We start from the raw sequence: 54,973 nt of genomic DNA, 5'->3' as shown, positions 1-54,973 counted from the left end.
GTCCACCAGCCGCATCTCGGCGTTCAGCTCCAGGCTCAGGCTGCGGGCCTGGTTCCGGGTGACGGCCACGCCCAGGTCCAGGTCGGCCTGGTGGTTGGCGCGCAGGCTCAACCAGGTGGCCAGGCCCAGCAGGCCGGCCACCAGCAGGTTGCCGAGCACCAGGCGCAAGAGCACCTTGTCGGAAAGAAGCCTCTTCATGGCGCCAGGTGTCCCTTTCCTACTTGCTGGATGGGCATCGGGGTGGATGGACCGGCCCATTTTTAGCACAAGGCAGGAGCACTCCATGCCAGGTCGCACGCCATGGCAGCGGCGCCTTTCGGCGCTGCGCCCGCCCCCCTCAGGGCATGCGCCAGCTCAGGCCCGCGTACACGGCCCGGCCATCTCCGGGAAAGTAATAGGCACCGTCCACGCCGCGCACATTGGCCTGTACGGCCGTGGTCGCGGCATAGCGCCGGTCGGTCAGGTTGCGGCCTTCGACGAACCAGCTCCAGCCATCGCCCAGCGCCCCGCTCAAGCGCAGGTTGAGCAGGGCATAGCCATCGGAGGCCACGGTGTTGGCATGGTCCACCCAGGTGCGCGAGGGCAGCCACTCCAGGCCGGGCGCGACCGTGACCTGCTGCGTGGCCTTCCACTGCAGCTCGGCCCGCAACAGGTGCGGTGGAATGCCGGCCAGGCGGCGGCGGCCGTAGACGGCGTCGTTGTCAAAGCGCAGGTCGCTGTAGAGGTACTGGGTGCGCAGCGACCAGCGCGGCGCAAGCCGTGCCTGCATGGACAGCTCCAGCCCCTGGTGGATGGTGCGGTCGGCATTGGTGGTGCCCAGGGCCGCGCCGCTGGCGTCGGTCAGCGCCAGCAGTTCGCGGCGCACGCGCGAGTGGTAGATGGCGGCGTCCCAGGCCAAGGCCTCGCCGTGGCCGCGCCAGCCGGCCTCCACCGTGGTTGCGCTTTGCGCGCGCCCCAGCGGCAGCGAAGGCTGGTAGACCAGCTCGCCAATGGGCGGAGCCTCGAAGCTGCCGCTGATGTTGGCGTACCACTGCGACGTGGGCGTGGCCGCGAACAGCAGGCCCAGCTTGGGCGAGGTGTGGCTGAAATCCACGTCGTAGCTGGAGGCGGGCGCCAGCAGATTGTCCTGGCGGCGCTGGGCGCGCACGAACTGCAGGCCGGCCTGCAGCGTCCAGCGGGTGCTCAGGCCATGGCTGTATTCGCCATAGACCACGTCCTGCTGCGCCTTCACGCGCGTGCGCCCCGTGGACGTGCCGGCCGCGCCGCCCGCATTGGTGTAGCGCCATTCATCGCCATCGAGCTGCGCGCTGGAAAAGCCCAGCACCAGCCTGCGCGTGAGGCCGCCGCCCTGCCCCAGCTCGGCCACCAGGCGCGAGTCCAGGCCCGTGTCGCGCATGTCCTGCTGGACGATGCCCATGGTCATGGGGTGGAAGCGGTCGCGCTGCGCGGCGAACAGCGAGGTGGTCCAGCGCAGGCCTTCGCGCGGCTGCCAGTCCATGCGCAGGGCGCCGCGCGTCTGGCGGTAGTTGTTGCCGGCGTCCTGCGCCACATAGCCGGGCGCGGCCTGGCGCGGATTGGCCAGCATGGCCGCGCGCGTGAGGCTTCCGGGCATCTGCATGTCGGCATCCACATGGGACAGGAAGGCGCGCAGCTCCAGCGTATCGGTGAGCTGCAGGCCCACATTGCCGGACAGGCGCTGCGTGCGCCAGGCCGACTGTTCGCGCCAGCCGTCCTGCTCGCTGCGGCCGATGTTCAGAAGGCCATCCACCCGCTCGCCACGGCCCGCCAGCTGGGCCTGTGCCTGCCGCTGGCCGAACGATCCGGCCTGCAGCCGCAGCGATGCGGCAGGCGCCGTCAACCCGGTCGGCGAGACAAAGTTGATCGCGCCGCCCAGGCTGCTGGCGCCGTACTCCAGCGCATTGGCGCCACGCCAGACCTCGACATGCTGAGCCGCCATGGGGTCGATGGACTGGAAGTCCGCCGCGCCATCGGCCTGGTTCAGCGGTATGCCGTCCTGGTACAGCTGTATGCCGCGCATCAGGTAGCCGCGCTGCACGCCCGAGCCGCGGATGGACAGCCGCGTCTCCGGGCCGTGGCGCGTCTGTGCGAGCACGCCGGGCGCGTAGGCCAGTGCATCGGCGGCGGTGCTGGCACGCCCGGCCGCGTAGCTGGCTGCATCGATGACGGCCGTGCCGCCTGCGCGCTGCGACAGCTCATCGCGCGCAGCCTGCACGGCCTGGGCGGCGCGGGCCTCGGGCGTGGCGGCGGCGCCGCGGGCGCGCACCTCCACATCCGCAAGAACAGGTTCTGCCTGGGCCAGGGCGGAGGATGCCGCGCAAAGGCCTGCGGCGCCGGCCAGAGAAAGTGCAAAGCTCTTCATGCCGCCCCCAGGATCTGGCGCAGATCGGCCGCGCAGTCCTGCGCGTCCTGCTCATGGCGGAACGCCACGCGCAGCCGGCCCTCGGGATCGAAGACATAGGTGATGGCCGAGTGGTCCATGGTGTAGGACGCCCCCGTGGGCACCTTCTTGTAGAAGACCTTGAATTCCCTGGCGACCTCGGCCGTCTGCGCCTCGTCGCCGCGCAGCGCGACAAAGCCGGGGTCGAAGGCACCCACATAGGCCTTGAGCACCTGGGCCGTATCGCGCTCGGGATCGATGGTGATGAAGGCCACGGCCAGGCGGGCACCGTCGGCGCCCAGAAGCTCGCGTATTTCCAACGCGCGCGCCAGCGCCGTGGGGCAGACATCGGGGCATTGGGTGAAGCCGAAAAAGACCATCAAGGCCTGGCCCTTGAAGTCGGCCAGCGTGCGCTCGCGCCCATCGGCATCGCGCAGGCGGAAGTCCCGGCCGTACTGCGCGCCGGTCAGGTCGATGCCCTTGAACGGCACGGTGGCGGGCTTGCAGCCGGCCAGCAGCGCCAGTGCGGCCAGGCCGCCGCCAAGGCAGGCACGGCGAGACAGGGCAACGCAAGCAACGGATGGGAGGGTCGAAGAAGAATCGGCGGCGCGCTGCGGCGCCGCATGGCAATCGGAACGGAACATGGCATCCCTGCGTGGAATCTTGGCGAAGCCGCACCGCCAAGGCTGCGCCCGGCCGGTGCGGCAATGTTCTGAGACAGGCCAGCGGCCAGACAGCGCGGGACAGCGCTGCACAGCAGCCGAGGGCTCAGGCGATCAGCAGCGGCAAGGGAGGCCCGCGCGGCGGCAGCGGCGCGCCGACCAGGGAGGCAATGCGGGCAGAGACGATGGGCTGCAGCGCGCGGCCCAGCGGCTGCGGTTGCGCCCAGGAGGGGGAGACATGCGCGGGCGGCGGCGTCACCGCCAGGCACAGCGGGCAGTCCAGCGAATGCTGGGCCGACACCGCCTGCCCTTCTTCACCGTTGACCACGACCAGCTTGACGCTGCCGCCAGCCGTGCAGACCAGCTCCATGGCCTGCGGGTGCACCAGGGGCGATGCAATGGCCAGGCCCAGCGTCAACGCGAACCACGCCATGACCAGGCGGGCCAGTGAGACGGAGTTGCGCAGGGCGTGCATGGCTGGGGATTATGGGGCTGAGCTGCCGGATATGCGTGGTATCCGTAGCCGCCTGCCCGCATGGGCCATCCCATAATCGCCTTTTCCCCAAGCAGTGACCGCCATGTCGAAACTCCATGTTGTGCAGCAGGGCCAAGGCCCGGCCCTCGTTCTGAGCCACGCGCTCGGTTGTGACCTCCAGATGTGGGACGGCGTTGCCCAGGCGCTGGAAGACCGCTTCACCGTGGTGCGCTACGACCACCGGGGCCACGGCCGCTCGCCCGCCATCGGCGAGGCTTTCGACATGAACGACCTGGCAGACGACGCAGCCGGCGTGATCGAGGCGCTGGGCCAGGGGCCGGTGCACTTCGTGGGCCTGTCCATGGGCGGCATGACGGCCCAGGCCCTGGCCGTGCGCCATCCGGCGCTGGTGCGCAGCATCACCATCGCCAATTCGGCCAGCTACTACGACGAGGCCGCGCGCGCAGGCTGGCAGGCGCGCATTGCCACCGTGCACGACCAGGGCGTGGCGGTGATTGCCGACGGCGCCATGCAGCGCTGGTTCACCCCCGAGTTCCGCACCGGGCAGGCGGCCCGCGTGGCCTCCTTGCGCGCAGGGCTGGAGGCTTTGGCGGCCAAGCCCTATGCGGCCGCCTGTGCGGCCGTGGGCGGCATCGATTTTCGCGAGAGCAATCGGCGCATCGCCTGCCCCGCACTGCTCATTGCGGGCAGTCGCGATGAGGCCACGCCGCCTGCCCTGTCCGAGGACATGCAGGCGCAGATTCCGGGCGCGCAGCTGGTGTCGCTGCCCGCCGCGCATTTGAGTGCCGTGGAAATGCCCGTGGAGTTTGCGCAGTTGGTGAGCGACTTTGTCGCGCAGGTCCGCTAGATCTGCAGTCCCAGCCGGGCGGGATGGGGACTGAGCGAAGTCGCTATCGCGGAGGGCATCACGGCCGTCGACATCACGGCCGACAGATCAACTCCGCCACGTCCATCAGCAGGGCTTCATCGATCTGCTCGCACAGGTCCACCGCCAGCCTGCGCCGGTAGAACACGCCCAGGTCCAGCCCCACGCCCAGCGCGCGGATCTGCACGTCGCCCGCGCGCTCGTGCCGGGCGATGACCTGGCGCAGGTGCTGGTCCAGGTAGTGCTCGTCGTTGGCCTGGTGCGTGGCCGTGTCCATGGGGCAGCCGTCCGAGATGACGAGCAGGATGCGGCGCTGCGCGGGCCGCGCCAGCAGCCGCTCGCAGGCCCATTCCACGGCCTCGCCGTCCACGCCCTCGCGAAAGAGGTCGGGCCTGCGCAGCGCGGCAATGCCGTGGCGGGCGTGGCGCCAGGGTTTGGCGGCGTCCTTGAAGACGATGTGCAGCCGCTCGTTGAGCCGGCCCGGGATGTGGGGCTGGCCCGCGCGCTGCCAGTCGCGGCGGGCGCGGCCGCCGTTCCAGGCCTGGGTGGAAAAGCCCAGCACGTCCACCGGCACGCCGGCCATGGACAGCGCGCGGCCCAGCAGGTCCACCAGCAGGGACAGCGGGCGCGCATGCGCCTTCATCGAGCCCGAGCAGTCCAGCAGGAGGGCCACGGCCGCATCGCTGACGGGGCGCGGCAGCTCGTTCCTGAAGATGGCGCGCTGCTGCGGATCGCTGACCAGTTGCGCCAGCCGGCTTGCATCCAGGTGTCCATCCTCCAGGCCGAACTGCCAGCCGTCGTGGCGCGGCACGGCCAGGCGCTGCTGCAGGTGGCGGGCCAGCCGGCCCGCGTGCAAGCCGCTGCGCGCCAGTTCGTCATCCATCTGCTCGCGGAACTCGGCCAGTTGCGCTGCGCGGATCAGCTCGGCGGCCTGCGCCTCGCGGTCATAGGCGCGCGTGAACACGCGGTAGCTGTGGGCCGAGCCGGCCCAGGCACGGCTGTCGCCGCTGAGCGCCACGGGCGGCGCATCCAGGCTTTGCGATTCAAAGTGCAGCGGCAGCGCGAAGCTGCCCCGCCGGCGCGGCCCGCCAGCGCCGCGCGGCGCCTCTTCCTGGGCTGACCGCACGGCCTGGCCCACCCAGCGGCTGATGGCCAGGGCCGGCGCAATGAAGGCCTGCTGGTCCTGCCGGTGGCGGCGCAGCAGGGCCCACTGCGCGCCCAGTTGCGCCGACAGGCCAGCGCGCGTGGCCTCGGCCAGGTCGGCCAGGGCATCGGGCGGCTCATGTCCGCTCAGGCGGCTCCAGGCGGTCAGCGCCACGGTGAACAGCAGGATACCCAGGCTGCTTTCGGTCAGGCCCGAATCGGCAAAGGCCTGGCTCCAGTGCACAAAGCGCGCATGCAGGTTGGCGCGTGCGCCGGGCCATTCCTCGGGCGCCAGGCTTTCCACGCGCAACTGCTCCAGCAGTTCGAACACCAGCCGCTCCACCGGGTCGCCGGGCAGGTGGCGCGCGTGCAGCGCGGCATCGCTCAGGCGCAGGCGCAGGCTGGCGCCGTCGAGCAGGCCGCGCTGGTCGGCCAATCGGGCCGGCACATCGGATTGGTGGGCCGCTGCCAGCACCACGGGCGCCGTGCCCCGGTACAGCGTCTGCCCGCTCCATTGCAGCGAGGCATCGCCCGCCATGGCGCGCAGCAGCGCGCCGCCCCAGGCCTCCATGCGCGCCAGCGAGGGGGATGCCTCAGCAGGCATGGGCGGGCTCGTCGCGCAGCGCCAGTTCCTGGCCGAAGCAGCGCTGGAAATACTCGGCCACGATGGCCCGCTCGGCCGGCTCGCACTTGTTGAGGAAGGACAGCTCGAAGGCCAGCCGCAGGTCGTGGAAGATCTGCGCGTTCTCGGCCCAGGTGATGACGGTGCGCGGCGACATCAGCAGCGACAGGTCGCCCACCGCAAATCCCTTGCGCGTGAGCGCGGCCAGCGCCACCATGGCGGCCACCTGCTCGCGCCCCTGCGGCGTGGCCAACTGCGGCACGCGCGCCAGCACGATGGCGGCCTCCTCGGCCGGTGCCAGGTAGTCCAGGCTGGTGACCAGGTTCCAGCGGTCGAGCTGGGCGTGGTTGAGCATCTGCGTGCCGTGGTACAGGCCGCTGAGGTTGCCCTGGCCCAGGGTGTTCATGGTGGCGAAGAGGCGGAACTGCGCATGCGGCTGGAGCACGCGCTTTTGGTCCAGCAGGGTGAAGCTGCCCTCGCGTTCGAGCACGCGCTGGATGACGAACATCACGTCGGGCCGGCCCGCGTCGTATTCATCGAAGACCAGGGCCACGGGCCGCTGCAGTGCCCAGGGCAGGATGCCTTCCTGGAACTGCGTGACCTGGCGGCCCTCCTGCAGCACGATGGCGTCCTTGCCCACCAGGTCCAGCCGGCTGATGTGGCCGTCGAGGTTGACGCGCACGCAGGGCCAGTTCAGCCGCGCCGCCACCTGCTCGATGTGGGTGGACTTGCCCGTGCCGTGCAGCCCCTGGATGACCACGCGCCGGTTGTGCGCAAAGCCGGCCAGGATGGCCAGCGTGGCCTGCGGGTTGAAGCGGTAGGCCGGGTCCACGGCAGGCACATGCTCGCTGCGTTCGGCAAAGGCCGGCACCTGCATGTCGGTGTCCAGGCCGAAGGTCTCGCGCACGCCAAGTGTGCGCGTGGGATGCATCAGGGTCAGCTCAGTCATCGTCAGGGGCTCCCGGGGGGACTTCGTCGTTGATGCGCGCAATCGCCTCGGCCGCCGCGCGCAGTTGGGGAAGAAAGGACAGCGCCCGCTCGCGCGTGAAACGCATGATGGGCGCCTGCACGGCCAGCCCCATGTTCGAGGGGCCGCCCTGGATGGAGGGCACGAGCACGCCCAGGCACAGCAGGCCGGGCAGGAACTCCTCGTTGTCGAAGGCATGGCCCTGGGCGCGCACCTGGTCCAGTTCGGCGTCCAGCGCGTCGAAGGCCGTCAGCGTGTTGGCCGTGAAGCCTTCCAGCGGCACGGCCGACAGCAGCCGCCTGCGCTGCGCGGGCGCCATCTGGCTCAGGAACAGCTTGCCCGTGGCCGAGCAATGGGCCGGCACGCGCGAGCCCGGGTGCAGATAAAAGCGCAGCGGCGCGGGCGTTTCCACGCGGTCCAGGTAGAGCACCTCGCTGCCCGAGAAGGCGGTGATGTTGCAGCTCTCGCCGATGTCGCGCACCAGCTGGGCCAGCACCGCGTGGCGCGCGCCATGCGTGGTGTTGTTGAGCAGCACGCTCTCGGCCAGCCGCATCAGGCGCCGGCCTGTGCCGTAGTGCCGGCCATTGCCCTCGCGCTGCAGGATGCCCGCGCCTTCGAGCTGCTGGAGCATGCGGTGCATGGTGGGCTTGGGCAGGCCTGTCTCCTCGACCATGGTCTGCAGCGTGAAGGGCTCGTTCTTCTGGGCAATGGCCTCCAGCAGGGCGAACAGCCGCAGGTTGGGCGTGTCGCCATCGATACGGGCAGGGATGGGGTCACGGGTGTTCATGGTGTTGGTCATCATATGTTTTTCAATTTTTCGAGTCAATTTGTTCCGAAAAAAGAAATTTGTTTGACATCCAGGCGAAGTCAGTCCTAGACTTGCGCCGTAATTTCTTTTTTCGGAACATTAAGTTCCATTTTCAAGGAGACAACATGACTGCAGCCAACAATCGTACGGTGGTCGAAGGCGTCCAGAAGATGACCCCTTCCGAAGCCTTTGTGGAGACCTGCGTTGCCAACGGCGTCACGGAGATGTTCGGCATCATGGGCTCGGCCTTCATGGATGCCATGGACATCTTCGCGCCCGCCGGCATCCGCCTGATCCCCGTGGTGCACGAGCAGGGCGCGGCCCACATGGCCGACGGCTATGCGCGCGTCTCGGGCCGCCACGGCGTGGTGATCGGCCAGAACGGCCCCGGCATCAGCAACTGCGTGACCGCCATCGCCGCCGCCTACTGGGCCCACAGCCCCGTGGTCATGATCACGCCCGAGACCGGCACCATGGGCATGGGCCTGGGGGGCTTCCAGGAAGCCAACCAGCTGCCCATGTTCCAGGAGTTCACCAAGTACCAGGGCCATGTCTGCAACCCCAAGCGCATGGCCGAGTTCACGGCCCGCTGCTTTGACCGCGCCATCTCCGAGATGGGCCCCACACAGCTGAACATTCCGCGCGACTATTTCTACGGCGAAGTGCAGTGCGAAATCCCCAAGCCCATGCGCGTGGAGCGCGGCTCGGGCGGCGAAAACAGCCTGCAGGCCGCCACGGAACTGCTGGCCACGGCCAAGTTCCCCGTGATCCTGGCCGGCGGCGGCGTGGTCATGGGCGATGCGGTCGAGGAATGCAGGCAGCTGGCCGAGCGCCTGGGCGCACCCGTGGTCACGGGCTATCTGCGCAATGACGCCTTCCCCGCCAAGCACCCGCTGTGGGCCGGCCCGCTCGGCTACCAGGGCTCCAAGGCCGCGATGAAGCTCATCGCCCAGGCCGACGTGGTGATCGCGCTGGGCTCGCGCATGGGCCCCTTCGGCACCCTGCCCCAGCACGGCATGGACTACTGGCCCAAGAACGCCAAGATCATCCAGGTCGAGGCCGACCACACCAACCTGGGCCTGGTCAAGAAGATCTCGGTCGGCATCCACGGCGACGCCAAGGCCGTGGCACGCGAGCTGGGCCGCCGCCTGCAGGGCCAGACCCTGGCCTGCGACGCCACCAAGGCCGCGCGCGCCGACACCATCGCCACCGAGAAGGCGGCCTGGGAGAAGGAGCTGGACGAGTGGACGCATGAGCGCGACCCCTACAGCCTGGACATGATCGAAGAGGCCAAGGGCGAGCGCACGCCCACGGGCGGCCAGTACCTGCACCCGCGCCAGGTGCTGCGCGAGCTGGAAAAGGCCATGCCGCCGCGCGTGATGGTCTCCACCGACATCGGCAACATCAACTCCGTGGCCAACAGCTACCTGCGCTTCGACGAGCCGCGCAGCTTCTTCGCGCCCATGAGCTTCGGCAACTGCGGCTATGCCCTGCCCACCATCATCGGAGCCAAGTGCGCGGCGCCCGACCGGCCGGCCATCGCCTACGCCGGCGACGGCGCCTGGGGCATGAGCATGGTGGAGATCATGACCGCCGTGCGCCATGACATTCCCGTCACGGCCGTGGTCTTCCACAACCGCCAGTGGGGCGCGGAAAAGAAGAACCAGGTGGACTTCTACAACCGCCGCTTCGTGGCCGGCGAGCTGGAAAGCGAAAGCTTCGCGGCGATTGCCAGCGCCATGGGCGCCGAGAGCATCGTGGTCGACCAGATCGAGGACGTGGGCCCGGCGCTGCAAAAGGCCATCGACCTGCAGATGAACCACGGCAAGACCTGCGTGATCGAGGTGATGTGCACGCGCGAACTGGGCGACCCGTTCCGCCGCGATGCGCTGGCCAAGCCCGTGCGCTTCCTCGAAAAGTACAAAGATTTCGTCTGAAGCTGTCTGACACCCCCTGAGGCGCTGCGCGCCTTCCCCCTGAAAGGGGGACGACAGCCTCGCGGCGGGGCGGCCCTTGCTCGCTGTCTCGCGCCTGGGCCGCGCCGGTTGCGCAGGCTGCGCTTACGGCCCGGGGCCTTGCCCCCGGGCTTCTCCACGCACAACGCGGGTTTCCAGCCTTGCAGCCAGGAGTTCTCCCATGCCCCCACTTTCACTCGCCGTGGCCGCCGACGATGCGCCCGCCACGCACCGCCCCCATCTCCAGCACTTGCTCGACCAGGCCAAGGCGCAAGGCCCCATTCCGGTGGCCGTGGCCTATCCCTGTGATGCGGGCTCGCTGCAGGCCGCCATGCAGGCCGCGCAGGCGGGCCTGATCACGCCGCTGCTGGCCGGCCCCGAGGCACGCATCCGGGCGGCGGCCCAGGCGGCCGGGCTGGACCTGGCGGGTGCGTCCATCCATTCCACCGCCGACGATCCACGTGCGGCGGCAGCCCAGGCGGCGGCGCTGTGCGGCAGCGGCCAGGCCCGCGCGCTGATGAAGGGCAGCCTGCACAGCGACGAGTTGCTGGGCGCTGCCGTGGCGCGCGAGGCCGGCCTGCGCGGCAGCCGCCGCGCCAGCCATGTGTTCGTGATGGACCTGCCGGGCTTCGAGCGCCCGCTGCTGATGACCGACTGCGTGGTCAACATCTTCCCCACGCTGATGGACAAGCGCGACATTGCGCAGAACGCCATCGACCTGGCCCGTGCCATCGGCATTGCCAGGCCGCGCGTGGCCGTGCTCTCGGCGGTGGAGACGGTCAACCCCGCCATCCCCGGCACCATCGACGCGGCCGCGCTGTGCAAGATGGCCGACCGGGGGCAGATCAGCGGCGCCATCCTCGACGGGCCGCTGGCCTACGACAACGCCATCTCGCTGCGCTCGGCGCATCACAAGGGCATCGTCTCCGATGTGGCAGGCCAGCCCGACGTGCTGCTGGTGCCCAGCCTGGAGGCCGGCAACATGATCTACAAGCAGCTGGTCTACATGGCCGATGCCGAGTGCGCGGGCCTGGTGCTGGGCATGCGCGTGCCCATCGTGCTGACCAGCCGTTCGGACTCGGTGGCTAGCCGCATCGCGTCCTGCGCGCTGGCCGTGCTGGCCGATGCGGCGGGCGGCAAGGAGCAGCCATGAGCCAGGTTCAAGCCCCGTTGGCAGCACAGCCGCCCGTGCCGCGCATGCTGCAATGGCTGAAGCTCCTGCCCGGCACAGGCCTGTCGGGCGTGATTGCGCTGGCAGCCACCTTCGTCTCCACGCTGCACGGCGGGCCGCAACTGCTGTTCGCGCTGTTCTTCGGCGTGGCCTTTCACTTCCTGAGCCAGGACGCGCGCGCCAAGCCGGGCATCGAGTTCTGCGCACGCGGCGTGCTGCGCCTGGGCGTGGGCCTGCTGGGTGCGCGCATCACGGCCACGCAGATCGCGGGCCTGGGCTGGACCACGGCGCTGATCGTTATCGCCGCCGTGGTCACCACGCTGCTGTGCGGCACGCTGCTGGGCCGGCGCCTGGGCCTGACGCGCCCGCAGGGCGTGCTGTCGGGCGGCGCGGTGGCCATCTGCGGCGCCTCGGCGGCGCTGGCCATCTCGTCGGTGCTGCCGCGCGACAAGGACAGCGACCGCTTCACGCTCACCGTGGTGGTCACGGTCACCGTGCTGTCCACGGCCGCCATGGTGCTGTACCCGCTGGTGGCGCGCGCCATGCACCTGCCGCCCGAGCTGGCGGGCCTGTTCATCGGCGGCACCATCCACGATGTGGCCCAGGTGGTGGGCGCGGGCTACACCATCGACCAGGCCACGGGGGACTACGCCACCATCGTCAAGCTGTTCCGCGTGTCCATGCTGGCCGTGGTGGTGGTCATGGTCTCGGCCCTGTTCAAGCGCCAGCGCGAGGCTGCGGCCGAGCAGCACCACGGCAAGAAGCCGGGCCTGGTGCCCTGGTTCCTGTGGGTGTTCGTCGCGCTGGTGGCCATCAACTCGCTGGGCTGGGTGCCGCCGGGCCTGCAGCACCAGTTGAGCGACCTGTCGCGCAACTGCCTGGTGCTGGCCATTGCGGCCCTGGGCCTGAAGACCTCGTTCCAGCAACTGGCGCAGGCCGGCTGGCGGCCTTTTGCACTGCTGGTGGTGGAGACGCTGTGGATGGCGGCCTTCGTGCTGATCGCCATCGAGTTCGAGATGCGGTGAACCCAGGCGCAATACGGCAGTTTTCCAGGGCCCGCCATGCGCGGGCCCTTCTCATTTCTCATGGAGTCGACGCATTTGATGTTCGCGCATTGAGGTGATACATTTGCACACAATTTTTTGACCCACATCAACGCCCGACACGAGCCGTGAACGTTCTTCGCAAGCAAGCCGGCAGATTCCGCAGACGCACTGCCATTCAGGTCCTCGCCCTCCTGCGCAGGCAACAACCCCTGCAAGCCGCCTTGCTGCGGCTGCTTCCGTGCCTGCTGCTGCTGGCCGGCTGCGCCGTGCTGCTGGACTCCCTGGTGCCCATCCCGCTGTGGGCTGTCGCCGGCCTGACGGGGGTCATGGCGGGCTACATCGCCCACAACTGCCAGGCGTTTGTTGCATCCCAGCGCAGGAAATCCATGCTGCGCCATCTCGCGCGCTGCTGCCTGCTGCACGCCCAATGAAACACAGGCGCCCGGGTCGTCAGGCACCGCTGCTGGCATAGGCCGTCAGCGCCTGCGCGACCGCCTTGAAGACCACGGCGCAGCGCTCGCTCTTGCGCAGGTCCTCATGCATGGCCACCCAGGTATCGAGCTTCCATGAGAATGCCTGCGGCAGCACCCGCACCAGGCCCGGGTCCCTGGCCGCCAGCGCCGACTGGCAGATGCCGATGCCAAAGCCAGCGCGGATGGCGCCCAGCTGTGCCAGGTCGCTGTCCGAGCTCAGCGCCATGGCCTCGCGCGTGAACATCGGAAACTGCTGCTGAAACCTGCGGATGAAGGCGTTCTCATGGTCGAAGCCGATCAGCGAGTGCCCGGCCAGCTCCTGCAGCGAAGCCGGCACCCCATGCCTGGCCAGATAGCTCTCATGGGCATGCAGCCCCAGTTCGATGGCGCCGATATGGCGGGCCACCAGCGCCTCCTGCTGCGGCCGGAACATGCGCACGGCCACATCGGCCTCGCGGCGCAGCAGGTCATCGACCGCGTTGGACAGCACCAGTTCGATGCGCAGTTCAGGATGGGCCGCGCGCAATTGCGCCAGCACGGGCGGCAGCAGCTCCACGCCCACGACCTCGCTGGCCGTCAGGCGCACCGTGCCGCGCACGCCCGCGCCATGGCTGGCCGCCACGCGTCGCAGCGCGGCAGCCGTCGCGGCCATGCTGGCCGCATAGGGCTGCAATTCATAGGCCGCCTCGGTGGGCGCGAAGCCATCGGACGAACGGGTGAACAGTTGCAGGCCCAGCGCCGACTCCAGGCCGTCGATGTGCCGGCCCACGGTTGGCTGCGCCAGGCCCATGGCCCGGCCCGCCGCTGACAGCGACCCGGACTCCAGCACCTGCAAAAAGCTGCGATACCACTCCCAATGGGGTTCCGACATCACTGATCCATTCATTTATGCATGGACACCAGAAGATTCTAGGCAATTTTCCTTTTGCAGCGTGTTGCGGACACTGGCGTGGTCACCACAGGACCCGCACCATGCCATCCATTGCACTTTTCGGCGCCGCAGGCGCCATCGGCCAGAGCCTGGCCGCCGCGCTCAGACAACAGGGCCGCGCCTATCGCGTGGTCGGCCGCAACGCAGCCAGCCTGCGCCAGACCTTCGGCGCCGATCCCCTGGCCGAGATCGCCACCTGGAACCCGGATGTCGCCGGCTCCATCGAGGCTGCCGCCCACGGCGTGGACACGCTGGTCTACCTGGTAGGCGTGAACTACTGGCAGTTTGAATTGCATCCCGAACTGATGCGCAAGACGCTGGAAGGCGCCATTGCCGCGGGCGTGCGCCGCATCGTGCTGATCGGCACCGTCTATCCCTACGGAAAGGCCCGCACCCTGCCCGTGGCAGAAGACCATCCGCGCGATCCCCATACCTTCAAGGGTCGCATGCGCAAAGCCCAGGAGGATCTGCTGCTGCAAGCCCATGCACAGGGCCGCATCGAGGCCACCGTGCTGCGCCTGCCCGACTTCTACGGCCCCGGAGTGCACAACAGCCTGCTGCACGGCGCCTTCGAGGCGGCGGCCCACGGCGGCCGGGCCGACATGATCGGCCCGCTGGACCGTCCGCACGAGTTTGTCTATGTGCCTGATGTGGGGCCCGTCGTGGCGCGCCTCATCGACACGCCGCAGGCATTCGGCAGGGTCTGGCACCTGGCTGGCGCGGGGGCGACCACGCAGCGCGACATCGTCTCGGAGATCGAACGCCTGAGCGGCAGGCCGTTGAAACTGCGCATCGCGGGCAAGACCACGCTGCGCCTGGCCGGCCTGTTCAGCCCCTTGATGCGCGAACTGGCCGAGATGCACTACCTGCTGACCGATCCGCTGATCATGGATGACTCGGCCCTGCACACCCTGCTGGGCCCCATTGCCAAGACCCCCTACGCCCAGGGCATACGCGCCACGCTGGATGCCGCCAGGGCGGGCGCGGGTTCAGCTGTGAACTCCAGCCCGCAGCAGGCCACGGCCTGAAAACAAAAAAGCCCTGACAGCAGAACTGTCAGGGCTTTTGTCTATCTGGCAGGGGAGGAAGGACTCGAACCCTCGCATGCCGGAATCAAAATCCGGTGCCTTTACCAACTTGGCGACTCCCCTAGAAGACGTAAATTCTAATACGTTTTTTTGGGCCGAAATCCAAAATTCAGAAAATTTGGTCCAAAACGTTCTTCAATCATTCCGGCGCCAACGCGGCATCCAGCTGGCCACGAATCGCCTGCTGCCCCGCCGCCGTGAAGCAGCCAATGAAGACAAAGGCGGACCCGGCCACCTGCGCCGCGCCCAGATCCGCCACGCGCAGCCGGCCTCCCACCACATGGATTTCCTGCAAAGGCTGCTGCCCCCGCAGTCGCACGATGCCTTTGGCCCGCAGCAGCGGCACCGGCAGGGTGCGCAGTGCCTGCCTGAGGCGCTGCTTGTCGAATTGCCGGTGCGTGGTGTACGAGAAACTGGTGATTCCTGCCATCCCGGCGAGACTTGCCGAGCCATCCACGGCCCTCTTCCAGGCGCCACCTTCGCCCGCAAGCGCACCCAGCAGGCGCTGCGGGTGCTGCGGTTGGCGTGGCAGGGGCACAGCGTCCAGGAAGACGGCCAGGGGAATCTCGCCGCACTGTGCGGTCAGCACCATGGTGTGCGGGGCGATCTCGGCCAGGCGCTGCCTTGCCTTGCCGGTCATCGGCGCGCTGGCCAGATCCGCCTTGGTCAGCACCAGCGCCGTCGCGCCGGCGATCTGGCGGCGGACCATGTCGCCGACCAGCGGGTCGCGCAGTTGCTCATCGACGTCCTGGACATCCACCGCCACCAGGATGGCGTTGAGCTGCAGCGCGGGGTCGAGCATGCCGACCTGGGCGATGCGCACGGGGTCGGAGACGCCGCTGGCCTCGATGACCAGCAGGTCCGGGCGGTCGGGCCGCGCGCCCACGGCGGCCAGGGCCTCGGCCAGCCGCCCGCCGATGGAGCAGCAGATGCAGCCGTTTTCCAGCTGCAGCACGTCGCTGCTGCGTGTGCGGATCAGGGCGGCGTCGATGTTGATCTCGCCGAAGTCGTTGACCAGCACGGCCACGCGCAGGCCATCGGCGCGCTCCAGCAGCCGGTTGAGCATGGTGGTCTTGCCCGCGCCCAGATAGCCGCCCACGACGACCATGGGAATGGGCGCCCGCTGCGCCGCGACGGCCGGCGTGCTCATGGCTGGGACCCGGGCGCGGGGAAGATGCGCCCGCCCAGCACGGTGCCCCAGACCTTCACGTCCTTGAGGGCGGCGGGCGCCACCGCGCGGGGATCGTCCTCCAGTACGGCGAAGTCCGCCAGCTTGCCGGGCTCGATGCTGCCCACGCGCTGCTCCAGCTTGAGGGTACGGGCCGCGCCCATGGTGATGGCGTGCAGGGCATCGTCCACCGACAGGCGCTCGGCCTCGCCCAGCACGCGGCCTGAAGCGGTTTCGCGCTGCACGGCGCACCAGGCGGTGAACAAGGGGTTGATGGGGGTGATGGGCGCATCGGAGTGCATGGAAAAGTCCATGCCCAGGCGCCGTGCCGTGCCCGCCGCATTCATGCGTGACGCCCACTCGATGCCCACGGTCTGCCCGGCGTGCGCATCGCCCCAGTAATAGAGGTGGTTGGAGAAGAAGTTGACGCACATTCCCAGGCGCGCGGCGCGCTGCAGCTGGGCGCTGCTGGCCAGTTGGCAGTGCTGCAGGGTGTGGCGATGGTCGGCGCGCGGGTGCCTGGCCAGCAGGTCCTCGATCACATCCAGCACCACCTCGGTGGCCTCGTCTCCGTTGGTGTGGATGTGCAGTTGCAGCCCGGCCAGGTGGAAGGGCTCGAACAGCGCGGGCAGCTGCGACGGAGGAATCAGCCACAGGCCGTTGGGCTGCCCGCCCGCGTAGCCGGGAGCGCGCAGCCGCGCGGTGAAGCCCTGGATGGAGCCATCCACGATGAACTTGACGGGGCCGAACTGCAGCTTGTCGCTGGCCGACGATGCGGCAGCGGCGTGCACGCGCGCGGCGCCGCCTTCCGGATTGCGCTGCGGCGCAAAGGCCGGGACGATGCGCAGCGGATAGGCCGCGTCGCCCGTCACTTCGCGCAGCGCGGCCAGGCCCTGGGGCGAGAGATCGCTGACCAGGTCGGTGGCCGTGGTCACACCCGCGAGCTGGGCCACGCGGCCGAACTTCCAGATGGCCTCGCGCTGCTCGGCAGCGGCCAGCGACAGCGCGCTGCCAATCACCTTCTGCACCGGATACATGGCGGCGAACTCCTGGAGTTCGCCCGTGGGCTGGCCCTCGGCGTCCTTGTGGATGCCGTCGATATCGGTGTCCTCGTCGATGCCGGCCAGTGCCAGCATGGCCGAGTTCACATTCATCAGGTGCACGCTGGCGTGCAGGATGACGATGGGCCGCGTGGTGGAGACGCGGTCCAGCTCGCGCACCGACAGCCGGCTGCTGCCAAAGAGGATGGGATCGAACCCCCAGGCCAGCAGCGTGGCCTGCGCGTCGGGCAGGGCACGCTCGGCCTCGGCCAGGCGGGCCAGCACGGCGTCCAGCGTGCGCAGGCCGGGCCACAGCCGCCCGTCGGGATCGCGGCGGTCAAAGTAGCCCAGGTAGACCGCATCCCACATGGCGCCTTCCATCAGGTGGCTGTGGGCCTCGATCAGGCCGGGCATGAGCACCTTGCTGCGCAGGTGGTCGATGCGTTCGGCATCGGGCCAGGCGGCCATGTCGGCCTCCCCGCCCACCGCCAGCACCGTGCTGCCCCGCACGGCCACATGGGTGGCCTGTGGCTGGGCCGGGTTCATGGTGAGGATGGTGCGCGCCGCGAAGATGCGCACGCGCTCGCTGGTTTCGTGGTTCATGGGGATGTTTCCCTCAGGCGGTCTTGACGTGTGCCGCACGCGGCAGGCAGTGGACGATGGCCGTGACCAGCAGGTTCAGCGCCAGGCTGATGAAGCCCAGGTTGATGCCGCCGAAGTCCGGTTGCTGCAGGTACAGCACGATGGCCAGCGCCTGCCCGCAGACGATGCCCAGGGCGATGGCCAGGGGCCGGATGCGCCAGCCAAACAGGATGGCCATCATTCCCGGGAAGAACTGCGTCACGCCGTAGTAGGTGGTGTTGATCAGGGTCAGCATCAGGTTGGGGGTGAGCAGCGTCATCACGATGGACAGCAGCAGGTAGATGACGATCACCACCTTGGCGCCCTGCTTTTGCTTGGCCTCGGGCAGGCCGGGCAGCAGGTTGCGCGCCACGATGGGGCCGATGGCCAGGCAGATGCCCGCCAGCACCAGCAGGCCCGACAGCGCGGCGCCTGCGGCGACCAGGCCCAGCAGCCAGTCGGGCAGCAGGCGAACGGCAGCGGCGAAGAAAGCCTCGTTGGGCGATGCCAGTTCCAGGTTCTGGCTGATGGCGTAGTACGAGGCCAGCACCAGGAACGGGTACATCAGCATGTACAGCGGCATGGCGATCTGCGTGCGGCGGATGGTGTGCGAACTCTTGGCCGTGAAGAAGTTCTGCACGGCGAACGGCATCATGTAAAAGCCCAGCGCCTGGAACAGCATGGTGCTCATGGAAAAGCGCAGCTGCGTATCGGTCATGTGGTTGCTGACCTTGGCACTGGCGGCGGCGAACACATCGCCCACCCCGGCATGCCAGCCCACGGCCACGCCCGTGGCGATGATGGCCACCACCATGAGGATGTCCTTGAGGATGGCGATGTAGGCCGAGGCACGCACGCCCGAGATGGCGATGTAGGTGAAGGCCAGGCCCGCCGAGATCAGCAGCAGGTGCAGCGGCTGGAAGTTCCAGCCCAGCCCCTTGAGCGCCGCCACCAGCCCCGTGAACTGCAGCTGGCCCCAGGGCAGCAGGAACAGGATGGCCGAGCCGGCCACGATCAGCTCCAGCGCGCGGCTGCCGAAGTGGCCCTTGAACAGGTCCGGCAGGGTGATGGCGTTGTGGCGCAGGCCGGCCTTCCAGATCATGGGGCCGAGGAAGTAGCCCAGCGGATAGGCCAGCAGGATGTAGCCCAGGAACCAGACGCCATAGGTCGGCCCCTTGGCGTAGATGCCGCCCGGAAAGCCGACCATGGTGCCGATGCTGTAGATCTCGCCGGCGGCGAGGAAGAACACCAGGTAGGCGCCGAACTGGCGCGAGGCGACGAAGAAGTCATGCACGCTTTGCGCACCCTTGCCCGTGCGCGAGCGGATGGCCAGGTACAGGGACAGTGCGATGAAGCCCAGAAAGACTGCGGTGGTCATGGCGGTGCTCCCTTCAGGCCGACTGCACGTCGTCGGCTTCGTGGCGGTCGAACATCAGCCAGCACACGAGCATGCACAGCGACGTCAGCACGAACCACATGAAGATCCACAGGTAGATGAAGGGCACGCCGAGCAGATGGCGATCGACGGACGCGACCCAGGGAAGCAGGCCGATCACCGCGATGTACGGGATGCCTATGCCGATGAACAGCTTGAGCATGGTTTGTCTCCTTTTGCTCCGATGAAAGAGTTGGCGGTTGTGGCCGCTCTATAGGACGTTTCAATGTCCATGGATGCGATCTTAGGAAGTGCCTACCTATAATTCAAATGAGAAATTTGCCAACAAACCATGAGGACTCCGCATGGATACCCAGAAGCTGCGGCACTTGCTGGCCATCGTCGAGCACGGCACTTTTTCCGACGCGGCGCGCGCCGTGCACCTGACCCAGCCGGCGCTGAGCCGCAGCATCCGCGCGCTGGAAGACGAGCTCCGGGCGCAGCTGTTCGACCGGGGCGCGCGGCGTGCCCGGCTGACGGTCTTCGGCGAACTGGTGGCCGAGCGCGCACGCCGCATGCGGCTGGAGGAAACCCAGCTGCGGCGCGACCTGGAGCTGCTGCGCGGCGGCCAGGAGGGCGCACTGGCCATAGGCGTGGCGCCGGCCCCGGCCGCACTGCTGCTCAAGCCCTTTCTGATCCACATGGCGCAGGCGCATCCGCGCATCAAGGTGCGCACCGAGATGGGCGCCACCAGCGCCCTGCTGGAGCTGCTGCGCAATGAGTCGATAGACGCCATCGTCGGTGACGCCTATGTGCTGCGCGCCGCCGATGACGTGGACATGGAGCTGCTGGGCGAGCTGCCCGCCGGCCTGGTCTGCCGCGCGGGCCACCCCGTGCTGCAAAACCCCGGCATGGACGAGATCCGCCGCTACCCCCTGGCCACCACCACGCTGAGCACGGCCATGGCGCGGCAGCTGGCCGAGCTGTGGGGTGAGGGCGCCGAGCCCGACAAGCTGTTCACCCTGCACTGCAACAACCTGGAACTGCTGCGCAGCGTGACCCTGGCCACGGACACCTTGCTGTTCGGCGTGCTGTCCATCACGCGCCAGGAGCGCGCCAGCGGCACCATGGCCGAAGTGCCCCTGCCCGCCGATCCCCGGCGCTGCGGCCGCTATGGCATGGCGCGCATGGGCGCGCGCAGCCTGTCACCGGCGCTGGAAACCGTCTATGCATTCACCCGCACGCATTGGCGGGAGCTGTCCGAGCACGACCAGTGAAGCCGGGCAGGCGCAAGTCATGCGTCGGCCCGCGCCAGCGGCAATGTCTGCGTGCGCAGCCACTCCAGCACCAGGGCGAAGCGGGCCTCGTCATGCACCGGCCTGGGTGACATGAGCACGTAGTGCGAGCCGTCGGCCACAAAGCCGCGCGGCGCGCACAGGGTGCCGCTGGCCAGATCGTCGGCCACCAGCGCCAGCGGCCCGATGGCAATGCCCGCCCCGGCAACGGCGGCCTGCAGGCTCAGGTAGAAATGCTCGAAGCGGGCCTCGCGCCCGGGCTGCAGCGGCACGCCGGTCAGCTCGCTCCAATGCCGCCATGCGTCCGGGCGCGATGCCGTGTGCAGCAGCACGCCGCCCAGCGGCCCGGAGCGTGCCAGCGTCTTCGCAAGTGCAGGCCGGCAGACGGGACCCACGTGCTCCTGCAAAAAGGGCTCGGCAACCACATCGGCGCCCATGTCGAAATCCGCGCGGCGTATGGCCAGATCGATGCCCTCGCGCGCAAAGGGCACCGAGCCGCCGGCCGACACCAGGCGCAGCTCGCGCTGCGTGCCGATCGCTTCCTGCAAACCGCCCAGGCGGGGAATCAGCCAGCGCATCAGAAAGGTGGGCTCGCAGGACAGCACCAGCGGCCGGTCCGGCCCGGCGGCCTGCCGCGCTCGGCCCAGCGCGCCGCGCAGGCGCTCCAGCGCCAGGGCCACCTCCTCGGCCAGCACACGCGCCGTGGGGGTGGCAATGATGCTGCGGTTGCTGCGCTGGAACAGCGCGAAGCCCAGCGCCTCTTCCATGTCGCGCACGGCGCGGCTCACGGCGCCATCGGTCAGGTGCAGCTCGCGCGCGGCCTTGGAAACGCTGCCATGGCGCACCGTGGCCTCGAAGGCACGCAGGGCGGACAGCGGCGGCATATGGGTGGGGGGGGCCATGGGACTGGAGGGCGGCATCGGACACATCGGACACATCGAAGAAAGGGCGTGGGGAGAGATTTCAATTGACTTTTGATCAACTGAATACTGAATCCATATCGATTTTCTGCAGTGCGATTTTCATGCAAAGTACCTCCATCGATTGAGCTTTCAGCAATGACCATGAATGAAGCCCCCACCATCGCCCCCGCCCCCCTGGCCATCACCATGGGCGATCCCGTGGGCATAGGCCCCGAGATCATCGTCAAGCTGGCCATGGACCCCGCCCGGCCCCGTGCGCCTTTTTTCGTCATCGGCGACACGGGGCGGCTGCAGCGGGCAGCCGACATGCTGGGCGTGCACCCGCGCATCCAAGTCATCGACACGCCGGCCCAGGTTCCCGCCACCGTGCCACCCGCCACCGTCTTCGTGCTCCAGACCGGAGGCCCGCTGCCCGAGGACCTGGCCTGGGGACGCATCGATGCGCGCGCCGGGGCCGCCTGCCATGCCTACATACAGCGCGGCATCGACCTGGCCCTGGCCGGCGAAGTCGCAGGCCTGGTGACCGCCCCCATCCACAAGGAGGCGCTGCGCGCGGCGGGCTGCCCCCACCCCGGCCATACCGAGATGCTGGCCGAGCGTTCGGGCACACGCGACTTCGCCATGATGCTCGCCAATGACGAGCTGCGGGTGCTGCTGGTCTCCATCCACGTGCCGCTGCAGCAGGCCATTGCCGCAGTCACGCCGGACAACGAACTGCGTGCCATCCGCCTTGCGCACCGGGCCTGCCGGGCGTTCGGCATCGCCCGGCCCCGTGTGGCCGTGGCGGGGCTCAATCCGCACGCCGGCGAGAACGGGCTGTTCGGGGACGAGGACCGCTCGGTGATCATCCCCGCCATTGCGGCCGCACGGGCCGAAGGCATAGACGCCAACGGCCCCTGGCCGGGCGACACGGTCTTCATGCGGGCGCGCCGGGGCGAGTTCGACGTGGTGGTCGCCCAATACCATGACCAGGGGCTGATTCCCGTGAAGTACCTGGGCGTCGAGCAGGGCGTGAACATTACCGTGGGCCTGCCCTTCGTGCGCACCTCGGTGGACCACGGCACGGCCTTCGACATCGCCGGCACGGGCCGTGCGGACCATGCCAGCCTGGCCTGCGCGCTGCGCCAGGCGGCGGCCATGGTGCAGGCGGGCCGCTCCGGCGCCAGCGGGCAGGCGCAGCGCCCGGACTTCATCTTCATGCTCACGCAGCAGGACAAGACCATTGCCGATGCGCGCGAGCGGCTGCGCGAAGTGCTGGCCCAGGGCGTGCGCCATGTGGGCTTCAAGGACATAGGCCTGCCCCTGCCCCAGCTGCGCGAGCTGGCCCGGGACATCCGCGCAGGCGGTGCCAGGGTCTATCTGGAAGTCGTCAGCCTGGACGAGGCCAGCGAGGTGGCTTCGGCCCGCGCGGCGGTCGAGCTCGGTGTGGACGTTCTCATGGGCGGCACGCGCCCCGAGGCGGTGCTGCCCGTGCTGCGCGGCAGCGGCATTGCCTACTATCCGTTTCCTGGCAGGATCAGCGGGCATCCGAGCGTGCTTTCAGGGCCGGCCGAGGACATCGTGGCCAGCGCGCGCCGCATCGCGGGGCTGGAGGGCGTTCATGGCCTGGACCTGCTGGCCTACCGTTTCCGGGGGGACGTGCCGGCCCTGATCAAGGCGGTCTGCGATGCGGTGGACAAGCCCGTGGTCGTGGCCGGCTCCATTGATCGCAGCGAACGCATCGCGGCCGTGCTTGCCAGCGGTGCCGCGGGTTTCACGGTAGGCACCGCCGCCTTCGAGGAGACTTTTCCAGCCGCGCGGCCCGGGCTGGCGGCGCAGTTGCAGGCCATACAGGCGCTGGTGGACTGAGAGCGGGCCGGCCACCGCGCGCACCTCCCGCACTTCCCGCACCTCAGACAACGCACGCAACTCTCGCACCTCTCGCGCCGGCCACGCCTCCCGCACATTCCGCGCGCCGGTGTCATGGGCCAGCAACTGGCGCCGCTCGGTTTCGGCCAGGCGGTGGGTCTTCAGCCGCTGGACCACATGGAACTGGCGCTTCTTGGCCATGAGGGACGCGCCGCCTGCAAAGCCTTCCATGCGGCTTGCCGCCTTGCCATGCTGCGGGGCATTCCAGGGGTACAGGCCTGCCACCAGGGTCACAACGACAGCCAACGCCATGACCACGAGCGCCCTCCAGGGAGCCCGGGGTCTGCGTTGGCCTTGCCTGTGATGCGCCTGAGAGTTCATGAAGACAGGGCAAATGATTGCGGCAGCTTGCATTGGTGCAGGTGCTTTAGCCTGCATCAATGAACCTGGCCTGATACCAGTCCAAAAACCAATCAGAACCTGGCGCACTTCAGTTGCGCCACTCCTTGATTCTCCAGCAGCCGGAATCTGATGAGAACCCTCGTTTTCCAACAGATGCATTGCCTGAATTACGGAGATAACACCCAGCAGCCTCTATTGCCGCATGAAAAACAAATGATTCATTGCTATCAATAGAAAACCTGAAACCCATCCATGGCAAAAAAAGCAAAGCCCGCCAACTGCCCTCTGGGCACTGCCAGCCAGGCGCCGCAACGCCACAGATGAACATCGAATGGCATCACCATTTCCCCTACCATCCGGCAGCGTGTCGTCCTACTGGATAAACCATGCCATTTAGGGAACGATGATATTCACCCTGAATACCTCTCATTCGGCACACCATTGACAACGGCCGGTCTTTGAAGTGCAGCGCCGGTATTTGCAGGGCCCAATCGATGGCTGCACGCATTCAGCCATTTTCCGCAGTTTTGTGATCAGTTGTTTTGGCCAGATGGCTTGGCATCCGATGAATAAAGCAGGGATCTTGGTTGATGATTCGAACGCTGCCGCGGACCGTTGCCGGCCCCGCTGGAGTCTGGTCGCGCCTGCCGCTCGCGTGCCTTGGGTGGAGCCTGGCAGCCGCTCCCGTCTTTCTGTGCGGCGCACAGGCGCAAACACCTTCTTCGGCGGCCGTTGCCGGTACCTCCATGGCTGAGGCACGCATCGAATCCCTGGACCGCGACCAGGCCGAGCAGGCCCGGCTCAAGGCACTCTCCGAAGGGGCCGCCCCCGCTTACCAGGACCGTTTCATGGATCCGGACGAGATCGCACAGTCCGCTGCCGCCGAGCCCGAAGCCGAGCAGCCCGAGGGCTTTCGCGCCTGGGTGGTGGAAAGCCGCCTGGGCCTGGGCGAATCCCGCACCACCGGCTATGGCCGCCAGCGCGCCACAGAAATCGGCCAGCGCCTCGAATACCGCCGCGAGACACTGAACTACGGCGAGTTCACCCTGCAGGCCGAAGGCCGGCACCTGAGCGGCGACAACTTTGGCAATGGCCTGGGTATGGGCGGCCTGAGTATTGGCGGCCTGGGCTATGCCCGGCAAGCCACGAGCGAGCGCTTCACGCTGCGCAACCTTGCCTTTCCGCTGACCACGCAGACCTTCGCCGACACGGCCGTGGGCGACCTCTACAGCGAGCTGACCGATGGCCTGGCGCGCAACTACCGGCTGTCGCTGGGCTCGACCACGGTGCGCGGCGCCTCGGCGCGCATCTTCCGCCCGGACCTGGACCTGCGCGCGGGCTACGGCCAGCGCGGCCTTCTCACGGGAGGGCCCTACCCCGGGTTCGAGAAAAACCAGGGCACGCTGGGCTGGCTGGGCGCCACCGTGCGGCTGGACGGCCCCTGGTTTGCCGCCTTCCAGCTGGACCAGGCCGACGATATTCCCGCCTACTACAGTCCCAGGCACTACCCCGGCGATGACACGCAATACGACCCCGGCTCCGCCCTGGGACTGGGCAGCAAGCGCGTGACCAGCTGGGCCGCCTCGCTGGGCTACGGGCGCGGCGTGCTGCGCGATGGCGACTTCAGGCTCCGCACCACGCTGCTGGGCAGCCGTACCAGCGCGCCCCTGTTTTCTCCAGCGGCAGGCACCGCCGGCACGGAGGGCCGCAGCGCCCAGGGCCTGTTCATCGAGGCCAGCGCGCGCGCTGGCGCCTACCGCCATGAATTCGGCCTGCATGCAGCCCAGCCCCAGCTGCACTTTGGCGACTACGCGCTGCCCAGCGCGGCGCGCGGCGCCTATTGGCGCGTGGACCGCCATGTCACCCGCCTGAGCTGGGGCATGGGGCTGGACTACGAACGCACGCCGCAAACCACGGCGCAGGATGCAGGCTTTCAACTGTCGGGCTACCGCCGCCTGGGAGCGAATGGCAATGCCCAATACCAGTTCGACCGGCACACGGCCGTGGGCGGCAGCTTCAGTGCCTACCAGACGCGCAACGATGCGGGCACCGCAGGCGGCGGCCAATCGCGCAGCCTTTATGGCAGCGCGTTCTACCAGACCCGCTTTTTTGACTGGCCGCGCAGCCGCTTCATGCTGACCGTTCGGCGCAACGAGCTCATCGTGCTGGGCGACTCCTCCGCCACGGGCCAGGAGGTGCAGTGGGAGCAGGACTGGGCCGGTGCACGCCAGGCAACGCTGCGGTCCGAGCTCACCACCACGCTGGGCTATGCGCGCGACCGCAGCGGCGGCATGTCGCGCAACTATCCAACGGCCGGGCTGCAATGGCGCTACTGGCTGGAAAGCGGGCTGCAGCTGGCCGGCAACCTGCGCTACACCTCGCAAAGCGGCAGCCTCTACACCAGCCGGGGCCTGTCGGGCTCGCTGTCGGCCGAGAAGGAGCTGGGCCGGGGCTGGCGCATGGGCGTCATGGCGCACTTCAACCAGGCCCGGTCCTCGCTGCTGCCCACGCCCTCTTCCCTGCCCAACCTCTACCGCAGCGACGAGAAGACCGCCTATGTCTACCTGCGCTGGGAAGGCAGCGCGGGCACGGCCTATGCGGCCGCAGGCGCACCCGGTGAAGGCGTGGGCGGCGGCAGCCTGTCCGGCCGCGTGTTCTACGACGCCAACCGCGACGGCGAACAGCAGGCGGGCGAGGTGGGCGTGGCCGGCGTCGAGGTGGTGCTTGACGGCCGCTACCGCACGGTGACCGACCGCGATGGCCAGTTCGAATTCCCGGTGGTGCCCACGGGCCACCACCGGCTGTCGCTCACCCAGGAAAGCGTGCCGCTGCCCTGGGGCGCCTCCGGCGACAACACCAGCAGCGTACACGTACCCCTGCGCGGCCAGGCCTCGGCGTCGATTGCCGTGGTCAAGGTGGGCGAGTGAGTGAGTGAGTGAGTGAATGAATGAGTGATTGAGGCGCAAAGGCTTCCCAGGCAACCCGTTCCATCCAAGGAGATTCCATGAACCGAACATCCATCGCCCAACGCCTGCTGGCCGCATCGCTCGGCGGCCTCGGCCTGGCCCTGACCGCGTTGCCTGCCATGGCCGAGAGCCAGTACGGATCGGGCACCGGAACCATCACGGCCCAGGCCAAGGTCAACCTCAGCGTGACCGTGCCCAAGCTCATCTTGCTGCGCGTGGGCTCGACCAATACCACGGTGGACACGGTGACCTGGACCTCGACGCTGAGCATCCCAGGCGTGCCCACCACGCCGCTGGCCTCGGTCAACAACACCAATGTGGACTGGAACGGCGCCGCGCCCACCGTCGCCACCGCCTCGGCTGCCGCCACGCTCACGGTCTATGCCTGGACCAATGCCGGCGCCGGCACCATCAACTGCGCGGTCGGCGCCTGGAATGCCACGGGCGGCCCCGCCAATGCGGACTTCACCGTCACGACCACCGGCACCCTGCCCCACCCCGGGCCCAATCTGGGTGCCTGCGCATCCACCTCGTTCCCCTCTAACGTGGTTGCGACGGGGACCTGGGCGTATGCGCTGGGAGGTACGCCGGCCAGCTGGGCTGCCAATACCTATACCAACGTCATCACGTATACGGCCCAGGGCATCTGATGGACAAGGCATTGCCTCGCCTGCTGGCCGCAGCGGCCCTCTGCGTTGTGCAACCGCCCGCGCAGGCCGTGTTCACCATCGTGACCGACACAGACCTGCTCAACTACAGCCTGACACTGCGCGTGGGCACGACCGGGGCAACCGTGGACACCGTGGCCTTCAGCGTGACGGGAGCCAACGCCGGCCTCACGCCCGTGGCCGTGACGGGCACGCCCAGCATCAGTGTCTCGGTGTCTCCCACACGTCCCGCGCTGGGCACCGCCGTGGCCCGGCCAGTCACCCTGGTCGTCGATTCATCCACCGCACTTTCCTGCCAGTCGGGTGGCTGCGGCAGCGCGACCATTCCGTTCAGCAAGATCAGTTGGGTGGCATCGAACAACGGCAATGCTGCGTCCGGCGACATACAGAACGGGCGCTTCACCGCCAGCGCCGGCCAGTCCATCGCCAGCTACAACGCCAACGCATCCGTCTGTTCTGGCGCGCTCTGCCCGGTCGCTGGCTGGACCGTCCAGTCACGGCAACTGACCGGCACCGTGCTGCAGTTCACCTACGACAACGACGTGGTCTATCCGGGCGGCAACTACAAGGGCACCGTGCGCTTCACGGCATCGATGGTATGAGGCCGCTGGCGTGGCCGCTCCTGTGCATGGCGCTGGCCTGGGCCACGGCCCTCGCGGCGCATGCCGAAGTGGCGCGGCTGGACGACTCGGCTTCGCCCCGGTCCCAGGTGCGCAGCGACTTCGCCCGGGCCAGGGTCGTCGGCGAGCGGCTGCTGGAGCTGCCCATGGGACGCATCGAATACCGGCTGGCCACGGCGCCCCATGTCGGCCGCACGGCGCGCATCTTCTATGTGATTCCCGCCCTGGTCACGGGCCTGCGCTCGCCTGCGGGCATGCAGGTGCAGTGGCGCGGCAATGGCGTCTTTGCGGGCGGCACGGGCCGGCCCGGCGACCGGGTCCAGGTCTGGAACGGCGTGGTCCGCACGCCCTGGATGGCCGAGGTTTTCGACCTCACGCTGCACATCGACCCCGCCGAGCTGCGCCTGACCCGGGGCTCGGCACTGAGCTTCGAGTCCTACTTCGAGATCGAGACCCTGCCATGAAAGCTCCTCCCATCGCCGTTTCACTGGCCCTGCTGATCGCCTGCAGCGGCGCCGCCGCCGCACCGTTCGAGCTGGCCGTGGCGCCCTCGCGTTTCGAGCTGTCGGCCAAGCCGGGTGCGCGCACGGGCCAATCGCTGGACATCCACAACCTGGCCCCGGCACCCACCGAGGTGGCCATGCGCACCATCGACTGGACCTATTCCGACACGGGCGACATCACCTACCACGACGAACTGCTGCCCGGCAGTTGCCGGCCCTGGGTGCTGCTGGAGCGGCGCAGCGTCACGATTGCAGGCCGCAGCAAGAAGGCCTTCCGTTTCCAGGTGGAGCCGCCTGCCGATGCGCCGCGCGGCGAATGCCGCTTCATGATTGCCATCGAAGGCGTGGAGCCCGCGCAGCAGACCGTCATCCGCAGCGGCGGCGCCAGCCTGAGCCTGCCTGTCACGGGCCGCATCGCGGTGGCCGTCTACGTGACGCTGGGAGGTGCTGCGCCCCAGCTGGACATTCGCCAGCTTTCCATGGCCGAAGACGGCAAGACGCGCCGCGCCCTGGTCACCGTCAGCAATACCGGCGATGCCCATGGCCGGCTGGAAGGCAGCCTGGACGCCGTGGACAACAAGGGCCGCCGCTTCGAGCTGGTGCCGGAAGGCACGCCCATACTGCCCGGCCAGACACGCACGCTGGCCCTCATGCCCAAGGGCGAAGACGGCCAGCCCGCCCCGCCGCCCGCGTATCCGGTCAAGGCCAAGGGCAGCCTGGACTGGGAAAAAGGCAGCTTCAAGATCGATGTGGAACTGAGGTGATGGCAACCAGGCCGATGGCGTGGCTGGCCCTGTCCATGGCGTTGGGCGGCCTGGGCCACACCGTGCATGCGGCGTCCAGCACCACAGGCCCCAGCCTGCTGGTGCCGCTGAGCACCTCGGTGAACCTGGACTTCACCATCGCCATCGACAAGTTCATCTTCTTTCGCATAGGCGACGGCACCTGGCCCACGCCCGGCGGCACCACCAGCAGCGTGGCCTTTGTGCTCGCCCCGTCCATCCCTGGCGTGCCCACCACGCCCGTGGCGGGCAGCAACACCTCGGTGAACTGGAGCGGCGCGGCCCCCAGCTTCAGCATCACGCCCAGCGGCAATGTGCTGCCGGTGGAGGTGCGCAGCAACGCAGGCCAGGTCACGCTGCGCGCCACCGCCACCACGGCGCTGGCCAGCGGGGCCAATACCATCCCGCTGTCGGAGATCACCATCGCCACCAGCGACAGCAACCTGCCCGCACCGCTGATACCCAATACGGGAACGGGCGCAGCGGTCAACGTGGTGGCCACCGCCTTTGCGGGGCTGGTCACCCAGCGCACGGCGAACTGGACCCTGTCCTATGCCAACCTGGCCTCCCGCAGGGCAGGCACCTACACCGGGCAGGTCACCTTCACGGCCAGTTCGCCCTGAGCGCTTTGGGAGCTTTGGGCGATTTGGGCGCTTCGGGCGCGCTCAAAGGCCCAGGTACAGCGCAATCAGCGACACAGCAGCCGGCACGGCCTGCACCCAGAGGATCTTGCGGCTGGCCGTGGCGGCGCCATACACGCCGGCCACCAGCACGCAGATCAGGAAGAAGTATTTGAAGCCCAGGCCATCGGCCCCCTGCGCCAACCCCCAGATCAGCCCGGCGGCGAGAAAGCCGTTGTACAGGCCCTGGTTGGCGGCCAGTGTCCTGGTCTGCTGGGCAAATTCGGGCGTCAGGCCAAACGCGCGGCGTCCGGCCGGCTTGTCCCAGAGAAACATCTCCAGCACGAGGATGTAGACATGGATTGCGGCGACGATGCCGATGAGTACGTTGGCCATCTGGGGTGGGAAGAAAGTGGACAGGCCTCTGTATACGGGATGCACCCACACCCGTCCATGGCCGCTGCGCTACACAGGGCCTGCCACCACCCCTTGCCTGTCACCCGGAAGACTTGCTGCCGGGGTGCGACGGTTTTTCCGTACCCTGCGCAGGTGCCACGGCGCCAGCGGCCGCACCGCCCAGCGCACCGGCCACGCTGCCTACCGTGCCGCCGACCACCACGCCCACCGGGCCGGCAATCGCAGCACCCGCCGCAGCGCCTGCAGCGGCTCCGGCCAGCACGCCGCCGCCGATGAATACCGAGCGCGACTCGCGCTCTGCATCCTCGGGCGACAGTTCGAACTGCGCGGACGCATCGGGGTCCTGCGAAGGAACACCGTGGCCGGGGCGTGCCTGCTCGGCAAGGTCTTCATCCTCGGGGGCATCCGTGGACACCGGCTGGATGGGCTGGATGGATGGCTTGTTGCTTGCATTCATGGGGCTCTCCTTCGGGGCATGCCACACGCATGCGGGACTGCCTGCGCTTCATTGCCCTGTCGTTTTGTTGTACGCCTCGCCCTGCCGCGCCGCAGCCGGCTCAGGCTGCTGCCCCGCGTCAGCCAAGGCCCGCAGCCCCGCCGACCTTGACTACAGGGGCTCGTAGGAACTGGCCTCCGCCGCCCAAGGCACCTCCTACGCCCGTCGCGGCGGCCCGACTACCCGGTGCCCGCAGATGCCGTCCTAAGCTAGAACCCAGAAGCACACAGGCTTCGACTTCGCCAGGCGATGCACAGGTTTTCTTGACGGGCCGGCTACCGCGCCCCATTCAAAGCCGCATCGCTCAGCCGCCAGACGCACCGCGCTGGCGGGTCAGCACAAACCCACTCACTGGAGAACGTCATGGTCACACCCAACACCGCATCGAGCGTCATTTCTTCCGAAACCGTCAGCGGCACCAATGTCTACAACCCGGCAGGCGACAAGCTGGGGACCATAGACACGCTGATGATCGACAAGCTGTCCGGCAAGGTGCGCTACGCCGTCATGGAGTTCGGCGGCTTCCTGGGCATCGGAACGGATCGCTATCCGCTGCCCTGGGAATCCCTCAAGTACGAGCCCAACATGAATGGCTACGTGGTGTCGCTGACGCGTGAGCAACTGGACAACGCTCCACGCTACGAGCGCGATACGGCTCCGGCATACACCGATGAATATGGCCGCCGCGTGAACGACTACTACGGCGTGCCCTACCTGTAAATCCCGACCCTTGCGGTCTTTGACACAGCCCCGTTCGCGGGGCGTTTTCTTTGGTGCGGATAGCTGCCAGCGAATGGCCAAGGAAGAACGCCCTGCGCAACTTCACTCCCTCATTCCTGGAGAACTGCCATGAATACCACCCCACCTGCCATCGACTACAAGGCCTGCATGGACGCCTGCCAGGCCTGCGTCATTGCCTGCAATACCTGCGCCGCCGCCTGCCTGAAGGAGTCAGACGTCCAGATGATGACCGCCTGCATTGCCCAGGACCTGGAATGCGCGCAGATCTGCGAACTGGCCGTGGCCGCAATGGCGCGCCAGAGCCCGCATGCGCCGGACATCTGCCGCCTGTGCGCCCAGATCTGCCAGGCCTGCGCCGACGAATGCAGCAAGCATTCCCACGACCATTGCCAGACCTGCGCGGCAGCCTGCCAGCAATGCGCCATGTCGTGCAATCTCATGGGCATGCAGTCTCACTGACACGGCTGGCATGGGCCATGACAGCCGCCCTGGCAGAAATCCTGCAAACACGCAGGAAAAAACGCCACCGGTGCTGTCGCCAAACGCCGCGCCTTCGCGGAACCGGGCCTGCCTACACTTTGATGCATATCCAGGCACACAGGAGGCAAACATGGCACTCGAAATCAGCGCAGAGGAACGGTTCTTCACCCTGCTGAACCAGTTGAAGCACATGCCTCCCTGCTCATCCCGCCAGGAGGCACACGACATGCTGTTGCTGCTCTGGATGCGCATCTGCGAAGGCGCTGGCGCTCGCCGGGAATTGCTCAACCGCATGCGGCAACGCACGCTGTGCGCAGAACATGGCTGGAAAAACCTCGACAAAAGCCCTTGCCATCTGGATTCGGACACCCTGCCAGGCATCCGCATCTATCTGCACTCCAACGGCACCATCGTCATTCAAAGACAGGGGGGAGCGCAGGATTCCGAAATCCTGCACTTCAGCGCCAGGCGCGAATTTGCCGAGGCCTAGGCCCGGTCCGCGCACAGCGCATGGGGGCCGGCGGAGCAGAGGCTAGGTGCAAACACCAACGATGTCCCACATGCGACATGAGCCCTGTCTCCATAGAATGCGTCATTGTGTAGCACACTATCCATGAGGAATACATGACAGCAGATTACAAAACCCTCCTCCAGCAGAAGGCCGAGCTTGAGGCAAAGATCGCCGCCACCCTGAAGGCGGAAAAAGGCGGAGTCATCGCCAAGGTCCGCGAACTCGTCGAGCAGTTCGGTCTGACCCAGGATGACATCTTCAGCACCGGCAAGGCCAAGTCCGCCAGCATTGGCGTGGCCAAATACCGCGACCCCGCCAGCGGAGCCACCTGGACCGGCCGGGGCAAACCGCCGCGCTGGATTGAAGGCAAGGACCGCAAGGCCCTCGAGATCTGAGCACGGCCCGCCAACGCGGGCCTTTTTTATGGCTGCAACTGCCTGCTGCGCGAGAACGTGAGAATCCAACTACTGCGCGAGGTATTCGCATCCACCGGCGAAATCGGCTTTGCCTGCCACGTCTGCGCTGATGTGGTGATCCCCTACCCGCAGACCTTCGCTGTGGTCAATGGCTTGCGCGCGTAAGCACAGCCAGGCCCAGACGCAACAAAGCCCCGCATGCTTCGCCCGGCGGGGCTTTTCTTTTATCAACCAGAATACATGGTTGATGTTCCCAGGTTCTCAACAAATGTCTCAACGCGAAATTGTGAACTGTGCATGCCCACTATGCGGCGCTGGCGCTGCCTACTATGAGATCGACTATGGCGAACGCCATTACTACAAATGCCCGACTTGCACAAAGTTCATCATCACGGACACGGCCGAGAAACGCATTCGCCAAAGTGGCAGTACCCCATCCGATTTTTCGGGCGCAGCTGCAGCGGCCACTAAGGACAATGACCGCGTGCTTGAGATCTGCTACAGCCATGGAGGTAGCGCGCCTTCCGGCTTCTCGATCAAGGTCGTAAACAAAGCTGACTACCGAAGCATTTGACGCATCGCGCTTGCCGTGTTGTCGATGCATGCATCCAGTCAAGATGCAGGGCGGGGGCATGCGAAGTTCCCGCCCCTCCCGGCCCTAGACCGCCCTGTTCCGCACGCGCAAAAAATTTCCCCCGTTTGAATTTTGTTAATCAAACAGAAACGCCCCGAAACCCAGCATCCATTCGGGTTTTCGGGGCGTTCCGATTCTTTGATTCTTTGATTTTTCGTTAAAGCTTTAACATCCAGCCATCGCACCTGACGATGCCCTGCAAGGCGTCAAACTGGCGACTCATCCAACGTCCACTCGGCAAGACGCTTCCGGAAGCCGATGGCGGCAGCAACCGCATCAAACAGCTTGATAGAAAAATTCTGCAGCAATGGGTAGTGAGGGATAGTCATTGCTCCTGTCACGATGTACTCCAGCTCCTTCGGCTTGTACATCACATTGAGCAAAGTCAGCGCAGACTCATCAGAAGCTTGCCATTGAAGCAATGTGCCAAGACCGTTTTCCTTGCTGCTGCTGAACAACCTCTCCAAATCATGGCCCAGCTTTTTGCGAATGTGCTCGAGAGCGACACCTTTGCTCAGTAGAAAAGCCTTGAAGGTGAGCTCCAACCCATGCCCCAAAAGATACAAGGCTGGAATTGGTGGACACGGGACCAGTGGAGGTCTTGGCTGGGCCGCACGTTCGTACACAACGAAGGCAGCCTCCAGGAACTCATGTCCGTAGCGGACCATCCCCATGGGCGTCGTTCGCTCTGGATCGTCATGCGGATGGGATTGGTTCGCTTGACTGGCCATCGCTTCATCCATTGATGGGTAGATTGATGGGCACAACAAAAAAGCGCCTCGAAAGGCGCTTGTTTGCTGACACATTGGCGGAGAGGGAGGGACAAACTTTGTCACTTCCACAACTTCAACAAAATCAAAGACTTGGCAGCATTGAGGGTTGAAAAACTCAAGAATTTTGCTACCAAATCTGCTACCAGTCAAGCTGTGTTGTCATTAGCTAGCCAAGATGAAATACCGAAGCCCTCGCTCAATGTAATCAGCGAGATGGGCTCCTTTACTCAGAAGGTATTGGATCGCGTAATTACTGTCACCACGGTAGCTTTGTTGACTATTTTCATAAATAGCTTGCAAATCCTCTCCATTATCTCCTCGCCCTCTGACAACCACAGTAACTAGTTCGATAAGAGAGCATTCACTGAGTTTCTGCAATACCAATCGCAATTTTTGCTGAGATTCAAGATCTTTCCGAAAAGTTTCATTGAAAGATTTGTTAGTACTCGTTTTATCTGAGAAATCGATCACTTTCATGCTGGATTCCCTCGGAGGGCAAGCATTCAAAACAGAGTTAACTTCATAATTAGTCAAGCAATTCAGTTTCACTGTAATCTCCAATGCATTCAATAAATAAGACTAAAAATACTATGGTGTTAAAGAATGGTATTTTCTTAAAAATACCAGGCTTAATTCTACAGCAGAATTGATTTTTTTGCTATTAGCTTGGCGACATCCATAAATAAAGCCCCGCAATGGGGCTTTATTTATGCTCTTGTTAACAGTTCTCTACCACAAGAAGGATTTCGAGCTAAAAATATAATACGAAAAAATAAATGAAATGTCAAGTTTTATGGCTGAAAATTATAAGCAAAAAAGCAATTTGTCCATATTATAAAGACCGAACCGCAACCCGAACCCTTAGAAAATTTCCTAAAGCTAACACTGGCGCGGATTCCAGCGAGGTTCAAAATTAGATCCGAACCCTAACCCGAAGTGACATTTGTCAAGGCCGAACCGCTAAAACTCCGCTCAAACTCAATGCTGGCGCGGGTTTCAGCTGAAGCCCGAACCGGGTCGGCATATTATTGATACCTTATTAATGACAACTAAGGTATTAGGACAAGAAGAACATATGTATTCATTAGACGAAGTTAATATTTACGAAGTAAATATAAAAGGCGCTTTTTTATTTTTGCAAAAATCTTGACTTATGCAAAAATACTGATATTTTAAAAATACCACAAACAGGATTTAAAATGTCAACAGAATACATAAATATTGAAATCTCAATTTTCAAAAAACTTCATGATAAAAATATCACCGAGTATGATCGAAAGGTCTTTTACACACTATGTGCTCATGCAACTTTTAAGCATAAGGTATTTGGGATTTATTCTCGACAAACTTACTCAACACTTGCTAACGCTGTGGAAGCATTGACAAACGACAGGAAGCAAGTCGTTCATCTTCAAAGATCTGTTCGCAGACTCGAAGATGCAGGGCTAGTGAAAGTACTTTTTGAAAGTAGAGAGGTAGAACACTTCAACAAATCCAAGGGTAATCAGGGTCACAAGGAGTTGATCATATCCTTGGACACTACTGCAACGCTTCAATCAATATGCTCTGCAATAGAAAACAACGTCGAAGACTTCAATATCTATGCAGAGCGGATTAAAGAGCTGGAAAAAAATATCGGCATCAAGCTCAACATAGTAAATAAAACCAAGTCAATCAAGACGCGGCTTAAATCTACCTCCGCTGAGCTTGAAGAAGATTCGAGGTTAGCAGGAGAATTTTTTCCCTCTCAACTCCAAGTAGTCCCAGACCCAGCTTTGATCTCATCTACTATCGATTCTGCCAACGCAGGCGCAAGATATTTGGTCAAGCGAACCTCCGTACCTTTCGACACGACATAGACATACGCACTCCTGCCGTCACTCGTAGTGCCGATATTTTTAATCTCATTAAACGGTATTTGCGTACTTTCGAACGAAATACCAAGAGATGGTTTAATTTTTATCGTATGACTTGCATTTGCGATGAAATTACACAGCATAAACCAGACAGCAAATGCAGCTACTACCCATGCCATAAAAATTCCGCCACCCGGTTTGCCAAGGTGTAGCAAGGGGTAGGTAACGGCACAGGATGTTGGAAGCAAGACAAGTGACAAGATGAAGCCGCTTGCTGCTGCATTCTGGCCAAACCTCTTCCCGTCAAACTTCAAGTCAATTGTTCCATCGTCGTTCACGACACGCTCATAAGCTTTCTGAATACTGCTTTCCATAGCTTCCTCATAGTTTGGTAGAGCGCAGGCTGAGGCCCAGCCTGCCAGGGACATCCTACACAAAAATAGGTCAATTCGACCTATTCCAATCTGGCCTATAGCGTAGATAGATGATTCAGTCCATCTATCACAGTCGTTACGTTGCGTTACGACAACACATGCGGGAACTTAGGAGGCACGCTGGCTTGACCCAGGTACAACTAGCAGAGAGGCTCTCCCTGGACCAATCGTACGTCTCTAAGATAGAAAGAGGTGAGCGATACGTAGATGTACTTTTCTACATCGATTGGTGCAAGGCGTGTGAGATATTGCCGAGTGCTGCAATTGAAAGAGTAACTCTGTAAAATCGAATTCTCTAGTTGGTTTTAATTTTATCTGTGTGCAGAAAATGAAAGATATTAAATATTATTGGAAATTTATCCCGCTCGTTGCTCCGGTAGCTGTTGGAGTACTTTTCGGTCTAGCGCTATTATCAAAAACAGAGAATTCATTATTAGCTTGGTTCAAAGAATTAATATTTTTCAGACTTTCGTGGATTCCATTTGTAATTATTGGCGCAATCTTCATTGCCTTAATTATATTGATATACACGAAGTGCATAGAAATTAAAACTTGGGTGCTTGCATTCATTACGAGCGTGCTTTTCAGCGCAGTAATCGGTGGATACATTGGATTGGCGATTTGGAACTTTTGCATTGACCAAAAAATAGACACACTTTGGTTTCTAGCGGCTGCAATTTTTATGTACGCCCTATTCCTTGCGGTGAACCACATAATTCATAACGCAATGAAAAAGCGCATCAAGTAAAATAAAAATGAACATCCCCAGCATATAGATCCTTAAATTATCCAAGCTAAGGATTTCCAATTATTTGTCAAGCTTTATTTTTCTTTCTGCCTGGTTAATTTTATTAATTACCAGGTTTTTTTGTTCTGTGCGAAGCCTTTTTTCTTCCGCTTGCTTCTCTTCAAGCTCCCTTTGCTTGTAGCGTCGTAATTCTTCTTCTTGGCTTTTTATCAACGCTTCTTGCTCTATCATTTTTCTTTGCGCTCTTCTGTTTTGCTCTTTTATTTTTCTCTCTAATTGATTTTTTTCTTCTTCTACCCTTTTGCTTGGCGCATGCCACGCCCCTTTTAACCCGTCTAGCACCCCCCCTAGCTGGGCGCCCAGTGAGTTAGCATTCTTGGCGGCGTCACCATAGCCCTTGTCAAAGCCCTCTTGGTAAGCCTTATCTTTAATTTTCTTGTCTCTGCGTCTGGCTTGCGCTTCAATGCGCTTTGCATTCTTCTGTGCCTTCCATTCATCACGCGTGAGCCTCTGCACCTTCGGTCCTAACCTTGCAAGCCCTGTTTTGCTTGCAACGCCCATATAAAAGCTGTCCTGCATCGTTTGCATTGCTTTTATATACGCTGTGTTTTGCGCCCCTTTTAGCTTCCCTGCTCTTTTTGCCTCTGCCGAGGCTTTATATCCATCGTGCAGAATTTCAAAGCGCTCCCCAGGCTTTGGAATGCAATAAAAATGCAAGTGAGGGTGTTTTTCGTCTGTATGCTCAACAACAGACCTCAAACGCGATCCATACTTTTCTTTTAGCCAAGCAATTGTTCGTTGCTTGTGCTCATCCCAAAACTCTTCCAACTCGTTGCTTATGCTCACAACCCCCGCCAGCAAGCACAATGCATCTTTGCGCAGCTTACGGCCTTGGGCGTCTTTTTCCCCCTCTGCCCAGGCTGTGGCCTCAGCCACTGCCTTTGAGGGGGGAACACCCCAACATAGCTTTGGCTGTTTGGGTTCTGCAACGTGGTCGCAGTAACCTTCTTTTCGCTCAGCTTCACCTGCGATATCAGATGCGCTGTGCTTCTTTGTTTTGCTAATCTCGCCTGTCTTTTTGTCTTTCTTGCTCTGTTGCGATCCCTCTCTTGCATATGCTTCGACGTGTATAAATTGATATCCCATTTTGCTTTTTTATTGTTATTATCCTTCTATTTAAGCAGAAATTTTAGGCTTGTCAATAAGCATAGTAACCGACTATGCTTATTGCACTACGTTTCATAAGCGTCGGCACTCCGTGGGCCAGGGTTTCACCCTCGGGACCCATCTCTAAAGAGCGAGCGCTCTCCAATACCTTCCGCACATAAAAAAAGCCCCCTTTCGGGAGCTTTGTTTTACTATGCGGCGGAATTTAGTCCCTCACCAAAGACCTGCTGCTTTGAAACCCGAACATACTTTTTTCCATGTGTCATAGTCTACGCGGCCTGTGATGTGATGCATGAATGCTGCCTTACGCGCATAAGCCCAATCTAAATTAGTTTCCCTGAAAGCACCTTTATGCTTTTTATTCCTCTCTGCTTTCTTTATCTCTCTTATAACTTGATTTAAAATTGAAATAGCATCATAGGAATCAACAAACCTCATCCTATTCAGACGTTCTAAAAATTTCAGATGCTTTTTGAATAAATTCCCAGCGAATACTGCCAAGCCAGGATTATTTCTCTGCTCTTCTTGAATTTCCTCCATCAACTCTATTAACTCTTTTAATTCCATAATAATTTTTTTTATTATTGTATAACATATTTTTTATAGGATGTCAAGAATTATATTGAAGATAAAACCAATCACAAGATGTTTAGAATACTGCCAGTAATTATTAATAATGGGAATGCACAATATCTAGGAATTTATCTGACAATTGAAATGCCACCAAATCCAATGAAAGAGGAAGGCGCTTGAAGCTTCTAATTGCAAAATCTATTAACTCACGCGCTTCTTCTTGAAGGTCTGCCTCGATTTCCAGATCGTCTGATGCTTTCTTTTGATTTCTCCCATAATCCTTGCCGGCATGTTTTAGAGAGTTATAAGTGGCCTTATAAAATCTAAGATAGATATTTCTATCATCTTTATTTGCAGCAGGAATGCCATGCTCAACCATATGCGCCAAATCAGCAAGCTCATCCATCGGCGTATCTATTTTCAGCTCTTCTAGGAGAGGTCGAATAATCTCCAACACAGCCCCTGCGAGCAATATTGCTCTTGCGAAATGAGCATCGCAATTAGCATTTTTATAAGTTTCCGAGGCGTCTACCAGAATCTCACTTCCTAAAACAAGCTTATTATAAGTTTTCAATGCTACCCCCAGTGTTCTTGATTACGCAAATGATGCCAAGCTGAACTTTATAGACAAGCCTAAACAACTCTGCCGCCGTATACTTATTCGTATAGAAGTTTACGTTGACATTGTCTATTTCATGGCCGAAAAATTGGCATCTAGGCTCAAAATCCACACCGTTCTTTTGGAAATAGTCGTTTGCAAACTTACGGAGGCTGTGGAAAACCAGCTTTTGGTTATCAATCTTCACCGAATCTAAATTTCTCCGGAACATTTTTCCCACAGCATTTCCAGAGCCTTTGCCTTCACGGGCTTTATACTTAAATACTGCGTCGTTTTTACCTTGTAGGAAGACTTCCAGCCCCATGTCCAACAAATCATTGGGTACAGGGACTTCACGAATGCCAGCGAGAGTCTTTGAGTCTGTAATACAAAGTGTCAAGAAACCATCGTCTCGACGTATCTGCTTTACAGTGAGACTAGTAATTTCACTTATACGACAGCCAGAAAGCAAGGCAAAAACAAGCACCCAATAATAATCCGGAGTTTTTTGCTTTTGTTCTCTCAAAAATTCGGACAAATAAATCGCCTTGATTTCATCCAAGGTGAAAATCGCATATCCAGATTTGACTTTATCCCGCTTGGTCAAAAGCGTACGCTCTTGGGCTGGATTTTCTGCAAAATAATAGCCCTGCTTCTTTGCAAAGTTGAAAATTGCACGAAGAGTTGCGATCTTGTTATCTATCGTTCTTAGCCCGTTACTCTTGGCGCTCAAATACTCCTGGTAACGAGTAACGTCACCCGTACCGATGTCAACGATGAACGGAGCTTTCAGGAATGTCGAAAATTCTTTGATTGTGTTTTTGTAGCTTAGAACCGTCGCTTGCTTCAAATTTGTACGTAAGCCAATCATCTTGTCCAACACGTCCAAGATACGAAGTCCAGCCCTAGCTGGGGCTACCGGAACCAAACCAACCCCATCATTCAAAAAAGAAGCCCCCTTGGGGGTTTGGGGGGAGTTATAGAGAGGGGCAATAGCTTTTACTGCTTCCAGCAGTCTGGCATGGTCTTCGGGTCCGGTGGACTTGGCAATCCCTCTGGCCAAGTCAAGCTCATACCGCGCCACATCATTGCTATTGAAATCAAAATCTGATAGCTTTGGTTTAATCATCTCGATTGCACGCAGATATTCCAACGCACGCAGTCTAGCAATGACCGGATCGGATGTGTGCAGGGATCTCTTGAACTGTCTCTTACCTACACGCGTGTGCAGGTAGTACGTTCCGGAACGCAGATAGATGGGCAGTGTCAGCACTTCGTTGCTACCAAAAGTGCTACCAGCCTTAAACAAGAAAGCCTTGTAACTCATTGAATTACAAGGCTTTTTGCATCTTGGCGGAGAGGGAGGGATTCGAACCCTCGGTACGTTCGCACGTACGCCTGATTTCGAGTCAGGTACAATCGACCACTCTGCCACCTCTCCGCAGCGTCGAAGCTGAAATTATAGCCTAAAAATTCAGGCTTTCAGCAAAGTCTGTCCACCCATGTACGGGCGCAGCGCCTCGGGGATGGTCACCGAGCCGTCGGCGTTCTGGTAGTTCTCCAGCACAGCCACCAGCGTGCGGCCCACGGCCAGGCCGGAACCGTTGAGCGTGTGCACCAGCTCGTTCTTGCCCTGGGCATTCTTGAAGCGCGCCTGCAGGCGGCGCGCCTGGAAGGCCTCGCAGTTGGAGACCGAGCTGATCTCGCGGTAGGTGTTCTGCGCAGGCAGCCAGACTTCCAGGTCATAGGTCTTGGCTGCGCCAAAGCCCATGTCGCCCGTGCACAGGCTCATCACGCGGTAGGGCAAGCCCAGCTTCTGCAGCACGGCCTCGGCGTGGCCCGTCATTTCTTCCAGCGCCTCGTAGCTCTTTTCCGGATGCACGATCTGCACCATCTCGACCTTGTCGAACTGGTGCTGGCGGATCATGCCGCGCGTGTCGCGGCCGTAGCTGCCGGCCTCGGAACGGAAGCAGGGGCTGTGGGCCGTGAGCTTGATGGGCAGCTGGTCCTCGGCCACGACCACGTCGCGCACGAAGTTGGTCAGCGGCACCTCGGCCGTGGGAATCAGGTAGAGCGCCGCGTTGTCGGGCACGGGCTCGCCGTCCTGGCCGCCCTTCTTGGCGGCGAACAGGTCGCCCTCGAACTTGGGCAACTGGCCCGTTCCCTTGAGCGAGTCGGCATTGACGGCGTAGGGCACATAGCACTCGGTGTAGCCATGCGAGTCGGTCTGCAGGTCGATCATGAACTGCGCCAGGGCGCGGTGCAGGCGGGCGATGGGGCCCTTCATCACGGTGAAGCGCGAGCCCGACAGCTTGACGCCCATGTCGAAGTCCAGCCCCAGCGGCTGGCCCACGTCCACATGGTCCTTGACCTCGAAATCAAAGGTCTTGGGCGTGCCCCAGCGGCGCGCCTCCACATTGCCGCTTTCGTCCGCACCGACGGGCACGCTGTCGTGCGGCAGGTTGGGCACGGCCAGCAGCATGGTCTGCAGCTCGCCCTGGATCTGCTCCAGGCGCGTGGCCGACTGGTCCAGCTCGGTCTTGAGGCTGCCGACTTCGGCCTTGGCGGCCTCGGCAGCGTCCTTCTCGCCCTTGCCCATCAGCATGCCGATCTGCTTGGACAGCTGGTTGCGCTTGGACTGCAGCTCCTCGGTCCGTGTCTGCAGGGACTTGCGCTCTGCTTCCAGGGACTGGAAGGCCTCCACATTCAGGAAGGCCTGGGGCTTTTTGCGGGTCTCCAGCCGTGCGACGGCCGAGTCAAGGTCTTTGCGAAGAAGAAGGATATCGAGCATAGCCGGCAATTTTAGGCGGTATCGCCATGGCAGCGCCCGCCCCTGGGCGTTGGGGGTCTTGCCACTACAGAAATCCCGCACCAGCGCCGATACTTCCGATATGCCGCCCACAGCGGTTTGCGCACCCGGGAGCACCCATGTTTTTTGTCTTCGGTCCCAACGGACAGATGTTTCGCGGTCCCGCCGAGCGGCTGGGCCAGGTGGCGCCCGTGCGCCGCGTACAACGCCCGCAGGCCCTGCGCACGCGCTCGGCCGATGTGATGGCGGGCGACGCCGCCGCCTCGTTCCCCGCCATCCTGGCCGACCTCGCGGGCCAGCCTGCCGCCGCGCCGGAGCCCGCGCCGCGGCTGCGCGGAGCGGTCGATGCCTACCTTTCCACGGAAAAAGGCCCCAGCCAGCCACGCCAGCCCCTGCAGACCGTGGCCGACGTGATGAGCCACGAGGCCGTGACGGTATCGCCCGAGGCCGGTGTCAACGACGCCTGGCGCGTGCTGGCCGAGCACGGCGTGGCCCAGGCGCCCGTGCTGGATGCCGGTGGCCGCGTGGTCGGGCTGCTGCTGCGTGCCGACATGGCGCCGCTGGACCTGCTGCCCGAGCCCGGTGCGATCAAGGACGCCATTGCCCTGGCGCGCCGGCCCGTGAACGAGGTCATGATCTCCCCCATTCCCACGGTGGCCACCACCACCGACCTGCGCCGCGTGGCCGGCGTGCTGCTGGAGACCGGCCTGCCGGGCCTGCCCGTGACCGATGAGCAGGGCCTGCTGGCCGGCTTCATCAGCCGCACCGACATCCTGCGCGCCGTGGCCTCCGATCCGCCGCTGGATCTGTGGAGCTGAGGCTTTCGGCCCCACCATGCAAAACGGGCGCCAGGCGCCCGTTTGCTTTTTGGCCAATGTCCGCTGCGCCTGCGGTTCAGCCGCCCGTCTCGGGCTGCTTGCCCACGGAGATCTCCAGCCCCGTGGCCGCGTCGATCTTCAGGCCCTTGGGCAGCGGGAACTTGACCGTCTCCTCGATGCCATCCATCTTGCGCACCGACAGCGCGCCCAGCTGGCGCAGGCGCTGGATGACCTCGTCCACCAGCACCTCGGGCGCCGAGGCCCCAGCCGTCAGGCCCACGCGCCCGGCATTGGCAAACCATTCCTCGCACAGCTCGCCCGCGTTGTCCACCATGTAGGCGGGCGTTCCCAGGCGCGCGGCCAGCTCGCGCAGGCGGTTGCTGTTGGAGCTGGTGGGGCTGCCCACCACGATGAGCACATCCACCTGCGGCGCCAGCACCTTGACGGCGTCCTGGCGGTTTTGCGTGGCATAGCAGATGTCCTGCTGCTTGGGCTCACGCACCTGCGGAAAGCGGGCGCGGATGGCCGCCGTGATGCCGGCGGCATCGTCCACCGACAGCGTGGTCTGCGTGACCACGGCCAGCTTCTCGGTCTGGCGGGGGGTGACACGGGCCACATCGGCCTCGTCCTCGACCAGGTGGATGCCCTCGGACAGCTGGCCCATGGTGCCCTCGACCTCGGGATGCCCCTTGTGGCCGATCATCAGGAACTCGTAGCCTTCCTTGGCGAGCTTGGCCACTTCCACATGCACCTTGGTCACCAGCGGACAGGTGGCGTCGAAGATGGAGAAACCGCGCCTGCGCGCCTCTTCCTGCACCGCCCGGCTCACGCCGTGGGCGCTGAACACCAGGGTGGAGCCGGGCGGCACGTCGTCCAGCTCCTCGATGAAGATCGCTCCCTTGGCCTTGAGATCGTTGACCACGAAGGTGTTGTGCACGATCTCGTGGCGCACGTAGATGGGCGCGCCGAACTTGGCCAGCGCACGCTCCACGATCTCGATGGCGCGGTCCACGCCGGCACAGAAGCCCCGGGGCTCGGCCAGCAGGATTTCCTGGGGCGAGGTCGAGTCCAGCACCTCAGAGCACCCCGATGATCTGCACTTCGAACGTCACCGGCTGGCCCGCCAGCGGGTGGTTGAAGTCGAACAGCACGGCGCCGTCCTCGCGCACCTGCACCACGGCACCCGCGTAGCTGCCCAGGCCGTCGGGCGTGGGGAACTGCACCACGTCGCCGGGCGCGTACTGCTCGTGCGGGTCGCCCAGCTCGTTCATCAGCTTGCGCGCCACCCACTGCATCATGTCGCCGTTGCGCTCGCCAAAGGCTTCGCCGGCCGGCATCTCGAACGTGGTGCGCGTGCCTTCGGCCAGGCCCAGCAGGCGCTGCTCGACGGCGGGCGACAGCTCGCCCGCGCCCAGGGACAGCGTGGCGGGCTTGTCGTTGAAGGTGTTGATCACATCGCCTGCAGGCCCGGACAGGCGGTAGTGCAGCGTGAGGAACGAGCCGGTCTGGACCGTGGGGAGGGCCGAGGAAGAAGCGCTAGAGGTCATGGAAGTCCCGATAAACTGGCCCGTATTGTAGAAAAACATCCATGCCCCCACGCCCCGTGCAACGGTGTCCCTGCGGCGCCCCCCACCTGGCTGAACCATGGCTCTCAAAGACCTGCCCGCCCAGGCCCAGCCGCGCGAAAAGCTCGCGGCGCGCGGCCCCTCGGCGCTTTCCGATATCGAACTGCTGGCCATCGTGCTGCGCACCGGCATGGCCGGCAAGGGCGTGCTGCAGCTGGCCCAGGAACTGCTGCAGCTGCCCGGCCGGGCCGGCCTGTCCGGGCTGCTGCAGGCCGGGCACGCGGACCTGAAGGCCATCAAGGGGCTGGGGCCTTCCAAGTGCGCGCAACTCCTGGCCGTGCTCGAACTGGCGCGCCGCGCCATGGCAGAGCAACTGCGCGAGCGCCCGGCCCTGGCCTCGCCCGAGGCCGTGGCGCGCTACCTGCAGCTGCACCTGGCGGCGCGCCAGCATGAGGTGTTCGCCGTGCTGTTCCTGGACGGCCAGAACCGGCTGATCGCGCTGGAAGAAATGTTCCGGGGCACGCTCACGCGCACCAGCGTCTACCCCCGGGAGGTGGTGCTGCGCGCCCTGCACCACCATGCGGGCGCCGTCATCCTGGCCCACAACCATCCCAGCGGACAGGTCCAGGCCAGCGCTGCCGACAAGGCCGTCACGCAGGGACTTCAGGCCGCCCTGGGCTTGGTGGACATCCAGGTGCTGGACCATGTGATCGTGGCGCCCGGTGCCTCGCTGTCCATGGCCAGCGAGGGGCTGATGTAGGCAGACTCTGTAAAATGAGAAAAATTCTCATTTGCAAAACCGCTGCACCATGCCCTCCCCGTCCACCGCCGACCCGGTGCACACGCTCTACGTCGCCCACCATGACTGGCTGCACGGCTGGCTGCGGCGCAAGCTGGGCAATTCCCACCAGGCCGAGGACCTGGCGCACGACACCTTCGAGCGCGTGGTGGCGTCCCGGCAGGCCCATGCCATCCAGGAGCCGCGCGCCTACCTGACCACGCTGGCGCAGCGGGTGCTCTACAACTTCTGGCGCAGGCGCGAACTGGAGCAGGCCTGGCTCGATGCGCTGGCCACGCTGCCCGAGGAAGTGGCGCCCTCCCCCGAGGACTACGCCCTGGTGCGCGAAGCCATCGAGGCCCTGGACCAATGGCTGGACGGCCTGCCCCCGAAGGTACGGCAGGCCTTCTTGCTGCGCCGGCTCGACGGCCTCAAGCATGCCGAGATCGCCGAGGCCATGGGCGTGTCCATTGCCACGGTGGAGCGCTACATGAAGCAGGCCCTGGTGCACCTGTACCTGTCGCCGCAGGCATCCCACGGCTGATCACCTGCATGGATGCCGCCACCGATCAGGCCATCGACTGGCTGGTGCGCCTGGACTCGGGCCACGCCAGCGATGACGACCGCCGCGCCTTCGCCCACTGGCTGCGCCAGTCACCCGGCCATGCCCAGGCCTGGGCCATGGTGCAGCAACGCCTGTCCACCGGGGTGGAGCCCGCCCTTGTGCAGTTGCGCCGGCAGGGCGGGGGCACGGCGTCCCTGGGCCTGCAGGCGCTGGTGGCACCCATCCCGAAGGCCGCGCGCAGGCGCGGCCTGTTGCGCGGTGGGTTGGCCGCCCTGCTGGCCAGCACCGCCACGGCCTGGCTGGTGCACCGGCAAACACCGCTGACCACGCTGGCCGCCGACCTGCGCACGGGCACCGGCCAGCGCAGCCACCACCGGCTGCCGGACGGCAGCGAGATCGAACTGGACGCGCGCTCGGCCGCCGACATTGCCTACAGCGACACCCGCCGCCTGGTGCGCCTGCGCGAAGGCGCGCTGCTGGCGCAGGTGGCTGCCAGCGCGCCGGGCCAGCCCCTGCGCCCGTTTGTCGTGCAAAGCGCCCAGGGCACGGCCCAGGCGCTGGGCACGCGCTTCATGGTGCGCCAGGCCGAAGGCAGCACCCTGGTGCATGTGCTGGAGCACAGCGTGCTGCTCACCAGCCTGAACGGCCGGCAGCACCGGCTGCAGGAGGGCCGCAGCGCCTGGATCGACGCCGACGGCATCCGCACGCAGGACACCGCCCACCTGGCCCCGGCCGCCTGGGCCGACGGCGTCATCGACGTGCGCGACCAGCCGCTGGGTGACGTGATCGACGCGCTGCGGCCCTACCAGGCCGGCATCATCCGCATCAGTCCCGAGGCCGGGCGCCTGCGGATCTTCGGCGTGTTCCAGCTGGCCCGGCCCGACCAGGTGCTGCAGGACCTGGTGGACACCCATCCCGTCAGCGTGCGCCGCTGGGGGGACTGGCTCACGGTGATCGACGTGCGAGACCGGCCCGCTTGATTCTTTTTTTGCGCCGCGTGAGGGGTTTTGCCGCCCTTGTCGCACATACGGAATGAAAGCCCTTCATTTCCACCGCAACGACAAGGACCTCCGACTCCATGGCCTCCGCACGCCGCCCTCTCCGTATCCCGCAGCCTGGCAGCACGCCCGCACACCGCAGGCCGAGCCCGCCCTCGCTGCTGCTGCCCGTGGCCGCCGCGCTGGCCTGGTCGCTGTCCGCACCGCCGCAGGCCTGGGCACAGCCGGCGGCGGCCAGCACATCGCAGGCAGCCGCCACGCTGGAATGGGACCTGCCCGCCGGCGCGCTGGACGACTCGCTGGCGCGCATCGCCCGCCAGGCCCAGCGCAGCATCAGCGCCGACCCGGCCCTGCTGGCCGGCAAGCGCGCGCCCGCCATCCGGGGCAGCTACAGCGTGGAGCAGGCCGCCCAACTGGCGCTGGGCGACAGCGGGCTGCGGCTGGCACGCACGCCCCAGGGCACGCTCACGGTGCTGGCCTCCGTCGCCTCGCCCGCGGCGTCAACGGCCACGGCAGCGCCGGGCCGCGCCCAGGACCATGCGCTGGCCGAGGTCAAGGTGGTCGCCCAGGCCGACCGGGCAGGCACGACCGAAGGCACGGGCAGCTACACGGCGCGCGGCCCCAGCGGCGTGGCCACGGGCCTGGCGCTGAGCGTGCGCGACACGCCGCAGTCGGTCAGCGTGATGACCCAGCAGCGCATGGAGGACGAAAACCTCACCAGCATCAGCGACGTGCTGGCGCGCGTGCCGGGCATCTCCACCTCGGCGCTGGGCACCGAGCGCAGCAACGCCAATGCGCGCGGCTACCCCATCACCAACTACCAGCTCGACGGCGTCAGCACGCACACAGAATTCCTGGGCCTGGACGCCCTGCCCACGCAAAGCATTGCCGACATGGCGCTGTACGACCGCATCGAGGTGCTGCGCGGCGCCTCGGGCCTGACCACGGGCGCGGGCGATCCGTCCGGCATCGTCAACATGGTGCGCAAGAAGCCCACGGCGCAGTTCCAGGGCTCGGCCGAGGCCAGCGTGGGCTCCTGGGGCAACCGGCGCGGCGTGCTGGACCTGTCCTCGCCGCTCAACGCCTCGGGCAGCGTGCGCGGCCGCCTGGTCGCCGTGCACCAGGAGGGCGACAGCCACATCGACTTCTACAGCAAGAAAAAGGACGTGCTCTATGGCGTGATCGAGGCCGACCTCACCTCCACGCTCAAGCTCACCGCCGGGCTGGACCACCAGCGCGGCCGCTCGCGCGGCTCCATGGCCTACCTGGGCTTTCCGCTGTTCAGCAGTGATGGGCGGCAGACCGACTTCCCCGTCTCCTTCAACCCGGCCAGCCGCGACAACCGCTTCAACACCGACTCCACCAGCGCCTTCGTCACGCTGGAGCAGGCGCTGGCCAACCGGTGGCAGCTCAAGCTCTCGGCCAACTACCTGCGCTCCAACCAGCGCGAAGACGCGGTCTACCTGGCCGTCAACAACAGCCTGTTCGACCGGGAGACCGGCGATGGCCTGTCGCTCAACGCCGAGCGGCGCGACTACCGGCTGCGCAACAAATCCGTGGACATCAACCTGCGCGGCCCCTTCAACCTGGGCGGGCGCGAGCACGAGGCGGTGCTGGGCTTCGACTACACCGACTTCCAGAGCCTGACCGACGGCAGCTTCGACATCACGGGCCTGCGCAACAAGCCCGTCAACATCTACCAGTGGGACAGCAGCGGCAGCCCGGTGTTCGGCGACCGCTTCGTGGTCTTCGACAGCACGCGCCGCCAGACCAGCCTGTACGGCGCCGGCCGCTTCGCGCTGGCCGACGACCTCAAGCTCATCGTGGGCGGCAAGCTGTTCAACTACGACAGCGACTACCGCACCGACACCACGGACGGATACCACCAGACCTCGCCCTCGTCCGAACGCCGCGTGTTCACGCCCTACGCAGGCCTGGTCTACACGCTGAACCCGCAGCACACCCTGTACGCCAGCTTTGCCACCATCTACAGCCCGCAGACCTCGCGCGACCGCAACGGCTCCTTCCTGGACCCGCAGGAAGGCAACACCTACGAGGCCGGCATCAAGAGCGAATTCCTGGACGGGCGCCTGGCCACCAGCGCCGCCGTCTACATCATCCGCCAGGACAACCTGGCCGAGTCAGATCCCGGCCAGTTCATCCCGGGCACCACCACCACCGCCTCGCGCGCCATCAAGGGCGCCAAGACGCGGGGCCTGGACCTGGAAGTCAACGGCGCCATCAACCGCCAATGGTCGATTGCCGCCTCATACAACTTCAGCGCCTCCGAAGACGCCACGGGCCAGCGCATCAACACCACCTTCCCGCGCCAGATGGCCCGCCTGTGGACCACCTACCGCATGCCCGGCGAATGGCGCCGCCTCACCCTGGGCGGTGGCGTCAACTGGAGCAGCGGCATCGAGTACAGCGGCGAAGCCTGGCAGGTCGGCAAGCAGGTCAGCGCGCGCCAGGCCTCCTACGCCGTGGCCGGGCTCATGGCCCGCTATGACGTGAGCGACCAGCTGTCGCTGACGCTGAACGTCAACAACCTGTTCGACCGCAAGTACATCGCGGCCATGTCCGGCTGGTGGTACTCGGGCATGTACGGGGCGCCGCGCAACGTCCAGGTCAGCGCCCGCTATCGCTTCTAGAGCCACCAGGCCTTGAGAGGGCGCCATGGCCGCCGGGGTGCCGAAATTGCGGTACAACCGGCGTCACCATGACTTTGAAAGCCACCAGCCTGCAGGACCTCGCGCCAGTGCGCCGCGCACTGGCCGAAGCCGCCGCCCAAGAGGCCCTGCTCCAGCAGCAGCGCGCCGAGGCGGCGCGCCGCCTCCTGGCCGAGCAAAAGCTGTTCGAAAACACCGTGGGCCCGGTGCATGCGCTCAAGTCCGCGCACGCCCGCCACCTCCACGCTCCCGAGCCCCCCGAGCCGCTGCCCCTGCAGCTGGAGCTGGACGAGCAGCGCGTGCTGCAGGAGGCCATGAGCGACGAGTTCGACGTCAGCACCCTGCTGGACACCGACGACCAGCTCAGCTTCCGGCGCCCCGGCATCGGCCTGGACGTGACGCACAAGCTGCGCGCCGGCCAGTGGAGCATCCAGCGCCAGCTGGACCTGCACGGTCTGCGCGTGGACGAGGCGCGCGAGGCGCTGGGCCAGTTCATCCGCCTGTCCCACCGCACCGGCATACGCTGCGTGCGCGTGGTGCACGGCAAGGGCCTGGGCTCGCCGGGCAAGACCCCCGTGCTCAAGGGCCGCGTGCTGCGCTGGCTGGTGCAGAAAAAGGAAGTGCTGGCCTTTGTGCAGGCCCGCCCGGCCGAAGGTGGCGCGGGCGCCCTGGTCGTCCTGCTGCAGCCGGGCAAGCGCCAGCTGTACTGAGGGCGTGGATGGCGTGAACGGTGATGGGGCTCAGGCCGCGGCCACCGCCGCCGCCTTGCGCGCCCGCCCTATCACCAGCGCCATCACCGCCGCCACCAGGCAGGCCAGGCCGGCCGCATACAGCGCGGGCGTATAGGTCAGCAGCAGGGTGCGCGTCAGGCCCGCGCCCCAGGCAGCGGTGGCCGCGCCCAGCTGGTGGGCCGCGAAGATCCAGCCGAACACCAGCCCCACCTTCTGCGGCCCGAAATGCTGGGCCGTGAGCTTGACCGTGGGCGGCACCGTGGCGATCCAGTCCAGCCCGTAGAACATGGCGAACAGGCCCAGGCCGTAGAAGGTGAACTCCGAATGCGGCAGCCAGAACAGCGACAGGCCGCGCAGCCCGTAGTACCAGAACAGCAGCTTGCGGTTGTCGTAGCGGTCCGACAGCCAGCCCGACAGCACGGTGCCCACGAAGTCGAAGGCCCCCATCATGGCCAGCACCGACGCGGCGGGCACCGCGCCCATGCCGTTGTCGCCGCACAGCGAGATGAAGTGCGTCTGCACCAGGCCGTTGGTGGACAGGCCGCAGATGAAGAAGGTGCCCGCCAGCAGCCAGAAGGTGCGGTTGCGCGCGGCCTCGGCCAGCACCTTGAAGGGCGTGCCGAAGTTCATGGCCATGGCCGGCGGCGGCGGGGCCGAGGCATCGCCGCCAAAGGGCACCAGGCCCAGGTCCGAAGGCCGGTCCCGCACGAACAGCAGGGCCAGCACCGCGATCAGGGCGCTGGCCACGAACACCGGCACCGTGGCCGAGCGCCAGCCCCAGTGCTCGATCATCCAGGCGGCCAGCGGCAGGAAGGCCAGCTGCCCCGTGGCCGCACTGGCCGTGAGCACGCCGATGACCAGGCCGCGCCGCGCCGCAAACCAGCGGTTGGCCACCACGGCGCCCAGCACCAGCGCCGTCAGGCCCGTGCCCATGCCCAGCAGCAGGCTCCACAGCAAAAACAGATGCCACAGCTGCGTGGCCTGCGTCACCATCGCCATGGCGCCGCCCACCAGGGCCAGGCCCATGCACATCACGGCACGCAGGCCGAAGCGCTCCATCATCACGGCCGCAAACGGCCCCAGCAGGCCGAACAGCGCAAAGCGCAGCGCCAGGCTGCTCGATATCTGCTCCGTACTCCAGCCGAACTCGCGCGACAGCGGCTGCAGCATGGCGCCCGGCAGGCCCAGCGCCGCCGACATGGTCAGCATGGTGAGGAAAGTGATGGCCGCGACCAGCCAGCCGTAGTGGATGCCGCGCCGCTGCAGCCAGCGCGCCGTGGAGTTGGAGAGCATGGGAGTCTCTTCGGGGGTTGGGAATTCGGTAGGGCCTATGCCTGCGGGCCGTCTGCAGCGTTGCCGTCGCCAGCAACAGCGCCAGCGCCATCGGCATTGCCGCCATCGAGCAGCACCAGGCATTCGTCGATCAGCGCATGCAGAGCCGCCACGCGCTCCAGGCCCACGCGGGCGTTGAGCTCGTTCTGTGCGGTCTTCCAGCTTTGCTTGGCCTCTTCGCGCTTGGCCTGGCCCGCGTCGGTGATGTGCACCAGGCGGCTGCGCTGGTCCTCGCCCTGGCCCATGCGCACCCAGCCGGCGTCCATCAGCGGCTTGAGGTTGCGCGTCAGCGTCGAGGCGTCCATGCGCATGCGCCGCGCCAGGTCCGAGGGCCGCACCGGACCGGCGGCCAGCACATGGCTTAGCAGCGAGTACTGCGTGATGCGCAGCCCCGTCTCGTTCAGATGGGCGTCATACACCTGGCCCACGCTGCGCATGAGCTGGCGCACGCGGTGGTTGGTGCAGCCCTGGGGCACGGCGAGGATGTCTGGATTCACTGGCATGGCGCAGATTATTGCATATACAACTGTTGTAGATACAATAATATCCACACCGCCATCCCAGACAGCCTGGCGCCCGCACTTTTCCCAATGAAAGAGAGACATTCCATGGACACCCGCACCCACTCCCCGGAGCAGGCCGCCCACAGCCTCACCTCTGGCGCCACCTCCAGCCCCACCTCCGGCGCCATCTCCCCTGCCCTGCAAGCCTGGCTGGACGAGGAACAGGCGGTCACCCTCCGGCTGGACGCCGGCCCCGGCGCAGGCGTATCGCGCCCCGACCAGGTCGCAGGCCGCAGCGGGCTGGAGCTGATGCAGGCCATGCTGCGCGGCGAACTGCCCTACCCGCCCATTGCACGCACGCTGGACTTCATGCTGATTTCCGTGGGCGAAGGCAGCGCCGTCTTCCAGGGCCGCCCCGGCGCCAACCACCTCAACCCCATGGGCACGGTGCACGGCGGCTGGTTCGCCACCTTGCTGGACTCGGCGCTGGGCTGCGCCGTCCACACCTGCATGCCGCCGGGCCGGGGCTACACCACGGCCGAGCTGGGCGTGAACCTGGTCAAGGCCCTGACCCCGCGCGTGCCGCGCGTGCGCGCCGAAGGCCGCGTGCTGCACTGCGGCCGCCAGCTGGCCACGGCCGAGGCGCGCCTGGTCGGCCCCGATGGCACGCTCTACGCCCACGCCACCACCACCTGCCTGGTCTTCGAGCTGCCGCCTGCGCGCTGAAGTCCGTTCGGCACAAGCAAAAAAGCCCCGTGCCAGATGCACGGGGCTTTTTTGTTGCTTGCCTGCCGGAACTTACTTCGACAGATCCAGGCGGTACTTGGACGTGCCCTTGCCCGAGCCGTCATCGGCCGCCACCAGCGAGATGTTGGCCAGGCCCGCCGCCTGCGCCACCGGCAGCGCGTTGGCGCCGGAGCTGAACACCACGTTGGCCGAGGTGGCCACCTTGGTGAAGCGCCAGCTCTTGGCCGCGCCATTGGCAGCGCGCGTGATGCTGCCGTTCTTGCGCACGTAGCCGATCACCACGTCGCGGTTGGCGTCCGGCGAGGCCCAGATGGCGCTGGAGCCGTCGAGCTTGGCGATGAAGCTCTTGCCGCTGGTGGCGCGGTAGTTGTTCGTGGCGATCACGAACTCCTGCGCCGGGTCGATGGCCTTGCCCAGGTACTGCAGGTTCCTGATGCGGCTGCCCACGGGCTGGGTCACGTCGATCTCGTACTGCACATCGGCCGTGGTGAACATGTCGAAGTTGTAGCCCGGGAAGGTGCTGATCAGCTGCTGCTCACCCGTCTTGGCCGGATCGATCTGGTTGAAGCGCTTGGCAGCGGCCTCCAGCCAGTCCTTGATGTCGGCGCCATTCACCTTCACCGCATACACGGTGTTGGGGTACAGGTACAGGTCGGCCGCGTTGTAGATGGCCAGCGGGCCCACGGCCACGTCGGTGTAGTCGGCGCCGCCCTGGAAGCCCGACTTGAACGGCGCGCTCACCGACAGCACGGGCAGCTGCGCGTACTGCGGCAGGCTGGCCTTCACATAGTCGGCCACATAGTCGCGCTGCGCCTGGTTGACGATCTGGATGGCGCCCGGGTCGCCCACATCGGCGAACAGCGTGCTCATGCGGAAATCCGTGCTGCCGATGGGCGTCTTCACGTACTGGATGGCGGCCTGGTGCTGGCTCTCGATCAGCGGCGCCACCGTCGGGTCCAAGGCCACATAGGTGGCCTTGCCTGCGGCGTCCTTGCCGGTCTGGATATTGCGCAGCTCGCTCTTGCCCGCGCTCTTGTCCACGCTCCACTGCTTGCCGTCCCACTTGAGCGCCAGCTGGATCACGCCCAGCGCCTTGCCCCAGGAACTGGCCATCACCGACTGCACGCCGTTGATGGTGCCCGCCTTGTTGTCCACGCCCGCCTGCGTGAACGCCGGCGTGGCCGCCGCATCGGGGAACACGCTGTGCTGGTGGCCCATGACCATGGCGTCGATGCCGGCCACCTTGCTCAGGTGCAGGCCGGGGTTCTCCATCGTCGGCGAGTAGGCCGCGCCGTCCAGGCCGCCGTGCAGCATGGCCACCACCACGTCGGCGCCCTTGGCGCGCATCTCGGGCAGGTACTTCTGGGCGGACTCCACGGCGCCTTCGGTGTAGAGCTTGCCTTCCAGATAGCGCTTGTCCCAGTTCATGATGCCCGGCGTGGTGAAGCCGATCACGCCGATCTTGATGGGCAGCTCCACCGCCTTGCCATCCTTGTCCTTGGCCGCGATCTTGCGCTCCAGAATCACGTAGGGCTGCACCAGCGGCTGCTTGGTCTTGCTGCTGTAGACATTCGACAGCGCCATGGGAAAGCCATTGCCCGCGCACTTGAGCGCCTTGTCCACGCCGTCCACGTCCAGGCCGCCACCCAGCACCTGGTTCAGGAAGGGCAGGCCGTAGTTGAACTCATGGTTGCCCAGCGTGCCCGCATCAAAGCCCAGAGCGCCCATGGCCTTGTACATGGACAGCTGCTGCGTGCAGGGGATCTTGGCCACCTCGGCCTCGTAATCGGCCAGGGCCGTGCCCTGGATGGTGTCGCCGTTGTCCACCAGCAGCGTATTGGCAAACTCCTTGCGCGCCGCACGCACCAGCGTGGCCGTGCGCTCGAAGCCGTAGGAGGCATCCTCGGCCAGCTTGAAATAGTCATAGCTGCGCACATTGAAGTGCAGATCCGTGGTCTCCAGCACGGCCAGCGTGGCCGTCGCGGGCTGGCTGGCCACCGGGGGCGTCGTGCTGTCGTTGCTGTCGCTGCCACCGCAGGCGGCCACCAGCGCGGCGCTGGCCAGGACGCTCAGCGCCAGGCGGCGGGACAGGAGCAGGGATTGCAATGTGGGGAGGTTGCTCAGCGGCATGTGGTTTTTGTGGGGGTGGTGAAGGGGG

General features: G+C 64.8%; 57 protein-coding genes and 2 tRNA genes (1 of these 59 cut by a window edge). 30 read left to right on the top strand and 29 right to left on the bottom strand.

The window, feature by feature from the left end; genetic code table 11:
- From IAE24_RS21520 to IAE24_RS21505, 4 genes are all read right to left on the bottom strand, one after another.
- Positions 1-198: the 5' portion of a sensor domain-containing diguanylate cyclase gene (locus IAE24_RS21520; RefSeq protein ID WP_199958992.1), read on the bottom strand. The gene continues 1,641 nt to the left of window position 1, outside the view; 198 of the gene's 1,839 nt are visible here — the first part of the coding sequence; it begins with the start codon at positions 196-198; its stop codon lies beyond the left edge, outside the window.
- A 139-nt stretch (positions 199-337) separates the two neighbouring features.
- A complete protein-coding gene (locus IAE24_RS21515) occupies positions 338-2,380 on the bottom strand; it encodes a TonB-dependent receptor family protein (protein ID WP_199958984.1) in 2,043 nt (680 codons plus the stop codon).
- Entirely contained in the window at positions 2,377-3,042 is a 666-nt protein-coding gene (locus IAE24_RS21510) for an SCO family protein (RefSeq protein WP_199958977.1), read from the bottom strand. Before IAE24_RS21510 ends, IAE24_RS21515 begins: the two co-directional genes overlap by 4 nt.
- 124 nt (positions 3,043-3,166) lie before the next feature.
- Positions 3,167-3,535: a DUF2946 family protein gene (locus IAE24_RS21505; RefSeq protein WP_199958975.1), complete on the bottom strand. Its 369-nt coding sequence runs from the start codon at positions 3,533-3,535 to the stop codon at positions 3,167-3,169.
- Positions 3,536-3,638: 103 nt separating this feature from the next.
- On the opposite strand from IAE24_RS21505, the gene IAE24_RS21500 reads away from it, so the two are divergent.
- Entirely contained in the window at positions 3,639-4,403 is a 765-nt protein-coding gene (locus IAE24_RS21500) for an alpha/beta fold hydrolase (RefSeq protein ID WP_063327009.1), read from the top strand.
- Between the two features lie 73 nt (positions 4,404-4,476).
- On the opposite strand, the gene IAE24_RS21495 is transcribed toward IAE24_RS21500, so the two are convergent.
- From IAE24_RS21495 to IAE24_RS21485, 3 genes are read right to left on the bottom strand one after another with little or no spacing between them, the layout of a single operon-like run.
- A complete protein-coding gene (locus IAE24_RS21495; RefSeq protein WP_199958973.1) occupies positions 4,477-6,168 on the bottom strand; it encodes a cobaltochelatase CobT-related protein in 1,692 nt (563 codons plus the stop codon).
- On the bottom strand, positions 6,158-7,135 hold the full coding sequence (locus IAE24_RS21490; RefSeq protein WP_013803829.1) for an AAA family ATPase: 978 nt from the start codon (positions 7,133-7,135) through the stop codon (positions 6,158-6,160). The genes IAE24_RS21495 and IAE24_RS21490 overlap by 11 nt, the downstream gene beginning before the upstream one ends.
- Positions 7,128-7,955 carry an IclR family transcriptional regulator gene (locus tag IAE24_RS21485; protein WP_012203918.1) on the bottom strand — a complete coding sequence of 276 codons (828 nt, stop codon included), beginning with the start codon at positions 7,953-7,955 and terminating at the stop codon, positions 7,128-7,130. The genes IAE24_RS21490 and IAE24_RS21485 overlap by 8 nt, the downstream gene beginning before the upstream one ends.
- Positions 7,956-8,086: 131 nt before the next feature.
- Here IAE24_RS21485 and xsc point away from each other — a divergent pair, with 131 nt between their 5' ends.
- From xsc to IAE24_RS21465, 4 genes are all read left to right on the top strand, one after another.
- Entirely contained in the window at positions 8,087-9,898 is a 1,812-nt protein-coding gene (gene xsc / locus IAE24_RS21480; protein WP_065346922.1) for a sulfoacetaldehyde acetyltransferase, read from the top strand.
- 199 nt (positions 9,899-10,097) lie between these two features.
- A complete protein-coding gene (locus tag IAE24_RS21475) occupies positions 10,098-11,069 on the top strand; it encodes a bifunctional enoyl-CoA hydratase/phosphate acetyltransferase (protein WP_199958971.1) in 972 nt (323 codons plus the stop codon).
- Positions 11,066-12,112 carry a YeiH family protein gene (locus tag IAE24_RS21470; RefSeq protein WP_199958969.1) on the top strand — a complete coding sequence of 349 codons (1,047 nt, stop codon included), beginning with the start codon at positions 11,066-11,068 and terminating at the stop codon, positions 12,110-12,112. Before IAE24_RS21475 ends, IAE24_RS21470 begins: the two co-directional genes overlap by 4 nt.
- A 242-nt stretch (positions 12,113-12,354) precedes the next feature.
- Positions 12,355-12,564: a hypothetical protein gene (locus IAE24_RS21465; RefSeq protein ID WP_012203914.1), complete on the top strand. Its 210-nt coding sequence runs from the start codon at positions 12,355-12,357 to the stop codon at positions 12,562-12,564.
- A gap of 19 nt (positions 12,565-12,583) precedes the next feature.
- Here IAE24_RS21465 and IAE24_RS21460 read toward each other — a convergent pair whose 3' ends face one another.
- Positions 12,584-13,477, bottom strand: a complete 894-nt coding sequence (locus IAE24_RS21460) for a LysR family transcriptional regulator (protein ID WP_013803834.1) — start codon at positions 13,475-13,477, stop codon at positions 12,584-12,586.
- A 101-nt stretch (positions 13,478-13,578) separates the two neighbouring features.
- Between IAE24_RS21460 and IAE24_RS21455 the strand changes: the two genes are divergently transcribed.
- Positions 13,579-14,565 (top strand): NAD-dependent epimerase/dehydratase family protein, encoded by a 987-nt coding sequence (locus IAE24_RS21455; protein ID WP_199958968.1) that lies wholly within the window; start codon positions 13,579-13,581, stop codon positions 14,563-14,565.
- A 46-nt stretch (positions 14,566-14,611) separates the two neighbouring features.
- On the opposite strand, the gene IAE24_RS21450 is transcribed toward IAE24_RS21455, so the two are convergent.
- The 5 genes from IAE24_RS21450 to IAE24_RS21430 all read right to left on the bottom strand — a co-directional run bounded on the left by IAE24_RS21450 (position 14,612) and on the right by IAE24_RS21430 (position 19,052).
- Positions 14,612-14,688, bottom strand: a tRNA-Gln gene (locus IAE24_RS21450).
- A gap of 76 nt (positions 14,689-14,764) precedes the next feature.
- The gene (locus tag IAE24_RS21445) at positions 14,765-15,775 is read right to left on the bottom strand and encodes a CobW family GTP-binding protein (RefSeq protein ID WP_199958964.1); all 1,011 of its coding nucleotides are present in this window, start codon (positions 15,773-15,775) and stop codon (positions 14,765-14,767) included.
- A complete protein-coding gene (locus IAE24_RS21440; RefSeq protein WP_199958962.1) occupies positions 15,772-17,436 on the bottom strand; it encodes an amidohydrolase in 1,665 nt (554 codons plus the stop codon). Before IAE24_RS21440 ends, IAE24_RS21445 begins: the two co-directional genes overlap by 4 nt.
- Positions 17,437-17,449: 13 nt before the next feature.
- Entirely contained in the window at positions 17,450-18,832 is a 1,383-nt protein-coding gene (locus IAE24_RS21435; RefSeq protein ID WP_013803838.1) for a sodium:solute symporter family protein, read from the bottom strand.
- 13 nt (positions 18,833-18,845) lie between these two features.
- On the bottom strand, positions 18,846-19,052 hold the full coding sequence (locus IAE24_RS21430; RefSeq protein ID WP_012203908.1) for a DUF3311 domain-containing protein: 207 nt from the start codon (positions 19,050-19,052) through the stop codon (positions 18,846-18,848).
- 142 nt (positions 19,053-19,194) lie between these two features.
- On the opposite strand from IAE24_RS21430, the gene IAE24_RS21425 reads away from it, so the two are divergent.
- Positions 19,195-20,106, top strand: a complete 912-nt coding sequence (locus tag IAE24_RS21425) for a LysR family transcriptional regulator (RefSeq protein WP_012203907.1) — start codon at positions 19,195-19,197, stop codon at positions 20,104-20,106.
- Between the two features lie 17 nt (positions 20,107-20,123).
- Here the strand turns inward: IAE24_RS21425 and IAE24_RS21420 are convergent, their stop codons facing one another.
- Positions 20,124-21,026, bottom strand: coding sequence for a LysR family transcriptional regulator (locus IAE24_RS21420; protein WP_063327993.1), 903 nt, complete (start codon positions 21,024-21,026; stop codon positions 20,124-20,126).
- A gap of 156 nt (positions 21,027-21,182) precedes the next feature.
- Here IAE24_RS21420 and pdxA point away from each other — a divergent pair, with 156 nt between their 5' ends.
- The 7 genes from pdxA (at position 21,183) to IAE24_RS21385 (ending at position 29,459) form a co-directional block, all read left to right on the top strand.
- Positions 21,183-22,895 (top strand): 4-hydroxythreonine-4-phosphate dehydrogenase PdxA, encoded by a 1,713-nt coding sequence (gene pdxA, locus IAE24_RS21415; RefSeq protein WP_199958960.1) that lies wholly within the window; start codon positions 21,183-21,185, stop codon positions 22,893-22,895.
- 1,148 nt (positions 22,896-24,043) lie between these two features.
- Positions 24,044-26,224, top strand: a complete 2,181-nt coding sequence (locus IAE24_RS21410; protein WP_233626091.1) for an SdrD B-like domain-containing protein — start codon at positions 24,044-24,046, stop codon at positions 26,222-26,224.
- 77 nt (positions 26,225-26,301) lie between these two features.
- Entirely contained in the window at positions 26,302-26,913 is a 612-nt protein-coding gene (locus IAE24_RS21405) for a hypothetical protein (protein WP_199958949.1), read from the top strand.
- Positions 26,913-27,533, top strand: a complete 621-nt coding sequence (locus tag IAE24_RS21400) for a hypothetical protein (protein ID WP_013803844.1) — start codon at positions 26,913-26,915, stop codon at positions 27,531-27,533. The genes IAE24_RS21405 and IAE24_RS21400 overlap by 1 nt, the downstream gene beginning before the upstream one ends.
- A gap of 26 nt (positions 27,534-27,559) precedes the next feature.
- A complete protein-coding gene (locus IAE24_RS21395) occupies positions 27,560-28,015 on the top strand; it encodes a hypothetical protein (RefSeq protein WP_012203901.1) in 456 nt (151 codons plus the stop codon).
- The gene (locus IAE24_RS21390) at positions 28,012-28,818 is read left to right on the top strand and encodes a hypothetical protein (RefSeq protein WP_199958947.1); all 807 of its coding nucleotides are present in this window, start codon (positions 28,012-28,014) and stop codon (positions 28,816-28,818) included. The genes IAE24_RS21395 and IAE24_RS21390 overlap by 4 nt, the downstream gene beginning before the upstream one ends.
- On the top strand, positions 28,818-29,459 hold the full coding sequence (locus tag IAE24_RS21385; protein ID WP_034390862.1) for a hypothetical protein: 642 nt from the start codon (positions 28,818-28,820) through the stop codon (positions 29,457-29,459). Before IAE24_RS21390 ends, IAE24_RS21385 begins: the two co-directional genes overlap by 1 nt.
- A gap of 42 nt (positions 29,460-29,501) precedes the next feature.
- Here the strand turns inward: IAE24_RS21385 and IAE24_RS21380 are convergent, their stop codons facing one another.
- On the bottom strand, positions 29,502-29,852 hold the full coding sequence (locus IAE24_RS21380; RefSeq protein ID WP_012203898.1) for a DUF1304 domain-containing protein: 351 nt from the start codon (positions 29,850-29,852) through the stop codon (positions 29,502-29,504).
- A gap of 100 nt (positions 29,853-29,952) precedes the next feature.
- A complete protein-coding gene (locus IAE24_RS21375) occupies positions 29,953-30,330 on the bottom strand; it encodes a bacteriocin (RefSeq protein ID WP_199958945.1) in 378 nt (125 codons plus the stop codon).
- A gap of 402 nt (positions 30,331-30,732) precedes the next feature.
- Between IAE24_RS21375 and IAE24_RS21370 the strand changes: the two genes are divergently transcribed.
- The 6 genes from IAE24_RS21370 (at position 30,733) to IAE24_RS21350 (ending at position 33,091) form a co-directional block, all read left to right on the top strand.
- Complete coding sequence (locus IAE24_RS21370) at positions 30,733-31,089, top strand: PRC-barrel domain-containing protein (RefSeq protein WP_013803850.1); 357 nt, start codon at positions 30,733-30,735, stop codon at positions 31,087-31,089.
- Positions 31,090-31,218: 129 nt separating this feature from the next.
- Positions 31,219-31,569 carry a four-helix bundle copper-binding protein gene (locus IAE24_RS21365; RefSeq protein ID WP_199958943.1) on the top strand — a complete coding sequence of 117 codons (351 nt, stop codon included), beginning with the start codon at positions 31,219-31,221 and terminating at the stop codon, positions 31,567-31,569.
- Positions 31,570-31,720: 151 nt separating this feature from the next.
- A complete protein-coding gene (locus tag IAE24_RS21360) occupies positions 31,721-32,080 on the top strand; it encodes a hypothetical protein (protein WP_012203894.1) in 360 nt (119 codons plus the stop codon).
- 134 nt (positions 32,081-32,214) lie between these two features.
- A complete protein-coding gene (locus tag IAE24_RS21355; protein ID WP_012203893.1) occupies positions 32,215-32,496 on the top strand; it encodes an H-NS histone family protein in 282 nt (93 codons plus the stop codon).
- Positions 32,497-32,553: 57 nt separating this feature from the next.
- A complete protein-coding gene (locus IAE24_RS30620; RefSeq protein ID WP_267908907.1) occupies positions 32,554-32,682 on the top strand; it encodes a hypothetical protein in 129 nt (42 codons plus the stop codon).
- A gap of 103 nt (positions 32,683-32,785) precedes the next feature.
- Complete coding sequence (locus IAE24_RS21350) at positions 32,786-33,091, top strand: hypothetical protein (protein ID WP_199958941.1); 306 nt, start codon at positions 32,786-32,788, stop codon at positions 33,089-33,091.
- Between the two features lie 266 nt (positions 33,092-33,357).
- Here IAE24_RS21350 and IAE24_RS21345 read toward each other — a convergent pair whose 3' ends face one another.
- Positions 33,358-34,074 carry a hypothetical protein gene (locus tag IAE24_RS21345; protein ID WP_233626090.1) on the bottom strand — a complete coding sequence of 239 codons (717 nt, stop codon included), beginning with the start codon at positions 34,072-34,074 and terminating at the stop codon, positions 33,358-33,360.
- A 12-nt stretch (positions 34,075-34,086) separates the two neighbouring features.
- A complete protein-coding gene (locus IAE24_RS21340) occupies positions 34,087-34,401 on the bottom strand; it encodes a DUF3775 domain-containing protein (RefSeq protein WP_199958939.1) in 315 nt (104 codons plus the stop codon).
- Between the two features lie 722 nt (positions 34,402-35,123).
- Between IAE24_RS21340 and IAE24_RS21335 the strand changes: the two genes are divergently transcribed.
- The 3 genes from IAE24_RS21335 (at position 35,124) to IAE24_RS21325 (ending at position 36,962) form a co-directional block, all read left to right on the top strand.
- Positions 35,124-35,783 (top strand): hypothetical protein, encoded by a 660-nt coding sequence (locus IAE24_RS21335; protein WP_199958937.1) that lies wholly within the window; start codon positions 35,124-35,126, stop codon positions 35,781-35,783.
- A 481-nt stretch (positions 35,784-36,264) separates the two neighbouring features.
- Complete coding sequence (locus tag IAE24_RS21330; protein ID WP_199958935.1) at positions 36,265-36,498, top strand: helix-turn-helix domain-containing protein; 234 nt, start codon at positions 36,265-36,267, stop codon at positions 36,496-36,498.
- 44 nt (positions 36,499-36,542) lie between these two features.
- Entirely contained in the window at positions 36,543-36,962 is a 420-nt protein-coding gene (locus IAE24_RS21325) for a hypothetical protein (RefSeq protein ID WP_199958933.1), read from the top strand.
- A gap of 60 nt (positions 36,963-37,022) precedes the next feature.
- Here IAE24_RS21325 and IAE24_RS21320 read toward each other — a convergent pair whose 3' ends face one another.
- From IAE24_RS21320 to serS, 6 genes are all read right to left on the bottom strand, one after another.
- Complete coding sequence (locus IAE24_RS21320) at positions 37,023-38,108, bottom strand: plasmid recombination protein (RefSeq protein WP_199958931.1); 1,086 nt, start codon at positions 38,106-38,108, stop codon at positions 37,023-37,025.
- A 234-nt stretch (positions 38,109-38,342) separates the two neighbouring features.
- Positions 38,343-38,696 (bottom strand): hypothetical protein, encoded by a 354-nt coding sequence (locus IAE24_RS21315; RefSeq protein ID WP_199958929.1) that lies wholly within the window; start codon positions 38,694-38,696, stop codon positions 38,343-38,345.
- Between the two features lie 103 nt (positions 38,697-38,799).
- The gene (locus IAE24_RS21310; protein WP_199958927.1) at positions 38,800-39,276 is read right to left on the bottom strand and encodes a hypothetical protein; all 477 of its coding nucleotides are present in this window, start codon (positions 39,274-39,276) and stop codon (positions 38,800-38,802) included.
- The gene (locus IAE24_RS21305) at positions 39,263-40,627 is read right to left on the bottom strand and encodes a tyrosine-type recombinase/integrase (RefSeq protein WP_199958926.1); all 1,365 of its coding nucleotides are present in this window, start codon (positions 40,625-40,627) and stop codon (positions 39,263-39,265) included. Before IAE24_RS21305 ends, IAE24_RS21310 begins: the two co-directional genes overlap by 14 nt.
- A gap of 24 nt (positions 40,628-40,651) precedes the next feature.
- A tRNA-Ser gene (locus IAE24_RS21300) sits at positions 40,652-40,741 on the bottom strand.
- A 33-nt stretch (positions 40,742-40,774) separates the two neighbouring features.
- Positions 40,775-42,091, bottom strand: a complete 1,317-nt coding sequence (serS, locus tag IAE24_RS21295; RefSeq protein ID WP_012203833.1) for a serine--tRNA ligase — start codon at positions 42,089-42,091, stop codon at positions 40,775-40,777.
- Between the two features lie 137 nt (positions 42,092-42,228).
- On the opposite strand from serS, the gene IAE24_RS21290 reads away from it, so the two are divergent.
- Complete coding sequence (locus tag IAE24_RS21290) at positions 42,229-42,927, top strand: CBS domain-containing protein (protein ID WP_012203832.1); 699 nt, start codon at positions 42,229-42,231, stop codon at positions 42,925-42,927.
- A gap of 76 nt (positions 42,928-43,003) precedes the next feature.
- Here IAE24_RS21290 and ispH read toward each other — a convergent pair whose 3' ends face one another.
- Both ispH and IAE24_RS21280 read right to left on the bottom strand, forming a co-directional pair.
- Entirely contained in the window at positions 43,004-44,002 is a 999-nt protein-coding gene (ispH, locus tag IAE24_RS21285; protein WP_012203831.1) for a 4-hydroxy-3-methylbut-2-enyl diphosphate reductase, read from the bottom strand.
- 1 nt (position 44,003) lies between these two features.
- Positions 44,004-44,474 carry an FKBP-type peptidyl-prolyl cis-trans isomerase gene (locus IAE24_RS21280; RefSeq protein ID WP_012203830.1) on the bottom strand — a complete coding sequence of 157 codons (471 nt, stop codon included), beginning with the start codon at positions 44,472-44,474 and terminating at the stop codon, positions 44,004-44,006.
- A 97-nt stretch (positions 44,475-44,571) separates the two neighbouring features.
- Between IAE24_RS21280 and radC the strand changes: the two genes are divergently transcribed.
- From radC to IAE24_RS21255, 5 genes are all read left to right on the top strand, one after another.
- The gene (gene radC / locus IAE24_RS21275; RefSeq protein ID WP_199958916.1) at positions 44,572-45,252 is read left to right on the top strand and encodes a RadC family protein; all 681 of its coding nucleotides are present in this window, start codon (positions 44,572-44,574) and stop codon (positions 45,250-45,252) included.
- Positions 45,253-45,301: 49 nt separating this feature from the next.
- A complete protein-coding gene (locus IAE24_RS21270; protein ID WP_013803856.1) occupies positions 45,302-45,814 on the top strand; it encodes a sigma-70 family RNA polymerase sigma factor in 513 nt (170 codons plus the stop codon).
- 8 nt (positions 45,815-45,822) lie between these two features.
- Positions 45,823-46,815, top strand: a complete 993-nt coding sequence (locus IAE24_RS21265; RefSeq protein ID WP_199958914.1) for a FecR family protein — start codon at positions 45,823-45,825, stop codon at positions 46,813-46,815.
- Positions 46,816-46,913: 98 nt separating this feature from the next.
- Positions 46,914-49,484: a TonB-dependent siderophore receptor gene (locus IAE24_RS21260; protein WP_199958912.1), complete on the top strand. Its 2,571-nt coding sequence runs from the start codon at positions 46,914-46,916 to the stop codon at positions 49,482-49,484.
- 68 nt (positions 49,485-49,552) lie between these two features.
- Complete coding sequence (locus IAE24_RS21255; protein ID WP_013803859.1) at positions 49,553-50,212, top strand: Smr/MutS family protein; 660 nt, start codon at positions 49,553-49,555, stop codon at positions 50,210-50,212.
- A 30-nt stretch (positions 50,213-50,242) separates the two neighbouring features.
- Here IAE24_RS21255 and IAE24_RS21250 read toward each other — a convergent pair whose 3' ends face one another.
- Entirely contained in the window at positions 50,243-51,526 is a 1,284-nt protein-coding gene (locus IAE24_RS21250) for an MFS transporter (RefSeq protein ID WP_043824820.1), read from the bottom strand.
- Between the two features lie 35 nt (positions 51,527-51,561).
- Positions 51,562-52,068: a MarR family winged helix-turn-helix transcriptional regulator gene (locus IAE24_RS21245; RefSeq protein WP_199958909.1), complete on the bottom strand. Its 507-nt coding sequence runs from the start codon at positions 52,066-52,068 to the stop codon at positions 51,562-51,564.
- Positions 52,069-52,173: 105 nt separating this feature from the next.
- On the opposite strand from IAE24_RS21245, the gene IAE24_RS21240 reads away from it, so the two are divergent.
- On the top strand, positions 52,174-52,794 hold the full coding sequence (locus IAE24_RS21240) for a PaaI family thioesterase (protein ID WP_199958907.1): 621 nt from the start codon (positions 52,174-52,176) through the stop codon (positions 52,792-52,794).
- A 72-nt stretch (positions 52,795-52,866) separates the two neighbouring features.
- Here IAE24_RS21240 and IAE24_RS21235 read toward each other — a convergent pair whose 3' ends face one another.
- The gene (locus IAE24_RS21235) at positions 52,867-54,945 is read right to left on the bottom strand and encodes a bifunctional 2',3'-cyclic-nucleotide 2'-phosphodiesterase/3'-nucleotidase (protein WP_199958905.1); all 2,079 of its coding nucleotides are present in this window, start codon (positions 54,943-54,945) and stop codon (positions 52,867-52,869) included.
- Positions 54,946-54,973: the final 28 nt, after the last annotated feature.

It is taken from the genome of Delftia sp. S65 (assembly GCF_016516495.1).
Classification (GTDB): Bacteria; Pseudomonadota; Gammaproteobacteria; order Burkholderiales; family Burkholderiaceae_C; genus Comamonas; species Comamonas acidovorans.
Note: the sequence above shows the minus strand (reverse complement) of the source record. Positions and strands in the feature narration are given on the sequence as shown.

What these genes read in the sequence shown, in the direction of transcription:
- IAE24_RS21380 (WP_012203898.1), bottom strand. Translation starts at nt 29,852, where the DNA reads ATGGCCAACGTACTCATCGGCATCGTCGCCGCAATCCATGTCTACATC.
- IAE24_RS21440 (WP_199958962.1), bottom strand. Translation starts at nt 17,436, where the DNA reads ATGAACCACGAAACCAGCGAGCGCGTGCGCATCTTCGCGGCGCGCACC.
- IAE24_RS21245 (WP_199958909.1), bottom strand. Translation starts at nt 52,068, where the DNA reads ATGCCAGTGAATCCAGACATCCTCGCCGTGCCCCAGGGCTGCACCAAC.
- IAE24_RS21505 (WP_199958975.1), bottom strand. Translation starts at nt 3,535, where the DNA reads ATGCACGCCCTGCGCAACTCCGTCTCACTGGCCCGCCTGGTCATGGCG.
- IAE24_RS21355 (WP_012203893.1), top strand. Translation starts at nt 32,215, where the DNA reads ATGACAGCAGATTACAAAACCCTCCTCCAGCAGAAGGCCGAGCTTGAG.
- IAE24_RS21315 (WP_199958929.1), bottom strand. Translation starts at nt 38,696, where the DNA reads ATGGAATTAAAAGAGTTAATAGAGTTGATGGAGGAAATTCAAGAAGAG.
- IAE24_RS21510 (WP_199958977.1), bottom strand. Translation starts at nt 3,042, where the DNA reads ATGTTCCGTTCCGATTGCCATGCGGCGCCGCAGCGCGCCGCCGATTCT.
- IAE24_RS21260 (WP_199958912.1), top strand. Translation starts at nt 46,914, where the DNA reads ATGGCCTCCGCACGCCGCCCTCTCCGTATCCCGCAGCCTGGCAGCACG.
- IAE24_RS21470 (WP_199958969.1), top strand. Translation starts at nt 11,066, where the DNA reads ATGAGCCAGGTTCAAGCCCCGTTGGCAGCACAGCCGCCCGTGCCGCGC.
- IAE24_RS21305 (WP_199958926.1), bottom strand. Translation starts at nt 40,627, where the DNA reads ATGAGTTACAAGGCTTTCTTGTTTAAGGCTGGTAGCACTTTTGGTAGC.
- IAE24_RS21455 (WP_199958968.1), top strand. Translation starts at nt 13,579, where the DNA reads ATGCCATCCATTGCACTTTTCGGCGCCGCAGGCGCCATCGGCCAGAGC.
- IAE24_RS21335 (WP_199958937.1), top strand. Translation starts at nt 35,124, where the DNA reads ATGTCAACAGAATACATAAATATTGAAATCTCAATTTTCAAAAAACTT.
- IAE24_RS21515 (WP_199958984.1), bottom strand. Translation starts at nt 2,380, where the DNA reads ATGAAGAGCTTTGCACTTTCTCTGGCCGGCGCCGCAGGCCTTTGCGCG.
- IAE24_RS21265 (WP_199958914.1), top strand. Translation starts at nt 45,823, where the DNA reads ATGGATGCCGCCACCGATCAGGCCATCGACTGGCTGGTGCGCCTGGAC.
- IAE24_RS21445 (WP_199958964.1), bottom strand. Translation starts at nt 15,775, where the DNA reads ATGAGCACGCCGGCCGTCGCGGCGCAGCGGGCGCCCATTCCCATGGTC.
- IAE24_RS21325 (WP_199958933.1), top strand. Translation starts at nt 36,543, where the DNA reads ATGAAAGATATTAAATATTATTGGAAATTTATCCCGCTCGTTGCTCCG.
- IAE24_RS21425 (WP_012203907.1), top strand. Translation starts at nt 19,195, where the DNA reads ATGGATACCCAGAAGCTGCGGCACTTGCTGGCCATCGTCGAGCACGGC.
- IAE24_RS21410 (WP_233626091.1), top strand. Translation starts at nt 24,044, where the DNA reads ATGGCTGAGGCACGCATCGAATCCCTGGACCGCGACCAGGCCGAGCAG.
- IAE24_RS21375 (WP_199958945.1), bottom strand. Translation starts at nt 30,330, where the DNA reads ATGAATGCAAGCAACAAGCCATCCATCCAGCCCATCCAGCCGGTGTCC.
- IAE24_RS21485 (WP_012203918.1), bottom strand. Translation starts at nt 7,955, where the DNA reads ATGATGACCAACACCATGAACACCCGTGACCCCATCCCTGCCCGTATC.
- IAE24_RS21370 (WP_013803850.1), top strand. Translation starts at nt 30,733, where the DNA reads ATGGTCACACCCAACACCGCATCGAGCGTCATTTCTTCCGAAACCGTC.
- IAE24_RS21270 (WP_013803856.1), top strand. Translation starts at nt 45,302, where the DNA reads ATGCCCTCCCCGTCCACCGCCGACCCGGTGCACACGCTCTACGTCGCC.
- IAE24_RS21495 (WP_199958973.1), bottom strand. Translation starts at nt 6,168, where the DNA reads ATGCCTGCTGAGGCATCCCCCTCGCTGGCGCGCATGGAGGCCTGGGGC.
- IAE24_RS21255 (WP_013803859.1), top strand. Translation starts at nt 49,553, where the DNA reads ATGACTTTGAAAGCCACCAGCCTGCAGGACCTCGCGCCAGTGCGCCGC.
- IAE24_RS21340 (WP_199958939.1), bottom strand. Translation starts at nt 34,401, where the DNA reads ATGAAAGTGATCGATTTCTCAGATAAAACGAGTACTAACAAATCTTTC.
- xsc (WP_065346922.1), top strand. Translation starts at nt 8,087, where the DNA reads ATGACTGCAGCCAACAATCGTACGGTGGTCGAAGGCGTCCAGAAGATG.
- IAE24_RS21290 (WP_012203832.1), top strand. Translation starts at nt 42,229, where the DNA reads ATGTTTTTTGTCTTCGGTCCCAACGGACAGATGTTTCGCGGTCCCGCC.
- radC (WP_199958916.1), top strand. Translation starts at nt 44,572, where the DNA reads ATGGCTCTCAAAGACCTGCCCGCCCAGGCCCAGCCGCGCGAAAAGCTC.
- IAE24_RS21475 (WP_199958971.1), top strand. Translation starts at nt 10,098, where the DNA reads ATGCCCCCACTTTCACTCGCCGTGGCCGCCGACGATGCGCCCGCCACG.
- IAE24_RS21390 (WP_199958947.1), top strand. Translation starts at nt 28,012, where the DNA reads ATGAAAGCTCCTCCCATCGCCGTTTCACTGGCCCTGCTGATCGCCTGC.
- serS (WP_012203833.1), bottom strand. Translation starts at nt 42,091, where the DNA reads ATGCTCGATATCCTTCTTCTTCGCAAAGACCTTGACTCGGCCGTCGCA.
- pdxA (WP_199958960.1), top strand. Translation starts at nt 21,183, where the DNA reads ATGACCATGAATGAAGCCCCCACCATCGCCCCCGCCCCCCTGGCCATC.
- IAE24_RS21490 (WP_013803829.1), bottom strand. Translation starts at nt 7,135, where the DNA reads ATGACTGAGCTGACCCTGATGCATCCCACGCGCACACTTGGCGTGCGC.
- IAE24_RS21435 (WP_013803838.1), bottom strand. Translation starts at nt 18,832, where the DNA reads ATGACCACCGCAGTCTTTCTGGGCTTCATCGCACTGTCCCTGTACCTG.
- IAE24_RS21280 (WP_012203830.1), bottom strand. Translation starts at nt 44,474, where the DNA reads ATGACCTCTAGCGCTTCTTCCTCGGCCCTCCCCACGGTCCAGACCGGC.
- IAE24_RS21320 (WP_199958931.1), bottom strand. Translation starts at nt 38,108, where the DNA reads ATGGGATATCAATTTATACACGTCGAAGCATATGCAAGAGAGGGATCG.
- IAE24_RS21385 (WP_034390862.1), top strand. Translation starts at nt 28,818, where the DNA reads ATGGCAACCAGGCCGATGGCGTGGCTGGCCCTGTCCATGGCGTTGGGC.
- IAE24_RS21395 (WP_012203901.1), top strand. Translation starts at nt 27,560, where the DNA reads ATGGCGCTGGCCTGGGCCACGGCCCTCGCGGCGCATGCCGAAGTGGCG.
- IAE24_RS21500 (WP_063327009.1), top strand. Translation starts at nt 3,639, where the DNA reads ATGTCGAAACTCCATGTTGTGCAGCAGGGCCAAGGCCCGGCCCTCGTT.
- IAE24_RS21250 (WP_043824820.1), bottom strand. Translation starts at nt 51,526, where the DNA reads ATGCTCTCCAACTCCACGGCGCGCTGGCTGCAGCGGCGCGGCATCCAC.
- IAE24_RS21365 (WP_199958943.1), top strand. Translation starts at nt 31,219, where the DNA reads ATGAATACCACCCCACCTGCCATCGACTACAAGGCCTGCATGGACGCC.
- IAE24_RS21460 (WP_013803834.1), bottom strand. Translation starts at nt 13,477, where the DNA reads ATGTCGGAACCCCATTGGGAGTGGTATCGCAGCTTTTTGCAGGTGCTG.
- IAE24_RS21330 (WP_199958935.1), top strand. Translation starts at nt 36,265, where the DNA reads ATGATTCAGTCCATCTATCACAGTCGTTACGTTGCGTTACGACAACAC.
- IAE24_RS21240 (WP_199958907.1), top strand. Translation starts at nt 52,174, where the DNA reads ATGGACACCCGCACCCACTCCCCGGAGCAGGCCGCCCACAGCCTCACC.
- IAE24_RS21405 (WP_199958949.1), top strand. Translation starts at nt 26,302, where the DNA reads ATGAACCGAACATCCATCGCCCAACGCCTGCTGGCCGCATCGCTCGGC.
- IAE24_RS21430 (WP_012203908.1), bottom strand. Translation starts at nt 19,052, where the DNA reads ATGCTCAAGCTGTTCATCGGCATAGGCATCCCGTACATCGCGGTGATC.
- IAE24_RS21350 (WP_199958941.1), top strand. Translation starts at nt 32,786, where the DNA reads ATGTCTCAACGCGAAATTGTGAACTGTGCATGCCCACTATGCGGCGCT.
- IAE24_RS21360 (WP_012203894.1), top strand. Translation starts at nt 31,721, where the DNA reads ATGGCACTCGAAATCAGCGCAGAGGAACGGTTCTTCACCCTGCTGAAC.
- IAE24_RS21420 (WP_063327993.1), bottom strand. Translation starts at nt 21,026, where the DNA reads ATGGCCCCCCCCACCCATATGCCGCCGCTGTCCGCCCTGCGTGCCTTC.
- IAE24_RS21400 (WP_013803844.1), top strand. Translation starts at nt 26,913, where the DNA reads ATGGACAAGGCATTGCCTCGCCTGCTGGCCGCAGCGGCCCTCTGCGTT.
- IAE24_RS21235 (WP_199958905.1), bottom strand. Translation starts at nt 54,945, where the DNA reads ATGCCGCTGAGCAACCTCCCCACATTGCAATCCCTGCTCCTGTCCCGC.